The 55,491-nt window shown below is 45.4% G+C and carries 62 protein-coding genes (1 of these 62 only partly in view); 35 read left to right on the plus strand and 27 right to left on the minus strand.

Features of this window, described 5'->3' with window-relative positions; translation table 11 throughout:
• Positions 1-439: 439 nt before the first annotated feature.
• From AC1DXC_RS22635 to AC1DXC_RS22645, 3 genes are read right to left on the minus strand one after another with little or no spacing between them, the layout of a single operon-like run.
• Positions 440-811, minus strand: a complete 372-nt coding sequence (locus AC1DXC_RS22635) for a DUF4476 domain-containing protein (protein ID WP_477461448.1) — start codon at positions 809-811, stop codon at positions 440-442.
• Between the two features lie 35 nt (positions 812-846).
• The gene (locus AC1DXC_RS22640) at positions 847-1,167 is read right to left on the minus strand and encodes a hypothetical protein (RefSeq protein ID WP_477461449.1); all 321 of its coding nucleotides are present in this window, start codon (positions 1,165-1,167) and stop codon (positions 847-849) included.
• Positions 1,168-1,220: 53 nt separating this feature from the next.
• Entirely contained in the window at positions 1,221-1,994 is a 774-nt protein-coding gene (locus AC1DXC_RS22645; RefSeq protein ID WP_477461450.1) for an HNH endonuclease, read from the minus strand.
• A 128-nt stretch (positions 1,995-2,122) separates the two neighbouring features.
• On the opposite strand from AC1DXC_RS22645, the gene AC1DXC_RS22650 reads away from it, so the two are divergent.
• Positions 2,123-3,373, plus strand: a complete 1,251-nt coding sequence (locus tag AC1DXC_RS22650; protein WP_477461451.1) for a hypothetical protein — start codon at positions 2,123-2,125, stop codon at positions 3,371-3,373.
• Position 3,374: 1 nt separating this feature from the next.
• A complete protein-coding gene (locus tag AC1DXC_RS22655) occupies positions 3,375-4,733 on the plus strand; it encodes a hypothetical protein (RefSeq protein ID WP_477461453.1) in 1,359 nt (452 codons plus the stop codon).
• Between the two features lie 179 nt (positions 4,734-4,912).
• Here the strand turns inward: AC1DXC_RS22655 and AC1DXC_RS22660 are convergent, their stop codons facing one another.
• Both AC1DXC_RS22660 and AC1DXC_RS22665 read right to left on the minus strand, forming a co-directional pair.
• Positions 4,913-5,044: a hypothetical protein gene (locus AC1DXC_RS22660; RefSeq protein WP_477461454.1), complete on the minus strand. Its 132-nt coding sequence runs from the start codon at positions 5,042-5,044 to the stop codon at positions 4,913-4,915.
• 428 nt (positions 5,045-5,472) lie between these two features.
• Entirely contained in the window at positions 5,473-5,838 is a 366-nt protein-coding gene (locus AC1DXC_RS22665) for a CoA-binding protein (RefSeq protein WP_477461455.1), read from the minus strand.
• 275 nt (positions 5,839-6,113) lie between these two features.
• Between AC1DXC_RS22665 and AC1DXC_RS22670 the strand changes: the two genes are divergently transcribed.
• The 22 genes from AC1DXC_RS22670 (at position 6,114) to AC1DXC_RS22775 (ending at position 24,086) form a co-directional block, all read left to right on the plus strand.
• Positions 6,114-6,689 carry an RNA polymerase sigma factor gene (locus tag AC1DXC_RS22670; protein ID WP_477461456.1) on the plus strand — a complete coding sequence of 192 codons (576 nt, stop codon included), beginning with the start codon at positions 6,114-6,116 and terminating at the stop codon, positions 6,687-6,689.
• An 18-nt stretch (positions 6,690-6,707) separates the two neighbouring features.
• Positions 6,708-7,106, plus strand: a complete 399-nt coding sequence (locus AC1DXC_RS22675) for a hypothetical protein (protein WP_477461457.1) — start codon at positions 6,708-6,710, stop codon at positions 7,104-7,106.
• Positions 7,107-7,238: 132 nt separating this feature from the next.
• On the plus strand, positions 7,239-7,451 hold the full coding sequence (locus tag AC1DXC_RS22680) for a hypothetical protein (RefSeq protein WP_477461458.1): 213 nt from the start codon (positions 7,239-7,241) through the stop codon (positions 7,449-7,451).
• Positions 7,452-7,739: 288 nt separating this feature from the next.
• On the plus strand, positions 7,740-8,177 hold the full coding sequence (gene rplM / locus AC1DXC_RS22685) for a 50S ribosomal protein L13 (RefSeq protein ID WP_133236292.1): 438 nt from the start codon (positions 7,740-7,742) through the stop codon (positions 8,175-8,177).
• A gap of 19 nt (positions 8,178-8,196) precedes the next feature.
• Entirely contained in the window at positions 8,197-8,583 is a 387-nt protein-coding gene (rpsI, locus tag AC1DXC_RS22690) for a 30S ribosomal protein S9 (protein ID WP_133236290.1), read from the plus strand.
• Between the two features lie 21 nt (positions 8,584-8,604).
• Positions 8,605-9,468: a 30S ribosomal protein S2 gene (rpsB, locus tag AC1DXC_RS22695; protein WP_477461459.1), complete on the plus strand. Its 864-nt coding sequence runs from the start codon at positions 8,605-8,607 to the stop codon at positions 9,466-9,468.
• Positions 9,469-9,555: 87 nt separating this feature from the next.
• Positions 9,556-10,407: a translation elongation factor Ts gene (tsf, locus tag AC1DXC_RS22700; RefSeq protein WP_477461460.1), complete on the plus strand. Its 852-nt coding sequence runs from the start codon at positions 9,556-9,558 to the stop codon at positions 10,405-10,407.
• Between the two features lie 169 nt (positions 10,408-10,576).
• On the plus strand, positions 10,577-11,698 hold the full coding sequence (gene nagA / locus AC1DXC_RS22705) for an N-acetylglucosamine-6-phosphate deacetylase (protein WP_477461461.1): 1,122 nt from the start codon (positions 10,577-10,579) through the stop codon (positions 11,696-11,698).
• A 50-nt stretch (positions 11,699-11,748) separates the two neighbouring features.
• Entirely contained in the window at positions 11,749-12,453 is a 705-nt protein-coding gene (pyrH, locus tag AC1DXC_RS22710; RefSeq protein WP_477461462.1) for a UMP kinase, read from the plus strand.
• Between the two features lie 271 nt (positions 12,454-12,724).
• Entirely contained in the window at positions 12,725-12,964 is a 240-nt protein-coding gene (locus tag AC1DXC_RS22715; RefSeq protein WP_477461463.1) for a helix-turn-helix domain-containing protein, read from the plus strand.
• Positions 12,965-13,023: 59 nt separating this feature from the next.
• Positions 13,024-13,668: an HD domain-containing protein gene (locus AC1DXC_RS22720; protein WP_477461464.1), complete on the plus strand. Its 645-nt coding sequence runs from the start codon at positions 13,024-13,026 to the stop codon at positions 13,666-13,668.
• 29 nt (positions 13,669-13,697) lie between these two features.
• Entirely contained in the window at positions 13,698-15,005 is a 1,308-nt protein-coding gene (locus tag AC1DXC_RS22725; protein WP_477461465.1) for a carbohydrate porin, read from the plus strand.
• Between the two features lie 106 nt (positions 15,006-15,111).
• Positions 15,112-15,645: a YceI family protein gene (locus AC1DXC_RS22730; protein WP_477461466.1), complete on the plus strand. Its 534-nt coding sequence runs from the start codon at positions 15,112-15,114 to the stop codon at positions 15,643-15,645.
• Positions 15,646-15,729: 84 nt separating this feature from the next.
• A complete protein-coding gene (locus AC1DXC_RS22735; protein WP_477461467.1) occupies positions 15,730-16,794 on the plus strand; it encodes a sensor histidine kinase in 1,065 nt (354 codons plus the stop codon).
• Positions 16,795-16,842: 48 nt separating this feature from the next.
• Positions 16,843-17,493: a DUF47 domain-containing protein gene (locus tag AC1DXC_RS22740; RefSeq protein WP_477461468.1), complete on the plus strand. Its 651-nt coding sequence runs from the start codon at positions 16,843-16,845 to the stop codon at positions 17,491-17,493.
• A gap of 14 nt (positions 17,494-17,507) precedes the next feature.
• Positions 17,508-18,539, plus strand: coding sequence for an inorganic phosphate transporter (locus AC1DXC_RS22745; RefSeq protein WP_477461469.1), 1,032 nt, complete (start codon positions 17,508-17,510; stop codon positions 18,537-18,539).
• 41 nt (positions 18,540-18,580) lie between these two features.
• Positions 18,581-19,303 (plus strand): DUF4197 domain-containing protein, encoded by a 723-nt coding sequence (locus tag AC1DXC_RS22750; protein ID WP_477461470.1) that lies wholly within the window; start codon positions 18,581-18,583, stop codon positions 19,301-19,303.
• Between the two features lie 502 nt (positions 19,304-19,805).
• Complete coding sequence (locus AC1DXC_RS22755; protein WP_477461471.1) at positions 19,806-20,258, plus strand: 3-oxoacyl-ACP synthase; 453 nt, start codon at positions 19,806-19,808, stop codon at positions 20,256-20,258.
• Between the two features lie 145 nt (positions 20,259-20,403).
• Positions 20,404-20,811 carry an RNA recognition motif domain-containing protein gene (locus AC1DXC_RS22760; RefSeq protein WP_477461472.1) on the plus strand — a complete coding sequence of 136 codons (408 nt, stop codon included), beginning with the start codon at positions 20,404-20,406 and terminating at the stop codon, positions 20,809-20,811.
• 358 nt (positions 20,812-21,169) lie between these two features.
• A complete protein-coding gene (locus AC1DXC_RS22765; RefSeq protein ID WP_477461561.1) occupies positions 21,170-21,313 on the plus strand; it encodes a lipocalin family protein in 144 nt (47 codons plus the stop codon).
• Positions 21,314-21,460: 147 nt separating this feature from the next.
• On the plus strand, positions 21,461-22,024 hold the full coding sequence (gene frr, locus AC1DXC_RS22770; RefSeq protein ID WP_477461473.1) for a ribosome recycling factor: 564 nt from the start codon (positions 21,461-21,463) through the stop codon (positions 22,022-22,024).
• Between the two features lie 301 nt (positions 22,025-22,325).
• Positions 22,326-24,086, plus strand: a complete 1,761-nt coding sequence (locus tag AC1DXC_RS22775; RefSeq protein ID WP_477461474.1) for an ABC transporter ATP-binding protein — start codon at positions 22,326-22,328, stop codon at positions 24,084-24,086.
• Between the two features lie 83 nt (positions 24,087-24,169).
• Here the strand turns inward: AC1DXC_RS22775 and AC1DXC_RS22780 are convergent, their stop codons facing one another.
• Together AC1DXC_RS22780 and AC1DXC_RS22785 are read right to left on the minus strand one after the other, a co-directional pair.
• On the minus strand, positions 24,170-24,661 hold the full coding sequence (locus AC1DXC_RS22780) for a hypothetical protein (RefSeq protein WP_477461475.1): 492 nt from the start codon (positions 24,659-24,661) through the stop codon (positions 24,170-24,172).
• Entirely contained in the window at positions 24,662-25,834 is a 1,173-nt protein-coding gene (locus AC1DXC_RS22785) for a THUMP domain-containing class I SAM-dependent RNA methyltransferase (RefSeq protein ID WP_477461476.1), read from the minus strand. It abuts the gene before it with no gap.
• A gap of 83 nt (positions 25,835-25,917) precedes the next feature.
• Here AC1DXC_RS22785 and AC1DXC_RS22790 point away from each other — a divergent pair, with 83 nt between their 5' ends.
• Positions 25,918-26,283, plus strand: coding sequence for a DUF3127 domain-containing protein (locus tag AC1DXC_RS22790; protein WP_133236248.1), 366 nt, complete (start codon positions 25,918-25,920; stop codon positions 26,281-26,283).
• A 159-nt stretch (positions 26,284-26,442) separates the two neighbouring features.
• Here the strand turns inward: AC1DXC_RS22790 and AC1DXC_RS22795 are convergent, their stop codons facing one another.
• Positions 26,443-27,393 carry a T9SS type A sorting domain-containing protein gene (locus tag AC1DXC_RS22795; protein WP_477461477.1) on the minus strand — a complete coding sequence of 317 codons (951 nt, stop codon included), beginning with the start codon at positions 27,391-27,393 and terminating at the stop codon, positions 26,443-26,445.
• Between the two features lie 136 nt (positions 27,394-27,529).
• On the opposite strand from AC1DXC_RS22795, the gene AC1DXC_RS22800 reads away from it, so the two are divergent.
• Together AC1DXC_RS22800 and AC1DXC_RS22805 are read left to right on the plus strand one after the other, a co-directional pair.
• Positions 27,530-29,350, plus strand: coding sequence for a sensor histidine kinase (locus AC1DXC_RS22800; protein ID WP_477461478.1), 1,821 nt, complete (start codon positions 27,530-27,532; stop codon positions 29,348-29,350).
• A gap of 113 nt (positions 29,351-29,463) precedes the next feature.
• Positions 29,464-30,159, plus strand: coding sequence for a response regulator transcription factor (locus AC1DXC_RS22805; RefSeq protein ID WP_477461479.1), 696 nt, complete (start codon positions 29,464-29,466; stop codon positions 30,157-30,159).
• On the opposite strand, the gene AC1DXC_RS22810 is transcribed toward AC1DXC_RS22805, so the two are convergent.
• The gene (locus AC1DXC_RS22810) at positions 30,156-30,518 is read right to left on the minus strand and encodes a bleomycin resistance protein (RefSeq protein WP_477461480.1); all 363 of its coding nucleotides are present in this window, start codon (positions 30,516-30,518) and stop codon (positions 30,156-30,158) included. The two genes, AC1DXC_RS22805 and AC1DXC_RS22810, sit on opposite strands and share 4 nt — an antisense overlap.
• 129 nt (positions 30,519-30,647) lie before the next feature.
• Here AC1DXC_RS22810 and AC1DXC_RS22815 point away from each other — a divergent pair, with 129 nt between their 5' ends.
• Positions 30,648-32,234: a M28 family metallopeptidase gene (locus tag AC1DXC_RS22815; protein ID WP_477461481.1), complete on the plus strand. Its 1,587-nt coding sequence runs from the start codon at positions 30,648-30,650 to the stop codon at positions 32,232-32,234.
• Between the two features lie 135 nt (positions 32,235-32,369).
• Here AC1DXC_RS22815 and AC1DXC_RS22820 read toward each other — a convergent pair whose 3' ends face one another.
• Both AC1DXC_RS22820 and AC1DXC_RS22825 read right to left on the minus strand, forming a co-directional pair.
• Positions 32,370-33,710: an energy transducer TonB gene (locus AC1DXC_RS22820; protein WP_477461482.1), complete on the minus strand. Its 1,341-nt coding sequence runs from the start codon at positions 33,708-33,710 to the stop codon at positions 32,370-32,372.
• Positions 33,703-34,278 (minus strand): RNA polymerase sigma factor, encoded by a 576-nt coding sequence (locus AC1DXC_RS22825; RefSeq protein WP_477461483.1) that lies wholly within the window; start codon positions 34,276-34,278, stop codon positions 33,703-33,705. The genes AC1DXC_RS22820 and AC1DXC_RS22825 overlap by 8 nt, the downstream gene beginning before the upstream one ends.
• A 77-nt stretch (positions 34,279-34,355) precedes the next feature.
• Here AC1DXC_RS22825 and AC1DXC_RS22830 point away from each other — a divergent pair, with 77 nt between their 5' ends.
• A complete protein-coding gene (locus tag AC1DXC_RS22830) occupies positions 34,356-36,332 on the plus strand; it encodes a YfbK domain-containing protein (protein ID WP_477461484.1) in 1,977 nt (658 codons plus the stop codon).
• Between the two features lie 262 nt (positions 36,333-36,594).
• On the opposite strand, the gene AC1DXC_RS22835 is transcribed toward AC1DXC_RS22830, so the two are convergent.
• From AC1DXC_RS22835 to pdhA, 4 genes are all read right to left on the minus strand, one after another.
• Positions 36,595-37,293, minus strand: coding sequence for an SMUG2 DNA glycosylase family protein (locus AC1DXC_RS22835; protein ID WP_477461485.1), 699 nt, complete (start codon positions 37,291-37,293; stop codon positions 36,595-36,597).
• Complete coding sequence (locus AC1DXC_RS22840) at positions 37,290-38,081, minus strand: M90 family metallopeptidase (protein WP_477461486.1); 792 nt, start codon at positions 38,079-38,081, stop codon at positions 37,290-37,292. The genes AC1DXC_RS22835 and AC1DXC_RS22840 overlap by 4 nt, the downstream gene beginning before the upstream one ends.
• Positions 38,082-38,417: 336 nt before the next feature.
• Positions 38,418-40,088, minus strand: coding sequence for a dihydrolipoamide acetyltransferase family protein (locus AC1DXC_RS22845; protein ID WP_477461487.1), 1,671 nt, complete (start codon positions 40,086-40,088; stop codon positions 38,418-38,420).
• 33 nt (positions 40,089-40,121) lie between these two features.
• Positions 40,122-41,117, minus strand: a complete 996-nt coding sequence (pdhA, locus tag AC1DXC_RS22850) for a pyruvate dehydrogenase (acetyl-transferring) E1 component subunit alpha (RefSeq protein ID WP_477461488.1) — start codon at positions 41,115-41,117, stop codon at positions 40,122-40,124.
• A 684-nt stretch (positions 41,118-41,801) separates the two neighbouring features.
• Between pdhA and AC1DXC_RS22855 the strand changes: the two genes are divergently transcribed.
• Positions 41,802-42,383: a C40 family peptidase gene (locus AC1DXC_RS22855; RefSeq protein ID WP_477461489.1), complete on the plus strand. Its 582-nt coding sequence runs from the start codon at positions 41,802-41,804 to the stop codon at positions 42,381-42,383.
• Between the two features lie 63 nt (positions 42,384-42,446).
• Positions 42,447-43,574 carry a CapA family protein gene (locus tag AC1DXC_RS22860; protein WP_477461490.1) on the plus strand — a complete coding sequence of 376 codons (1,128 nt, stop codon included), beginning with the start codon at positions 42,447-42,449 and terminating at the stop codon, positions 43,572-43,574.
• Here AC1DXC_RS22860 and AC1DXC_RS22865 read toward each other — a convergent pair.
• Together AC1DXC_RS22865 and AC1DXC_RS22870 are read right to left on the minus strand one after the other, a co-directional pair.
• Positions 43,571-43,756 (minus strand): hypothetical protein, encoded by a 186-nt coding sequence (locus tag AC1DXC_RS22865; RefSeq protein WP_477461491.1) that lies wholly within the window; start codon positions 43,754-43,756, stop codon positions 43,571-43,573. The genes AC1DXC_RS22860 and AC1DXC_RS22865 overlap by 4 nt on opposite strands.
• Before the next feature lie 145 nt (positions 43,757-43,901).
• Positions 43,902-44,450, minus strand: a complete 549-nt coding sequence (locus AC1DXC_RS22870; RefSeq protein WP_477461492.1) for a 3'-5' exonuclease — start codon at positions 44,448-44,450, stop codon at positions 43,902-43,904.
• A gap of 131 nt (positions 44,451-44,581) precedes the next feature.
• Here AC1DXC_RS22870 and AC1DXC_RS22875 point away from each other — a divergent pair, with 131 nt between their 5' ends.
• Positions 44,582-45,232, plus strand: coding sequence for a hypothetical protein (locus AC1DXC_RS22875; protein WP_477461493.1), 651 nt, complete (start codon positions 44,582-44,584; stop codon positions 45,230-45,232).
• A gap of 77 nt (positions 45,233-45,309) precedes the next feature.
• Here the strand turns inward: AC1DXC_RS22875 and dxs are convergent, their stop codons facing one another.
• Positions 45,310-47,241, minus strand: a complete 1,932-nt coding sequence (dxs, locus tag AC1DXC_RS22880; RefSeq protein WP_477461562.1) for a 1-deoxy-D-xylulose-5-phosphate synthase — start codon at positions 47,239-47,241, stop codon at positions 45,310-45,312.
• 135 nt (positions 47,242-47,376) lie between these two features.
• Here dxs and AC1DXC_RS22885 point away from each other — a divergent pair, with 135 nt between their 5' ends.
• Positions 47,377-48,144, plus strand: coding sequence for a segregation and condensation protein A (locus tag AC1DXC_RS22885; RefSeq protein ID WP_477461494.1), 768 nt, complete (start codon positions 47,377-47,379; stop codon positions 48,142-48,144).
• Here the strand turns inward: AC1DXC_RS22885 and AC1DXC_RS22890 are convergent.
• Positions 48,141-48,374 carry a hypothetical protein gene (locus AC1DXC_RS22890; RefSeq protein ID WP_477461495.1) on the minus strand — a complete coding sequence of 78 codons (234 nt, stop codon included), beginning with the start codon at positions 48,372-48,374 and terminating at the stop codon, positions 48,141-48,143. The two genes, AC1DXC_RS22885 and AC1DXC_RS22890, sit on opposite strands and share 4 nt — an antisense overlap.
• 109 nt (positions 48,375-48,483) lie before the next feature.
• Positions 48,484-48,657, minus strand: a complete 174-nt coding sequence (locus AC1DXC_RS22895) for a hypothetical protein (protein ID WP_477461496.1) — start codon at positions 48,655-48,657, stop codon at positions 48,484-48,486.
• Positions 48,658-48,804: 147 nt separating this feature from the next.
• On the opposite strand from AC1DXC_RS22895, the gene AC1DXC_RS22900 reads away from it, so the two are divergent.
• Both AC1DXC_RS22900 and AC1DXC_RS22905 read left to right on the plus strand, forming a co-directional pair.
• Positions 48,805-49,917 (plus strand): SPFH domain-containing protein, encoded by a 1,113-nt coding sequence (locus AC1DXC_RS22900; protein ID WP_477461497.1) that lies wholly within the window; start codon positions 48,805-48,807, stop codon positions 49,915-49,917.
• A 31-nt stretch (positions 49,918-49,948) separates the two neighbouring features.
• Entirely contained in the window at positions 49,949-51,079 is a 1,131-nt protein-coding gene (locus AC1DXC_RS22905; protein WP_477461498.1) for a hypothetical protein, read from the plus strand.
• A 98-nt stretch (positions 51,080-51,177) separates the two neighbouring features.
• On the opposite strand, the gene AC1DXC_RS22910 is transcribed toward AC1DXC_RS22905, so the two are convergent.
• The 7 genes from AC1DXC_RS22910 to AC1DXC_RS22940 form a co-directional block, all read right to left on the minus strand.
• Entirely contained in the window at positions 51,178-51,735 is a 558-nt protein-coding gene (locus tag AC1DXC_RS22910) for a TIR domain-containing protein (protein WP_477461499.1), read from the minus strand.
• A gap of 28 nt (positions 51,736-51,763) precedes the next feature.
• Positions 51,764-52,639, minus strand: coding sequence for a macro domain-containing protein (locus AC1DXC_RS22915; protein WP_477461500.1), 876 nt, complete (start codon positions 52,637-52,639; stop codon positions 51,764-51,766).
• Positions 52,640-52,911: 272 nt separating this feature from the next.
• Positions 52,912-53,376, minus strand: a complete 465-nt coding sequence (locus tag AC1DXC_RS22920) for an SRPBCC domain-containing protein (RefSeq protein WP_477461501.1) — start codon at positions 53,374-53,376, stop codon at positions 52,912-52,914.
• A 15-nt stretch (positions 53,377-53,391) separates the two neighbouring features.
• Positions 53,392-54,045 carry a class I SAM-dependent methyltransferase gene (locus tag AC1DXC_RS22925; protein ID WP_477461502.1) on the minus strand — a complete coding sequence of 218 codons (654 nt, stop codon included), beginning with the start codon at positions 54,043-54,045 and terminating at the stop codon, positions 53,392-53,394.
• Positions 54,046-54,117: 72 nt separating this feature from the next.
• Positions 54,118-54,696 carry a YdeI/OmpD-associated family protein gene (locus tag AC1DXC_RS22930; protein ID WP_477461503.1) on the minus strand — a complete coding sequence of 193 codons (579 nt, stop codon included), beginning with the start codon at positions 54,694-54,696 and terminating at the stop codon, positions 54,118-54,120.
• Positions 54,697-54,733: 37 nt separating this feature from the next.
• Positions 54,734-55,291: a DUF4256 domain-containing protein gene (locus AC1DXC_RS22935; protein ID WP_477461504.1), complete on the minus strand. Its 558-nt coding sequence runs from the start codon at positions 55,289-55,291 to the stop codon at positions 54,734-54,736.
• Between the two features lie 12 nt (positions 55,292-55,303).
• Positions 55,304-55,491 carry the final stretch of a DoxX family protein gene (locus AC1DXC_RS22940; protein ID WP_477461505.1) on the minus strand. 193 nt of this gene lie beyond the right edge of the window, so only the last 188 of its 381 coding nucleotides appear in the window; its start codon lies off the right edge, out of view; its stop codon occupies positions 55,304-55,306.

The raw sequence follows: 55,491 nt of genomic DNA on the forward strand, positions 1-55,491 counted from the left end.
GTCCCTTTAAAAGTGGACCTCAACCAAGGCATAGTCAGTGTGTGCACCAGGCCTGGGCAACTCTTTTACAGTTACTATCAAGGAATGATCAATAATAATATTGAACACCTTTCTATATTGAACCGGATAAAAAACGTTTTGCTAAAGATTGTATTCAAACTTATTCATTCGGACACCCTGTTTAACCAGGAAATCTTCATGAAAAACAAAGTCTCATGGCAAAAACATTTGCATATGTCATAGTAATCAACATGACGTGTTTTCTTTTTTGATTTTCCCTCGCCGTCATGCCGAATTTATTTCGGCACCCCACACGGCAGGTATCCGGCATGCAAAGCGGATAAGCATTGTGGCAACTTTTATGATGGGGTGTTGAAACAAGTCCAACATGACGCTTATATAGTTTGATCATTTTCGTGGCATCACGAAAATGATCAAACTACCTATGGCTTTTTACGAAATCCTCCAACTCGTTTTTGCTGGCCTCGTCGCCAAAAAGGTCTTGTATTTTGTCGTACTTTTTATAGTTTACCGTGTAGGCGAAGGCAAACTTAGCGCAGATGAGTTTGCTTTCATCTGTCCCGAACTGGTTAAGCAGCGTAGTTAGTTGCTCCACCGTGATGCCCTTATCCTTTACCCCCGCCTTTAGCGCTTCCACCTTTTCGGCGTCGCTGCCTTTTTGCTGCATGCTGGCGAGGATGGCTTTTGCCTGCGCATCCGTCATGGCTTGTTTGGGGTGCTGTATTTTTTGCGAAAAGGCAATGGTGCTTATGGTTATTAGTAAGGTGATGATGCAAAGTATCTTTTTCATGATGAGCCGGGATTGATTGATGCTAAAATAAGGAATTACCAGGTAAATGGTTTCACCTTTTCAATAGCTGCTATAAATTCCGCCAAAGTTAATGCTGTATTCGGCGCTTCGGAGGTGTGTTCGATGGATTCGAACTCGTGCCAGGTGTGGTCTAGCTGGTTATTCCATGTGGGGAAGTGGAGGTCGGGTAGCAGCCATTCGTCAACGTAGAAATAAGTCTCGTCGATGAGTTTGGATTGGATGAGGGTTTCCAAATCCCGTGATTCCACGTTGTCCGGATTGCTGAAGATAACCCAGCCGTGGTTTTTATAGTTGCCGGCATCGCGGTAGCGGTAGTTGAATTTGATATTGGGCATGCGGCTAATTTAGCCGGATGAGGTGGGGTAGGCAATCGGATATGAGTGAACTTCTAAACTTTAAAAGTGCTGTTATGTACTTTCAAGAACTCCACATCAATCGAGAACTTTTTAGGAGACAGCAAAGGCATGCCATCGTAAGCGATGAAGTTTTCCTGTATGCTTGGGATGTTGCTGCTTTTATGAAAGACGGATGATACTTTGATTTTGAAATCTTCGGTGATGGTTAGCAGGCCCCTGTCGAAAGCCTTATCGTGCAAGCAATTTAAAGCCAAACCATTCTTGGGGTTGAGGCGGTTACCTTCGTCTTTGCTCCACGGCAAAATATGGCTGGCTACCAAAAGCGATGTTTGGTCGATGCCGGTAATGCAGCACTGGTTATCGAAATTGCTCAATACCATCTTGCGGAAAGCCGTTTGATTGAGCCTTACCAACACCGAACGGACAACCTCCCTGCCTTCCCTTTGCTCGAATTCTTCCTCCTCGATAGGATTTAAGGCCTCGATGGTGGTGTTCTTCTTCTGGGCAAGCAGGGCTTCGCTTTCTATAAATTGCTGGTCCCAATTATGCATGTATTCTTGCCAAACCTGTCTGTCCAGTTTGCTGGCATTCTCCAAACCTCTGATACCCCGCGCCTGTAGCTTAGGATCGAAACTGGCGAAATTGCCCAGCTTGCGGGCAATCGCCGATGGACTCCTATCGATAATCGCGGCCAAATCCTTAACCTCGGCGTTATTAGCATGCATCTGCCCGAACCGTATTTTACTGTACAGGTTAATGGCGAGGATAAGCTGCTCTTTTGTCCAGAGGGTTTGGCCGGGTTTCATGGGTGAAAAATTTCTGAAATATAGGAAGTTAGTTCATTAATTACTTAGGCAACATAAGATTCTTAAATCATAATTTGCGATACCATTTGTATAATAAAAACTTATACATTTAAACATTTCAGTTACATATGAATGCAGAAGTTTTAGGTACTCGCCAAGATGGGAATTCTACATGCTATTTGGCTAGAATGTCGTTGTTCGAATACGTAGAAAATATCCCTGATGACTACAAGGATTACGATGTTCAGAGGGAAATAGTTTCAAACGTTTATCTTGATAATTTAGTTGAGACTGTCTTGTTAAAAAAACATATTCCTCCAATTGTACTAATAGCAAATGGCACTAATATAATAGATAACATTCTTGAAATACCTAATTTCAAAATACTTGACGGGCTGCAAAGAACCTACAGGTTAAATGTAATTTGGAAAACAATTTCATTTTTCATCCAAGAGTTTCATGATACGCCCGGACTTTTAGGCTTTACAAAATTCGCGCTTTCCAGAAAGTATTCAAAAGCCCTTTCATTTATTGAGTCATCTACAAGAGTTCTGTCGGTTATCATTGAATTGTATCAAGAGCGATTTAGTCATTTGGATGATCCTAACCAAGCATTGATCGATTGCTACAAAAAGAACTATCAGTGGTTTGAAATATGGATTAATTTAACCCCCAAAGAAGAGGTGGACAAGATGCTCATTTTAAACGCCGGCCACAAACCTGTGAAAATAAAGCATCAGCTTGAAATTATCTTTAGTAACATATTGCCTCTGCTGAAGGAAGTTGACAGAGGCTCTTTCCGAATAATACGTGAAAAACAAATAGCATCAACTCAGTTTAGTAAAAATAGAAAGAAAGGAGAATTTCATTTTTCACACTTGATTTCTGCTTTAATTTCTTTTAAAGAAGGAATTCCCGTAACTACAAATTCAGCTCTAATTCAAAAACTCCAGGATTCAGATTTCAAATCGGAAGAGGATAGCCAATACTTCAGTTTCGAATTTCTTGAAAATTATGTTGGTTCTTTAATCGAAATTGAAACGGCAATAATTGACAGCAATACAAATAGTAACGATGCCGCCGTAAAATGGATTGGCCGAGAAATCGCTTTAACTGGCATTTATGGCGCATTCGGCGCAAAATTAAAATCAGACCTGGAGAAGGATCTTTTAATAGGTTTTTTGAGAGTAAAGGCGACTTTTATACGAAATATTGGATTGTTAAACTTGTCTGGTTTCGAAACGGCTCGAAACAACTTGGATCTTGGTAAAATAAACATTGGGACAGTAAATAAAAACGCAGTTTTTAATGCGACAAAGCATTTACTATCCTCTCCCAACCCTACATTAATTAATTGGAATTTTTATTTTAACAATTGATATGCTCCAATTAAACATAGCTTATGATGCGCTTTTGGAGTTTCTATCGGAAATTTCCACTGATACCCAGGCAGAAACGTTCTCAGTGTCTATAGGTGATTCAATTAAAGAAACCGAATTTGCAGGTCTGTTTGACCTATTGGACTCTTTAATCGAGGAGATAACAACTGCAAAGGATACTCAGGAACTATACGCCAATTACGATGCCTTAGCAAATTTGTTAGATGATTTTGAGGAAAATTTCAGCACATATATTGTAAAGTTTAAAGATGAAATACGGTTGTATATAGCGGTGTCTAAAGCAATATCTAACCAAATCGTTGATCTGACTAGCCCTACCCCCATAATCACAACAGAGTTCGAATTAATCCCTGTTAATGACTTATTAGATTACGACATCGATTTTTATCATTATACTAACTTAACTGATTATAGTCAATCGCTTTTTGTATTGAACGTACGAGTAATTAAAGACTTAGACGCATACCTCTCTCATCATGTCTCAATAGATGTAAAATTACTATTCATCCTTTTATCGAAAATAAATAGGGCGACAGCACTTACAATGACAAAGTATGCTTTAATTAAAGCCGGCAATAGCGTTTATCCGAAAAGAATTACAGCAGCAATTTTACTCCATTATGTTTCCGATGGGCATCCTTTTCATAAAGCGCTACATTTTTTAGACAAACCTATTAATAACTGGCGAAGTGAAATTAAAGTTGAAAATAAGTATCAACAATTTTCCGAAACAATCTATATCATAAGTGAATATAATTCGACTAAAGATATTTTAGATAAGTACCTGCGGTTATACCATGTAATAGAAGACTTTATGTATAAATCTTCTTTAGTAAAATTAGAGTTGGAAAAATCTGGCGCTATATTTTCTATAAGAGACTTTAAACGAATGAATAAGGAAATTTCAAATTTTGAAATTGAAGCATTGGAGAAATTCATATTAAAATTTCTGGCCCTTGAACATGCTACTGGTGTTACTTTCAAAACTCGTTTTTTTTCACAATGGCAATCTCTCTTAAGTTTTTATCCGGGGGGAGAATTGGAAATTGAAAATGTTTTAAAAAAATTCATCATAACTATTAAATTCGTTGACATTAAAGAAGGTGGTTTGAAAGCTTTTTTATCACAGCTTATATACAATGTTAGAAATTCAATAGTTCACAACAAGAGCACTGAATTCCACCTAACCTATAATAATATGGATAATGACACTTTTAAACTAATGTCTATCTATTTATTAAAAGTTATGGAGGAAATTGTATTTTATCTTGTATCCAAGCACAATAATGATTTAGTTTGGTTTAGGAACACAAGTATGATGCTTTGGGAAGACAATTAATTTTTGTCTTAAGCTTTATAATGTCCATTCCCAAAATTGATCTTCCACCTCAAAAAAGATGTGCTTACAATTGTAATTTAAACACTCATTAATTGTTAGTTGTAGAAGAGTATGCAAGAAGCTGGATAGCTCTTCAACCCTCGCTCCGCAAATTGGGCAGGTAGTGGGTTGGTCAGTTGTTAGGTAGTAGGTTGCCATAAAACAAATATATCAATCAAAAACCTCCTCACCACCATCTCCGGCTTGGTATCCTTCCCGCGTATGCGCGACATATTGTAGCTTCGGGTTTCTTTGGAGTGTACATCGGCCATGGTAGATAAACTTACAGTTTCCGGCTTTGTTTAGCAAGGGCGCCAATTACCGACGCATGCGGGCTTGCACATCGTATTCAGCAGCCTTTCCCTCCCAAAAAACAGGCTGGAAATTCCTGGAAATCCATAGCTAAAATTGGCGCAAAACCTGGAAAAACCTGGAAATTTTTTTGGAGCAGCGTATGGCCCGTTTTGCTTAAAAACGCCCTTTCCGTGCAAATTAGGCACTTTTTGCAAAATAGCCTCAAAAGGTCCATAAGTCCCCAAAAGCAAAGAAAAACACCGAAAAACACCCATTTTTATCGGTGTTTTGATAAATTTTAGCAAAAAAACGAAGGGAAAATGAGGATGCAAGGGCAGCCTGGTCGGGCATGATTTTTCGGTGTTTCCCCAAATTTCTATAAAACAAAACCTGGAAAAACTACAGCTCAATATTGCCCAATACTCAGCAGCACCAGCGTGCAGGCGTAGTCGGTTTCTATGCCTTGTTCTTCGGCCATGCGGCGGAGGTCGGCGTTCTCGGTGCCGGGGTTAAAGATGATGCGCTTGGGTTTGGTGCGGAGGATATAATCGTACAGTGGCGGCTGGTTCTGCGGGCCAACGTATAGGGTAATGGTATCTATATCGGTATGGATGGTCTCGGGCTTTTCGATAGGTACGCCGGCAACCTCGCCGGTTTTGATGCCCACGTTCACAATGCTATGCCCGCGGCTCACCAGTCGGTTAGCCGCAAGGTAAGCGTAGCGGCTGGCATCGGGCGTTGCGCCAAGTATCAATGTTTTTTTATCGGCCATAGTTTTAGAACGCGCAAGGTAGTTCAAAAGTTTGCTTTGGCGTTGGGCAGTTTGCTTTTTACGGGCGGATGACGGGCTGTAATAAGGGTGATTGAACCACAGAGTGCACAGAGAAGTCGCAGAGTTTCACAGAGCCTTGCAAGTTTAAAAGCGAAGGTATCAATCTCTCCGTGCCTCTCTGTGCCTCCTCCGCGTCCTCTGTGGTTAAAAAATCTTTTATTTTATTTAAAATGTTTTAAAAGGCTGGTCGTCTTTATCTTTAAACACTCATACAATTGCAAAGCGTAGTAATGCCCCAGGATAAAGAAAGCCATATCATACACACCATCAAGGCGTATGGTAAAAGCCTGTTGGGGTTTATCCGCAAGCGGGTGAAGAGCGATGCCGATGCCGAAGACATCCTGCAGGATGTTTGGTACCAGTTCAGCAACGTACTGAATTCGGAACCCATTGAGCAAACCAGTGCCTGGCTGTACCGTGTTGCGCGCAACAAGATACTCGACAAGCATAAAAAACACACCGAAACCCTGCTTGATGACATGACAGGCAACGATGCCGGTGAAGATGACGATGCGCCCAACTTCAGCGAAATACTCCTCGCCGAGGCCCGCACGCCCGAAACCGAATACATACGCAACCTGTTTTGGGAGCAGCTCTTCATAGCGCTTGACGAACTGCCCGAACAGCAGCGACGGGTGTTCACCTGGCACGAATTGGAGGACATCCCCTTCGAGGAGATTGCCAAACGCACCGGCGAAAACACCAACACCCTGGTATCGCGTAAGCGCTACGCGGTACTGCACCTGCGCAAACGCCTGAAGCAGTTGTATGATGAAATGAATGATTATTGATTTAAAAAAAATAAAGAAATGTACACAAAACATAAAGCAAAGCTATTCCTGATACCTTTTGGGATAGCAGCCATATTAGCCCTGATAAGTTACGTAGTAATGCAGCTTTGGAACCACCTGCTGCCCGATATATTGCATGTTGGCACCATTACTTATTGGCAAGCCATGGGGATATTCGTGCTGAGCAAGATACTCTTCGGCTTTGGCGGCAAAGGTGGAGGCGGTGCGCCATGGATGCGCCGCAAACAAATGATGGAAGAACGCTTCCGTAACATGAGCCCCGAAGACCGCGAGAAATTCAAGTCGCAATGGAAAGACCGTTGCGGCTGGGGCCGTAGGGGCGAACACCGCCGCGGCGGCTGGGACGCCTTCAGGGAAGAAAAACCCGAAGCGGACTTTAAGGAAGAAGAGAAATAATTAATTGCCCTGCCGAACTTGTTTCGGCACCCCATAGCGTGCCGGCGACAGGCACGCACATTGCTTACCACGTGGGGTGCAGGAACAGGTTCGGTAGGGCTTTTGCAACATCACCCACAAAAACACCAACCTATGGATGTGCTGATATTTAAAACAAGCGTAGCAACGCCAAGGCAGGCAAACCGATTACAACCATTGCTAAGCGCGCTCTCAGATATCAAACGCTACACCTTTGATCTGGAAGATTGCGACCGTGTGCTCCGCATCGTAAGCACCCGTATCGAACCACAAACCATCAAGCATATCCTTAGGGTAGCGGGTTTTAGTTGCGAGGAGTTGGTGTAAGAAATGGCGGTATAAAGTAGCAGTTGCAGACTCCTGCTACCGTCACTGCCACTGCCACTTTCCCCCTGCCGCCACTTCCTGCTGCCACTGCTACTTTCCTTCCGGCTACTGCTACTTTCTGCCGCTCCGAAACCCCTAAACCAGCCTCTTCGCCACGCCATCTACCTCATTTAAAATCAAGGCGCTGCAAAAAGTAAATACCATTTGTAAATTTAACAAATACGCGTATCTTTGCAGTCCCGTAATTACGGGGTATAGAATACGTTTAATAAATTTAATTTAAAGCAAGTGAATACGTTAAGTTACAAAACTGTCTCAGCCAACAAGAAAACCGTTAGCAAAGAATGGGTTGTTGTTGATGCAAACAATGAGATTTTGGGGCGCTTGTGTACTAAGATCGCTATGATGATCAGAGGTAAGCACAAGCCAGGTTTCACCCCACACGTAGACTGCGGAGATAACGTTATCGTTATTAATGCAGACAAGATTAAACTGACCGGAAACAAGTTTAGCGATAAAACTTATGTTTCTTACACTGGTTATCCAGGTGGTCAGCGTTTCATTTCTCCAAAAGAGTTAATGGCAAAACATCCTGAGCGTGTGATTGAAAAAGCCGTACGCGGTATGTTGCCTAAAAATCGTTTAGGCCGTGCTATTTACGGTAACCTGCACGTTTATGCAGGCGCAGAGCATCCTCATGCAGCTCAAAATCCAAAAACCATTTAATTAACAGGAGAAAAGAAAAATGCCAACAACTAACACTTCAGGCAGAAGAAAAACAGCAGTTGCCCGCATCTATTTAACTGATGGTGCAGGCGCAATTACCGTAAACGGTAAAGATTACAAAGAGTACTTCCCTACCTTACCTTTACAATACATCGTTATGCAAAGCACAGAAGTTTCTGGCTCGGCTGGTAAATTCGATGTAAAAGTAAACGTAGCAGGTGGTGGTGTAAAAGGACAGGCAGAAGCCGTTCGTTTAGCTATTGCGAAAGCTATTGTTGAACTGGATCCGGAGAAAAAACCGGCACTGCGCGCTAAAGGTTTAATGACACGTGATGACCGTATGGTTGAGCGTAAGAAACCAGGTCGCAGGAAAGCACGTAAGAGATTCCAATTCAGTAAACGCTAAAATTTTAGGAGGACAACAACAATGGCAAGAACAACATATCAGGATTTACTGGATGCAGGTGTACACTTTGGCCACCTTACCCGCAAATGGGACCCGAAAATGTCACAGTACATTTTTATGGAGCGCAACGGTATCCACATTATCGATCTAAACAAAACCTTATCTAAGGTTGAAGAAGCTGCTGCAGCTATAAAACAAATCGTAAAATCGGGCCGCAAGGTATTATTCGTAGCTACCAAGAAACAAGCTAAGGATATCGTAGCCGAGCAAGCGAAACTGGTAAACATGCCCTACATCACCGAGCGTTGGTTGGGTGGTATGTTAACCAACTTTGCTACCGTACGCAAGTCGATCAAAAAGATGTCTAACATCGATAAATTGACTAAAGACGGTACTTACAGCAACCTTTCTAAAAAAGAAAGATTGATGATACAGCGCGAGCGTATCAAGTTAGAAACTTTGCTTGGTGGTATATCGGATCTTAACCGTTTACCTGCTGCTTTGTTCCTTATCGACGTGAAGAAAGAGCACATCGCTGTTTCGGAAGCTTTGAAATTAAACATCCCGACTTTCGCGATGGTTGATACAAACTCAGATCCTTCTAACATCGATTTCCCTATCCCGGCTAACGACGATGCTACTAAATCAATCTCTTTGATTACCGGTATCATCATCAAAGCTATCGAAGAAGGTTTGGAAGAACGCAAACGCGATAAAGAAGACGAGACTGAAAAAGAAGCTGCTGCTGCTAAAGCAAAGGCTGACGCACCGGAAGTTACAGATCGTTCTGCAGCTACCGAAGGCGGTAAAAGGAGAAGGACCGCAGAAGTTACAGCAGAAGCTGCTGAAACCGAAGCACCTGCTGCTGAGTCAACAGAAGAATAATATAAAATTGTTGAAAGGTTGTAATGTTGGAACGTTTTAATGTTCAACTTTGCAACCTTTCAACATTACAACATTAAAACAACTACAATGTCTACAGTACAAATCTCTGCATCTGATGTAAACAAACTGCGCCAGCAAACCGGTGCAGGCATGATGGATTGCAAAAAAGCTTTAACTGAAACCAACGGCGATTTTGAAGCTGCTATTGATTTTTTAAGAAAAAAAGGAGCTAAAGTGGCTGCAAGTCGTCAGGACCGCGAAAGCAACGAAGGCGTTGTTATATCACGCACTTCAGCAGATGCTAAACGTGGTGTTATCATCGAACTTAACTGCGAAACAGATTTCGTAGCTAAGAATGCCGAATTCGTAGCATTTGCCAACGAAATTGCTAACATTGCTGTTGAGGCTAACCCAAAAAACATCGAAGAGCTTTACGCTTTAAGCATCGACGTTGAAAATGCTTCTGTTAAAATTGGTGATGCTATCATCGATAAAACAGGCAAAATCGGCGAGAAAATCGGCGTATCTAAATACGAAGTAATCGAAGGCGAAAAAGTTATCGCTTACATCCACGGTAACTTCCGTTTAGGCGTATTGGTTGGTTTAAGCAAAAACGTTGAAGGCGCTGATGAAGCAGGTAAAGATGTTGCCATGCAAATTGCTGCCATGAACCCGGTTGCTATAGATAAAGATGGTGTTGATGCATCAGTTATCGAGCGTGAGCTTGAGATTGCAAAAGACGTTATCCGCGCAGAAGGCAAGCCAGAAGCAATGGTTGAAAAAATCGCTGCAGGCAAGCTGAACAAATTCTACAAAGATTCTACTTTGCTTAACCAGGAGTTCGTGAAGGATTCTTCGAAGAACGTAAGCCAGTTCCTGGATAGCGTTGATAAGGGCCTCACCGTTACCGCATTTAAGCGGGTAGCTTTAGGAGCTTAAATATATTATCCCCCTCGTTTTTAACGAGGGGGATTTTTTTTGCCCAGGGATTTCTGATACCCGCGTCATTGCGAGGTACGAAGCAATCTCTATGTAGGACAAGCAAATCTGCATAGCTTAGAGAGTGCTTCGTGCCTCGCAATGACGTAAACTGTTAAATTATTCGAATATGATAACAGCGCTTCATAATCTTAAACTCATCTCTAACGGCGCCATCAGCCATGGTAAGGCAATCATCATTTCAGGCGATAGCATTATCGACGTGGTTGGCCTCTCGGCCATTCCGCAGGAAGCTGCAAGAAAGGATTTGCAAGGCGCGTACCTCGCGCCCGGCTTAATAGATCTGCAGATTTACGGCAGCGGCGGGAAACTGTTCGCCGGCACGCCGGAAGTGGCTGCTTTAAAGCGAATGGAAGATGACCTGCTTAACCAGGGCACCATCGGCTTTTTTGCCACCATTGGTACCAATACCAATGAAATTGTAGAGCAAGGCATAGCGGCCGCAAAAGTCTACCGTGCGGAGGCACGCGGATGCTTTTGGGGCTTACACCTCGAAGGCCCATACCTCAACCCCGCCAAAAAAGGCGCACACCCCGAAAAGTATATCAAAAAAGCTACCCTTGCCGAAGTAAAAGGCTGGGTAGAAAGTGCGAAAGGCACCATTAAGATGATTACCATTGCGCCCGAACTGCAAGACCAGGAAGTGATAGATTACCTGCATGCGCAAGGTATCATCATATCATCGGGCCATAGCAATGCCACTTATGAGCAGGGCAAGGCGTTCTTAAACAAACCCATCCCGGCGGTTACGCACCTGTTTAACGCTATGCCGCAGATGCATCACCGCGAGCCTGGCTACATCCCCGCTATTTTTGAAGAGAAACCTTATACCAGCATAGTAGCTGATGGCAACCACGTAGATTGGCCCATGATACGCCTGGCCAAACGCGAATTGGGCGATAAGCTTTTCCTGATAACCGATGCCGTTACTGCAGCCACCGAAGGCGCTTACCAGCATCGTTTAGAAGGCGATAAATACGTAATGCCCGATGGTACACTTTCCGGCTCGAGCTTAACCATGCTGAAAGCCGTGCAAAATTGCGTGGAGAAGGTAGGCATTGATTTAGCTGAGGCCGTAAATATGGCATCGAAATATCCTGCGGAATTGGCCAAAATGGACAGGAACGGACAAGTTGCCCCCGGCTTTTTTGCCGATTTGATCGTCTTTAGCGATGACTTTAAAGTACAGGCAACCGTGCTGAAAGGGAATTTTTTAACAGTGACTACATAAACTTTTAACAATACCATTAATTAACTATTTTTGACAAATCATCCGTCTACATGAAATACAAAAGAGTTCTCCTAAAGCTTAGCGGCGAATCCCTGATGGGGCAAAGACAATACGGTATTGATAACAACCAGGTTTTGCAATACGCGCAAGACATCAAAGCTGTAAAAGAACAAGGTATAGAAATTGCAGTAGTAGTAGGAGGTGGCAACATCTTCCGCGGGCTGAGTGCCGAAAAAAGCGGCATGGAACGCGCCCAGGCCGATTATATGGGCATGCTGGCCACCGTAATAAACTGCATGGCGCTACAGAATGCATTGGAAAGCGTGGGAGTTGATACCCGCCTGCAATCTGCCATTAAAATGGAGCAGATTTGCGAGCCTTACATCCGCCGCCGTGCCATGCACCATTTGGAGTGCGGCAAAATCGTCATCTTTGGCGCAGGCACAGGTAACCCGTATTTTACTACAGATACCGCCGCATCGCTTCGTGCCATCGAGATAAAAGCCGATGTGGTTTTAAAAGGTACCCGCGTAGATGGTATATACACCGCCGACCCGGAAAAAGACCCTAGTGCAACCCGTTATGATGAAATATCTTTCCAGGAGGTGTACGACAAAGGCCTTAGCGTAATGGATATGACCGCCATTACCCTTTGCCAGGAAAATAAATTGCCTATCATCGTATTCGATATGAACAAACCGGGCAACTTTATGAAGATTGCTCAGGGCGAACCCATTGGTACGCTGGTAAAATAGAGAATCGTTTACAAAGAATAAAAAACGCCATGCCGGTTTTACCGTGCATGGCGTTTTTTATTCTTGCGGTTAATTATCTTACTTTCTTTTTATCGTACAGAGCCTTTTTGAGCTTTAAAATCATAGGTTTTGCCGTTTTTTTTGTATTTTCTGCCTACCCAATCATTTTTCAAAAAAAAAAATTAACCAAAAACTAATCCAAACAAAATCCGCGTGTAATTTATTCTCGTTTGTATATGAATTATAGCATCCCCCTCTATTGAAACAGACAATGAAGAATTTGTTAAATTTTAAAGTAAAAGCAGTAGCGGCCAACATCCGCAACAAACGAGAAGAATTGAATTATACCCAGGAATATTTAGCTGCAAAGCTCAGTATTTCGCAAAACGCTTATAGCAAAATAGAGCTTGGCTACACAAAAATCACCCTCGAACGTTTGTTCCAGATTTCTGATGTATTAGAGACGGATTTGCTCGAGCTTATCAAAACGGCGGATGCCGAGGCTGCATAATTTCATAAATTAAACGGAAACCAAATCTGATAAATATATTTGCGGCAAATTGTGATGATATGAGCCATGCAGATATAATATCCCAAACCATCCGTTTTGTGCAGGAGACCCTTAAGGGTGCCGAGGGTGGCCATGATTGGTGGCACATCAATCGCGTGCACACCAATGCCAAACGCATTGCCCAAACCGAAACATGCGATGCCCTGGTTGTTGAGCTTGCAGCACTGCTGCATGATATTGCCGACAGCAAATTCCACAACGGCGATGAAGAGATAGGGCCCAAAACCGCTGGTGATTTCCTCCATAACATCGCAGTCGATGCCGCCATTGTGGAACACGTACAGCAAATCATCAGGCACATGTCCTTCAAATCCAGTTTCGATAAGGTAACCTTTTACTCTCTGGAGCTTGGTGTAGTGCAGGATGCCGACCGGTTGGATGCCATTGGTGCCATTGGCATTGCCCGCGCATTTACCTACGGCGGTTTTAAGGGCCGCGAAATTTACAACCCCGAGATTGCGCCCAGCCTTAACATGAGCAAGGAAGAATACAAAAATACAACGGCGCCTACCATCAACCACTTTTACGAAAAACTACTATTACTTAAAGATAAAATGAACACCGATACCGGCAAGCAAATGGCCGCCCAAAGGCATCAGTTTATGCTGGATTATCTGCAGCAGTTTTACAGCGAAGTGCAGTAACTAATACCCTCATCCCCTTGTTATATATTATGAATAAGCCCCTACTTTTTATCGCCCTGTTATTTATTTCAACAACCGGGCTGGCGCAGGATACCCTAAAGCAGCAACGGTTTAACCTGCATTTTCAGCAAACTATCATTACGCAGTTTAAGCCTGCATTCAGTGCGCCTTACACTGGCGACAACAGCTTGTTGACAAGCAAAGAAACCCAAACATCCTTAACCACCACATTATTCGGCGGTGCCCGTTTATGGAAAGGCGCGTCGGCTTATTTCAACCCCGAGATGTCGGGTGGGGCGGGCTTAAGCAAAACGCTCGGCATAGCCGGTTTCCCTAATGGCGAAACCTTTAGGGTGGGCGGAGCCGAACCCAAGATATATATCGCCAGGTTGTACTTCTCGCAAAATTTCGAATGGGGCAACGATAAAGATACCCTTGCCGACGACGTGAACCAATTGGCCGGCCTACGCAGCAAGCGTTACCTTAATTTTACTGTGGGTAAATTCGGCATGGCCGATTTTTTCGATGGCAATGAGTTTAGCCACGATGCGCGCTCCCAGTTCATGAACTGGTCGCTGATGGATAACGCCGCATGGGATTATCCCGCCAATACCCGCGGTTATGTAATGGGCGCCATGGCCGAGTTAGGCCAACCCACCTGGGCTTTGCGCTTTGCTTTTACCATGACTACCACATCCGCCAACGGCGCCATTTGGGACGAGCGCATCTCCCGTGCAAATACGCAAACTTTAGAATACGAGAAACGCTATCAGCTAAACGGACAAAAGGGTACTATTAGGGTGTTAGGTTTCCGCAACAACGGCAAAATGGGCAATTACCGGCTAGCACTTGCGCAGCAGCCCCTTGCCCCAGTGGTAGATACCAACCTAATTTATGGCAAGCATAAGATGGGTTTTGGCATAAGTGCCGACCAGTACCTGAGCAAGAATTTTGGCGTATTTGCCAAACTGAGCTACAACGATGGTAAAACCGAAACATGGGCATTTACAGAAATCGACCGCTCGATAAGCCTTGGCGCTGTACTAAAGGGTGGCAGTTGGAACCGCAAGGACGACGAGCTAGGCCTGGCCTTGGTGGGCAACGGCATCTCCAAACCCCACCGCGATTATCTGGCCGCAGGCGGTTACGGCTTTATCATCGGTGATGGTAAACTCAATTACGCTTCTGAGTTGGTAGCCGAGGTTTATTACAAACTGAACGCTTACCAGGGCAAACTATGGCTTACGCCCGATTACCAGTTTATTGCCAACCCGGCATACAATAGTGATAGAGGACCGGTACACGTATTCTCGTTAAGGGCGCACGTAGAGTTTTAGCAGATAAAATCAACAGCATCAAATATTATGCTTGTTGCAACGTTTATTTTGCGGCATTAAACTAAAGGCCCTAAAACAAGTCTGTACTGATAGAAAGAACCCAGAGATGAGAAAAGCATTTTTAGCAATTATACTTTTAATAACCAGCATTACCGCGTTTGCGCAAGTAAAAAACAACGTTACCAAGTCCTCCATCACGTTCAAAATAAAAAATTTGGGTATTTACACCGGCGGCAAACTAGGCACTCTGCAGGCCAGCGTAGCCTTCGACCCGGCAAAATTGGCCGATAGCAAGATAGAGGCCATTGCCGATGCAACTACCCTCAATACCGAAAACGAGATGCGCGATGACCACATTAAAAACGAGGACTTTTTCGATGTGGCCAAATACCCTAAGATAACCATGTCTTCGTTATCCTTCAGCCGCAAAAACGCAAGCAATTATGTAGGCAGGTTCAATCTCACCATAAAAGATAAAACCAAGCAAGTAGATGTGCCCTTTAGCTACCTGCCAACCGCAGCCGGTGCCAATTTAAAAGGCAGCTTCAAGATAAACCGCAGCGAATTTGGCATCGGTGGCAGCACCCTTACCCTGGCCGATGAGGCCATAATTACCATTGAGGTAGAAACCGCCAAATAGCCGGGCTTAATACTTAACAATAATTTAATTGCAGCCGGTGCCGGCGCGGGCAAATCATTCATATACAAAGCGTAACTTTGTTGTATGAATTTGCGCGTACTGGTCCTAATTAACTCGGCGGCGGTGGCCATTAGCCTTTCGGCGGTAAACTATTACTTCCAGCATAAATGGTACGATATGATGATAACCTTTTTGGTTACGCTGATAAGCAGCTACATCGTATTCTACTACCTTATAGAGAAATACATCTACTCTAAAATAAAACTCATCTATAAACTTATCCATAACCTTAAGCTTGGCCGCGACTTGCGCGATGCCCTGGGCGAGCACGTAAGCGCTAACCCGATAAAAGATGTGGAGGAAGAGGTAAAAGAATGGGCCCGCCTTAAAAAAATAGAGGTGGACGACCTGAAGAAACAGGAGCGTTTCCGCCGCGATTTCCTCTCGAATATATCGCACGAATTCAAAACTCCGTTGTTTGCCATACAAGGCTATATTGAAGCTCTGCAGGATGATGACTTTGAGGACAAGGAAATGGCCACCAAGTTTTTGGAGAAAGCCTCTAAAAATGTAGACCGGTTGAGCTACCTGATAAAAGATCTGGACGAGATATCGAAGCTGGAATCGGGCGAGATACCTATAAATTACACTAAATTCAAGATAAACGACTTGGTTAAAGAGGTGTTCGAATCGCTGGAACTGAAAGCGAGGCAGCATCTTATCAAACTTACTTTTAAACAAAAATACGACGACGGCATCTACGTAAACGCCGACCGCGAGAAGATAAGACAGGTATTGGTAAATCTGATAGACAACTCCTTTAAGTACGGCAAAGAGGGCGGCGAAACCGCAGTAAGCATCTTTACCCTGCACGAGCAGGTGTTGGTAGAAGTTACCGATGACGGCATGGGGATAGAAGAAAAGTTCCTGCCGCGCCTATTCGAGCGTTTTTTTCGTACAGATACCAGCCGGTCGCGGCAGATAGGCGGCTCGGGGCTTGGCCTGGCTATCGTGAAGCACATTATGGAGGCACACCAGCAAACTATCAACGTGCGCAGCACCGAGGGCCTGGGGTCTACATTTGGTTTTACGCTGCAAAAAACCAAGCAAATACTGCCTTTTCCCAATATACCAGTGTTAAAAAGTTAACATTAACTTAACATTGCAACCGTACCTTTACACCAAATACATAAAATAATGTCACTCAACAGTATCTTCCAGTACTTCGTCCCAAAAGATAAAAAAGTTTTCTTCCCGTTATTTGAGCAGGCCGCAAGCAATGTAGTAGCAATGGCAACTATTTTGGTAGAAGCGGTGAACAGCACCAACACCGGCACGCAGGAAGAACTGTTCAGGCAGATAGACAAACTGGAGAACAAAGGCGACGAACTTACCCACCAGATATACCTGGAGCTTGGCAAAAACTTTATCACCCCGTTTGATAGGGAAGATATACACGCGCTTGCTACCGCAATAGACGATGTTGCCGATTATATACATGGCGCTGCCAACCGCATGGCCCTTTACAAGATTGATGACTTTAACGAACATATACGCAAGTTATCTGATTTGATACTACAGGCTGCCGGCGACCTGGAGAAAGCAGTACGCGAGCTGAAAGACCTGCGCAACGTACGTGCCATAGCCGACTCTTGCATACGCATAAACAGCGTAGAGAACCAGGCTGATTACGTTTTCGACCGTGCTGTTGCCGATTTGTTCCTGTACGAAACAGATGCTATACGCCTGATAAAATATAAAGAGATACTGGCCGCTTTAGAAACCGCTACTGATATGTGCGAGGATGCGGCAAACGTAATGGAATCCATTTTAGTTAAAAACGCCTAACAAAAACCCATTAAATGGTTACCACCTTATTAGTTGTCGTAGTTTGCCTTGCGATTATCTTCGATTTCATCAACGGCTTTCACGATGCAGCCAACTCCATAGCCACCATCGTTTCTACAAAGGTGCTTACGCCTTTCCAGGCGGTGCTTTGGGCTGCTTTCTTTAATTTCCTGGCGTATATAGCGGTAAGGTATTGGGGTTTCCACGGCGGCAACTTCGAAGTAGCCAACACCGTTGCCAAAACAGTGCTTACCAAATACATAACCATGCAGGTGGTTTTTTCGGGCCTTTGCGCAGCCATCACCTGGAACCTCATCACCTGGTGGTTTGGTATCCCGTCCAGTTCATCGCATACACTTATCGGGGGCTTTGCCGGCGCCGGCATGACCAACGCCATGTTTATGGGGGCTAACGCATTTTTGGCGGTAAACACCAAAGTAGTTTTAACCACTGTAGCTTATATATTCCTGGCACCGTTCATCGGTCTAATTATTGCCTACATCATTACTATTTTCATACTCAATATTTGCCGCAACGCAAAACCCTCAAAAGCCGAGAACTGGTTTAAAACCGGTCAGTTGATTTCATCCGCTGCCCTAAGTTTTGCCCACGGTGGTAACGATGCGCAAAAGGTAATGGGTATTATTTATGTGGCGCTGCTATCGTCGCAGGTAATTAGCCATGGCGCGCCCATGCCAAACTGGATACCTATTTGCTGCTATAGCGCCATAGCGCTGGGCACTATGAGTGGCGGTTGGAAGATTGTTAAAACCATGGGTACCAAAATTACTAAAGTTACCCCGCTGGAGGGCGTTGCTGCAGAAAGTGCCGGCGCGGTTACCCTGTTCATTACCGAAAGCTTCGGCATACCGGTTTCTACCACGCACACCATCACAGGCTCTATCATTGGCGTGGGCCTTACCAAAAGGGTATCGGCAGTACGCTGGGGCGTTACCATAAACCTGGTATGGGCCTGGATCATTACTATCCCAATCTCCGCTTTATTGGCCGGGCTGGTATTTGCTTTGGTGAGGGCAATATCGTAATATTGTTTTATTGGCAGCACTTTTGCATGCAAGTAAGTACTATGAAAAAAATCCTGTTGTTTACCCCGTTCCTTTTTATACTATTCTCTGGCTGCGATACGCTTAACCAGGTAGCACAAAGCACCGTGCAGCAATTAGGCAACCCAAGCACCCTGGAGATTGCCAGCGGGCTTAAGCAAGCTTTGGAGATAGGTACGGGCAAAAGCTCGGATCAGTTATCGGTTACCGATGGTTTTTTTGCCAATGCTGCTATCAAAATACTCTTCCCGCCCGAGGCTTTAAAGGCCGAGAAAACCCTGCGCAGCATAGGCCTTGGTAAGCTGGCGGATAACGTAATACTATCGCTTAACCGCGCAGCCGAGGATGCAGCTAAAGAGGCTAAGCCCATTTTTGTGAACGCCATAAAGCAAATGACCATTCAGGATGTTACCAATATATTGTTGGGCAACCAGGATGCAGCCACCCAATACTTTAAACGCACCACCACGCAGCAGCTGGCAGCAAGCTTTAGGCCGGTAATACAAAATAGTCTGAACAAGGTTGGCGCTACCAAATACTATGGCGATGCCGCTACGGCCTATAATAAAGTGCCCTTTGTAAGTAAAATAAACCCCGATATTACCGATTACGTTACCCAGCGGGCTATAGATGGTTTATTTATGGAGATTGCTAAGGAAGAAATCAACATCCGCCAAAACCTATCGGCACGTACCACTCCATTGCTTCAGAAAGTGTTTGGTTTTTACGACAAGAATAAAAAGTAAGTAGCTTAGGCCGCTTGCGCAGTCCTCCTCTTTCCATAATTTTAGCTTGCTCGCCGCTTTAAATGAGGCTTGCTCGCTGCTGCCTACCTAAATGGCACAACGGCTAAAAGCCCAATAAGCAATAATAATATCGAGAGCAGTAACAGGGTAAAAGTGTAGCCTTTAAAGATATGTTGTTTTGCGTGCGGCATCATTAAATTGGTTTTGAAAACTATTACGCAGCCGTAAAGGCAAACGCGACAAAATCAATAATATATTTTTAAGCAGATTGTTTTACTTGCCGACAAAATTGCCCGTTTTATCATTTCCAGGTAAAATGGGGCGTGGTTTGCACAACATTTTGGGCAAGTATTCCGTTTAACAACTCGTAGGTGCCCCGCACCTACATTGTGATAAGGTTTAGGTTGAAAGTCCCGGGCAGCGAGTGCTCCGGGGCTTTTATTTTTTAGGGGCTCTGTATATGCGATACATTTACCATCTTCGTTTTTTTGAGGATAATTAAATGAGCGATATTAAAGAGCAGCTGTATGCACTGTGCATAGCCTACGTACGCACACGAATGCACGCCGCAGAGCAGGCCATAGCCGAAGCGCAGCAAAGCGCTAATAACGACACCAAGAGCAGCGCAGGCGACAAATACGAAACCGGGCGTGAGATGGCCCAGCAAGAAACAAACCGTAACCTTAGCCAGCTAAACGAGGCAAACAAGCTAATGGTGGCCCTGCAACAAATAAGTGCGGCCGGCAAAGCGGCAACAGCAGAAGCGGGGAGTTTGGTAACTACCAATAATGGAGCGTTTTACATTGCCATAAGTGCAGGTAGTTTGCAGTTGGACGGTATGAATTATTTTGCCGTGTCGCCCGCATCGCCTATCGGGCTGCAGTTGAAAGGTAAAAGTGTCGGCGATGAATTCGCCCTGAACGGGAAAAATTACGTGATTGAGGCCGTTTCCTGAAAAAAATGCATCAAAATGTGTCTATTTTTAAAATAAAGGGGGCAGATTGATAAATTATTGTACAAGTGATTAATATCTATTCTATATTTGGTGTAAACAAATACAATGACAGGACAAAAACTGCTCATACTAAACTAATTTTTTGATGAACATATTCGTAGGAAGCCTTCCGTACTCATTAGAGGAAGCAGATTTAAAAGAGCTTTTTGAAGCTTATGGTGAAGTAACCACCGTTAAAATTATTATTGACAGAGAATCCGGCCGTAGCAAAGGATTCGGGTTTGTTGAAATGTCTGACGATGAGGCTGCTCAAAAAGCAATATCTGGCCTTAATGGGTCTCAGGTTGCCGGCCGCAATATTGCGGTTAGCCAGGCTGAGGACAAAAAACCGGGCGATCGCAGAAGCGGTGGCGGCGGTGGTGGTTACGGCGGCGGCGGTGGTAACCGTGGCGGCGGTGGCGGCGGCTACTCAAGAGACAGCAGAGGTGGCAGCGGCGGTGGCGGCGGCTACTCAAAAGATAGCAGAGGCGGCGGCGGCGGTAGCCGTTGGTAACTCTTTAAGGCTTTGGCAAAGCACCGTTTCAACCGGTGCTTTGCTATTGTTTTTCAATTGCACGCTTTCATATACTTTGGTGGCGTGATTTCTTGTGTGCTTGCTTTTAGGATTTGCGATCCTGCACCGGCCATGAATGGTATTCTCCTCTATTCCTGTTGCGGTAAGCTTTTGCCTTTAAAAAACCGTAAATACGCGCGCTTCGTTCATCGTGGTATGAGAACGATTTTAACCATCGAGCTTTTATACTCACTGCGTTCAAGGCGTACCCCACAAGCCTGTTGAACTTGTAGACCTTAAGCGGTTTGCCTGTAGGAAAGGTCAATTTTTGTGGCCCTTTAAGGTTGATTACTGAATAATTGCCCTAGGCGATGATTACGCTTACATGGTTGTGGGCCATCCCGACCATAATTTCCTCTTCATTATGAGCCGCAAGCCCGGCATCGACAAAGAACCTATGATGCGCTGCTTGCTAAGTGTAAAGACATGGGCTACCCGGTAGAAAAACTGGTGTCGCAAAAACAGAACGGCAGTTAAATTGCCGCGCGCAGGAACGCTTGCGCAATTTACCGCTACAAAATGCGTTGTTGGGTGAAAGCTGATTAGGGGCTTTGATAGTTTTTATTATTTTTGTCGAAAATATAAACCGATGAGCGAACTCATTAAAAAACAAGTAGCTGATGCAAAAGCTTTGATGGAAAAAGCAATTGCGCACACAGATAGCGAATTATTGAAAATCCGCGCAGGCAAAGCCAACCCAAGCATGTTGGATGATATCCACGTTGATTACTACGGAACGCCCACACCTCTTAGCCAGGTAGGCAGCGTAAACACGCCGGATGCCCGTACCATAATTGTGCAGCCATGGGAGAAAAACCTGTTGCCGCTGATAGAGAAAGCCATTAAAGAAGCCAACCTGGGCGTTAACCCGCAGAATGATGGCATCATCATCCGCATAAACGTACCACCGCTTACCGAAGAACGCCGTCGCGATTTGGTTAAAAAAGCAAAGGGCGAAGCCGAAACCGGTAAAGTAGCCGTGCGCAACATACGCAAGGATGCTAACGAGAAGATAAAGAAACTGAAAACTGAAGGTGTATCTGAAGACGAGATAAAAGTTGGAGAAGCCGAAGTGCAGAAACTTACCGATACCTACATCATAAAAGTAGATCAGCTTTCAGAAGCTAAAGAAAAAGATATCATGACGGTTTAAAAATCACTTAAACTGTTTTAAGGGAAAGGGAATGGCCGGAGAGGTTATTCCCTTTTTTATTGACACGAATTTGTCGGATTGAACCGAATTTTACGAATTCTTAGGATTAACAGGCCGATGGTTAAAATGTAAATGCGGGCGGACTTGGTCTCTAACTTAATTCGTTTGCATAGCTCTGTGTCTCTCTGTGTTGTTCTCCGTGCTCTCCGTGATTGCAAAAAATCGCTAACCTTAACCATAGTGTCAAATTAAAGGAGATGAGCTTCTTAGCCATTCGCTTTTTTTAGTTTTGTAGCACAACATGAAAATATTAATCTCTTACTTATCAAAACACCGCTGGACGGTTGTGCTCGCACTAGTCCTTGCAGGTTTAAATATTGGCTTTTCGCTACTTGATCCCATGATTACCGGTACTATTATGGACAAGTACATCATACCTAAAGATAATATAGCCCGTAGCTTTGAGTACCGGCTTTATGGCTCGCTGAGCCTTGTTGGGCTGGCTATTGGCGCTGCTATGGTATCGCGGATCGCGAAAAACTTTCAGGACTACTTTACCAACATCATCGTTCAAAAAACCGGGGCGGAGATGTACGCCGATGGGTTAAGACACTCTCTGGAACTACCCTACCAGGTATTTGAGGACCAGCGCAGCGGCGAAACGTTAGGCATTTTGCAAAAGGTACGTACCGATAGTGAAAAGTTCATTACCTCGTTTATTAGCGTACTGTTTGTGAGTTTAGTGGGGATGATCTTCGTTATCGTTTATTCGCTAAAAGTAAATTACCAGGTAACCCTGGTTTATTTTTGTGCCATCCCTATCATCACTTTTGTGAGCATGACGCTGAGTAAGCGTATCAAATCTATCCAGAGGAAGATAGTTGCGGAAACTACTGCACTGGCCGGTTCAACTACCGAGTCGCTCAGGAATATCGAACTGGTGAAAAGTTTAGGCTTAGCCAAACAGGAGATAGAAAGGCTTAATAAAACCACCTATAAAATCCTGGATCTGGAACTACGTAAGGTGAAATTTGTGCGGAGCATGAGTTTTATACAGGGCACCGTAGTAAATTTGGTGCGTAGCGCTATGGTATTAGTGTTATTGGTGTTGATATTTAAAAACGAACTTACGCCCGGCGAATATCTAAAATTCCTTTTTTACTCGTTCTTCCTGTTTAATCCTTTACAGGAGTTAGGCAACGTTATTCAATCGTGGCGCGAATCGCAGATATCGCTGGGGAATTTCGAAAACATCCTGAACACGCCAATTGATAAGAAACCAGAAAAACCGGTGCTGTTAGAAAAAGTTGACACCCTCACTTTTAGCAAAGTTACCTTTAAGCATTTAACCGCCAACCGCAATGCTTTAAATAATATTAGCTTTGAAACCAGCAGTGGGCAAACCATTGCCTTCGTGGGGCCATCAGGATCGGGCAAAACTACTTTAGTGAAACTCCTGGTGGGCCTATACCAGCCATTGGAAGGCGATATCCTTTACAACAGTATCCTGAGTAAGGATATTGACCTGGACCAACTGCGCGAGAAGATAGGCTTCGTAACGCAGGATACGCAGCTGTTTTCGGGCACCATCCGCGAGAACCTTCTGTTTGTGCGCCCCGGTGCTACCGATGAGGAATGTATGAACGTATTGCAGCGTGCGGCTTGCCAAACCCTGCTGGCCCGTGCTGATAAAGGACTGGATACGGTGATTGGCGAGGGTGGCGTAAAGGTATCGGGCGGCGAAAAGCAGCGGCTTTCGATAGCGCGTGCCTTATTACGCAGGCCGGATATTTTAGTGTTCGACGAAGCTACCTCCTCACTCGATTCTATTACCGAAGAAGAGATAACCGATACCATCCGCGATGTATCGGTGCTTAACGATCATATCACCATCCTGATAGCGCATCGCCTATCTACCATTATGCATGCCGACAGGATATTCGTGCTGGAGAAAGGTTACATCATCGAATCGGGCAAGCACCACGATTTGATAGACCAAAAAGGCCTGTACTACGCCATGTGGAGGCAGCAGATTGGCGAAAAGTTTACGGTAGAGGCGTAAGCTTCCTGCAAATTAGCTATAAACAATAAACGCCACGCTTGTATAACAGGCATGGCGTTTATTGTTTATTCGGGTTCGGTCCCTTACAAATCGTATTTCACCACCACGGTTGGCAATAGCGTAGCGGCGTTAAGCGGTATCTGGTCATGTGCTACGATAGGCTTGCGCTGCTTATAAAATTCATAAGCTGCACGTTGCACCTCGGCCTGGCCCGAGGATGGGTTGTTGTAGCCGATAGAGAATGGGATAATAAAATCATGGAATTTCTCTTTGTTAGGAATAATCCACTTCCTGTTAGATTTTTTAAGCGCATCTATCATAGGCAGTGTAAGCAGGTAATCATCGGCGTAGTAGATAACTATTTTCTGGATATTGCCGTTGATATCCGCCGTGAACTTGAACACCGCCATGCCGGTTGCTTTTTTATCAACGATGTCTTTACTCACGTGCAGGCTATCTTTAAAAAAACGGTTCATGATTTGGCCACCCCCCTGAAAAGGAAACGCCAGGTCTTCCTGCGCCTTGCAATAAAAGGCCGACGATACTAACAGGGCAATAATTAATAACTTCTTCATTTAATCTGTTTTAGGTTCGCGTTTGCTGCCTTCGTACAGCTCGTATTCAAATAAGCGGCAATCAAGTTTGCCGTTGTAAAACTCAATTTTGCGGGCTGCGCGCAGGCCAATTTTTTTGGCCAGATCGGGGTTGCCGGTAAAAACGTAGCCACGGTAGCCTCCGCATTGTTTTTTAAGGTAATCGCCAATGCGGGCGTAAGTTATTTCCAGCTTGGTATGCACACCAAGGCGCTCGCCATACTCTGGGTTAAACATCACTATACCCGGCTCGGCAGGTACTTCCGTATCCGCAAAGTCACAAACGTTAAACTCGATCAAATGTTCTACGCCCGCTGTGTTTGCGTTTTTGCGCGCAATATCTACTGCATCGTCAGATATATCGGTAGCTATAATTTTAAAGCCTAAGGCTTTTTTCGCTTTATCCTTTAGCTTGCGGCGCTCCACAAAAAACACCTGCTCGTCGTAACCCATAATATGCATAAAGCCATAATTCATGCGGAAGAGGCCAGGGTGTTTATCAGTAGCCAGCAAAGCGGCCTCTATGGCCAACGTGCCGGATCCGCACATGGGGTTGATAAAAGTGCTTTTCATATCCCATTTGGTAGCCATGATGGTTGATGTGGCCAGAGCTTCCAGCATTGGCGCTTTGCCCGGGATTTTACGGTAACTGTGCTTGGCCAGTGTTTCGCCCGATGTATCCAGATAGATATCGGCTTTATCCTCCTGCCAATACAGGCTTACAACGGTTTTATTGGCATCGGCACCACTATTGGGGCGGATGCCTTTCTGCGCCTTTATGCGGTCTACAATGGCATCCTTCACTTTTACGTTGGCGAAGAGCGGGGTAAGGATATGCTCGTTATTTACGTTGGATGTAACCGAAAAGTAACCGGAAAAATCAATCAGCTTTTCCCACTCTATCTGCACCAGCTCTTCGTAAAGCTGGGTAGGGTTTTCGGCGGTGAAGCTTTTTAAAAGATATAGCACCTGGCTTGCGCAGCGCAGGTTAAGGTTGAGGGCAATGGTATCGGTTACGGTACCAAGCAACTCAACGCCTGTTTGGAAAACACGGGTGGGCGTAAAGCCCAGTGCTTCAACCTCCTGTTGCAGGTAAGGCGAAAGCCTTTTGTTGCAGGTGATTATGATTTTACTCTCGGTGTGGAAAACTTGCATGATATATTTGGCGAATTTATGAATAAATAACCCCGCTTTTAATTTCTTACTGCTAACTTTACATTTTAAATATTTTCGGAACTATGGAAATTAAAGGCAAAGTATATGAAGTATCTCCAACCACGCAGGTTACGGAGTCGTTAAAAAAGAGGGAATTGATACTTGAATACATCGAGAACCCACAATACCCCGAGTATTTGAAGTTTGAGGCTATACAAGATCGTACTGCTTTAATGGATAACGTTAAAGTTGGCGACGATGTGGAGGTTTTCTTTAACCTTAAAGGCCGTAAATGGACCGACAAAATGGGCAAGGTGGTTTATTTCAACACCCTGCAATTATGGAAGATAAACGCATTAGGCGCAGCCGGTACTGCCGCCGCCGCACCGCAATATGCCGCCCCAGCAGATATCAGCTCAAGCGCTGATGACGACGATTTGCCGTTTTAAGGGAGTAGTGAATGAAGAACTGTAAATAGTTGTAGAATAGCTATTTTTATAAAATACAAAAGGCTTTTCGGGTAATCCGGAAGGCCTTTTGTATTTCAACCTGACCTAAACGGCAGGGTGAAGCAACCACTCACTATTCTCCACTCACCGTTCACCAAACTACTCCTTCACTATCCTCTTCACCGCCGCCTTTGCGCCTTGCTTTACAATAAGGAAGTAGATGCCATTACGGGGCAGGTTTATTTTTTTGCTGAAAGTGCCGCCAGTGGCCTTATCGCTCCAAAGGGCTTTGCCTTCGCTGTCTGTCAGTTTCACGTCCGCACTGGTTTTGGCCTCTAAATTAAAACTCAGGCTGGTTTTGCCTGTGGAGAACTCGGGCGAGAGGTTCAGATCGTTGATAGCTAACGCTGCTTTATCAACCCCGGCAATCCGTTTAAGAGCCTCTTTAGAAGCATCGTTCACACGGAAGCTTACATCGGTACTGATGCCATCATTATCGGTGCTGGAGTAATTGAAAATTTGGCTGTTCTTCCGGTCGAACGCCCTCATGCGGCCACGCCCCGGTCCATCAAATGCGAAAGGCCTGCGCGGCATCGGGGGCATATCATTAAAGCTGAACGCATCCCCATCATCTAACCGGAAATCGGGGCCTTCATCGTCGAACTTAAAGGCAAACGTACTATCGCCGGGCACCTTCTTGAGGCGGAAGGCGAATTTCTTGCGGATGGTGTCGCCGTTGCCATTAACAAATGGCCTGTCCATACCGGCCATATTGCCGTCTATGCGCCGCTCTATAATTACATCCTCATTGTTGTTACGGCCGCGCATGGCCGGCCCTCTGCGTATAACGATATCGCTATTGCCATCTTTGTCGGTATGCCTAAAGGTGAGGTTGCCCATCTTATCCAGCTCGCCCAGGGCATCTTTGCGCTCATCGGGTGATAGTTTCTTGATGTCTTTGCCGTTTACGGTGGTATCGCCGTTGGTTATTTTTATTTCGATGCTTTTTGGTGCGTTTTGGGCCAGCACCAATGGAGGCAGCCCAAAAATGGCTACCAGGCTAAGCGCCAGGATTGCTTCCAGCCGGGGGTGTATGATAAGCTTTTTCATTTTTTGCGGATTTAAGTTTATTAGGCCAAAGGTATAAAACGGTTATTAATCAATATGTTAAATGCCTCAGCCGCATTTGTTAAAAATTGTTAAATGAGGTTGTTATCAACGTAATTAAGATAATTTTGCTGTAGCGATGAAGAAAAGGAGTATCAGTTTGATTATCGGTTTAATGGGTTTTGCGCTGTTGGGCGTGGTGGGCATGCAATATTATTTCTTGCGCCAATCGTACCAAATGCAGTCGGACCTGTTTAACCGCACGGTAGACGATGCCTTGAACAGCGTGGTAAGCAAGGTTGCCAAGCAGGATGCCATTACTTTTTTAACGGCAAAAACCAAAATACGCTCTTTCAACCTGAAGGGGAGCGTTAACGATAAGCTTACCGAGATAAGCATCAACGGCAATACATCGGGAATGGACGACTCGGTCAGCCTAAAAAAAAGCCGTAGCAAACGCATGCGCAAACTGGCCATGCTTCGCGATAGTTTGAAGCGCATGATCATGCACAAAAAGACGGACGACGAGATCGCCAACCTTACCCAGCAAGGAACCGTTAACCTTCGCATCCGTATAGAAGAGTTTACAGATGAGTTTGGCAACGTGCAAGGCCGCTTTATCCCCGAGATAGAAAAAACACCGCCCCGCCCCCTTAAAGCAAAGGTATATAAATACGATACGCTACGCGGTACATATAACGACCCGCAGTTTGGCCGCCAGGTGGTAACCGCCGTTAGTCTTAACCCGCTTTGGGTGGCACAGCAAAAACGCCAACAAAAGGACAAAGAATTCAAACAGGTAAAAAAGATGCTGGAGGCCGACTCACTGGCCAACCTGCCGCGCTACCAAACTAAATCGAACATCATAACCAACCTGGCCGAAGAGTATCAAAAATCTAACGAACCATTGGCCAAGCGCCTCAACGGTTTCTGGATAGATTCGCTGCTAAGGTTCGAGCTGCAAAACCGCGGTATCATGTTGGATTATAGCTACGAGGTGGCTACCGCCAACAGCGATTCGCTCATCTTCTCCAGCGCAATGGATACAGAGGGCAAAAAGCCCGAGTTCATAGAAGCCAACACTTACCAGAAGGCCATCTTTAGCAACCAGGTGCTTGGCGACCCCGGGAAGATAAAGATATCTTTCCCCAAGAGGAACTCCTTTATATTGGGGAACATGACGGCTACCATGGGTACCACAGGCGGCTTGCTCTTTGTGCTGATATTTTGCTTCGGCTACACTATCTTTTCTATCCTCAGGCAAAAGAAGATATCAGAGATGAAGATAGATTTCATCAACAACATGACCCACGAATTCAAAACCCCGGTATCAACCATTATGATAGCCAGCGAGGCTTTGAAAGATGAAGAGATTGCCGAAGATAAAACCCGCGTGGCCCGCCTGGCCAACGTTATTTACGAAGAGAACGTGCGCCTGGGCAGCCATATAGAGCGCGTACTGAACATTGCCCGCATAGAAAAGGACGACTTTAAGCTGGATAAGAAACCGGTAGACGTAAACGAGACGATAAGCCTGGTGTTGGATAGTATGGCCCTTAAGCTGCAAAAATATAACGCCACAACCAGCCTTAACTTAACCGATGAAGCGCCCGTAATTATTGGCGATGAGCTGCATTTTAGCAACGTGATATACAACCTGATAGATAATGCCATAAAATACAGCAACGATGCACCTGATATCACCATCACCACAATAAAAAAGAATGGCTACGTTTCTATAAAGGTGGCGGATAAAGGCATAGGCATGAACCGCGACCAGCAGAGCAAAATTTTCGAACAGTTTTACCGCATACCCACCGGCAATCTGCACGATGTAAAAGGCTTTGGGCTGGGCCTTAGCTATGTAAACACCATCATAAAAAGGTTGGATGGTACCATTGGCGTAAAAAGCGAAAAAGATAGGGGCTCGGAGTTTGAATTGAAGTTCCCCATCGCGTAGCGGCTGGGAGTCGGAAAGTCCGCAGTTCGGCAGTCCGAAAGAAGAAGCGACGCATAAGTAAAACCTAAAATCTTGCCGACTTCCGGACTTATCGGACTTTCGGACCAAAAATTATGAAAAAAATACTACTGGTTGAGGATGACCCAAACCTGGGCCTGCTATTGCAGGATTACCTGCAGCTGAAAGGCAAGTTTGATGTGGTTTTATGTAAAGACGGCGAAGAGGGCCTGCGTGCTTTTACCAAACAAGCATACGATTTGCTGATACTTGACGTGATGATGCCTAAAAAGGACGGCTTTACCCTGGGCAAGGAAATAAGGAAAATAAACGCTAATGTGCCTATCATCTTCGCTACAGCTAAAGCCATGATAGAGGATAAAACACAGGCTTTTAATCTGGGCGGCGACGATTATATCACGAAACCGTTCCGTATAGAGGAACTGTTGCTGCGCATAAATGCCCTGCTTAGACGCACAGACAAGGCCGAAAAGAAAGTGGCCGACGAAAACCCTTCTCAATTTAAACTGGGCAGCTATAGCTTCGATTATTCAATGCAAATGATTGCCCGGGGCGATGCGCAGCAAAAGCTATCTACTAAAGAAGCTGAACTATTGCGCCTGCTCTGCCTACGCAAAAACGAGGTGCTTACCCGCGAGGAGGCCCTGCTGAACATCTGGCACGACGATAATTACTTCAATGGCCGTAGCATGGATGTGTTTTTAAGCAAGATACGCAAGTACCTGCGCGAGGACCCCTCGGTAGAAATTATCAACGTACATGGCAGGGGTTATAAGCTGTTGATTAATTAATCTTCGTCATCTCCCTGTATATCCTCCCCAAAATGGATTATGTTACCGGCATTATCCAATATGCTGAACTGCCGCATGCCCCATGGCATATCTGTAAGCGCACCGTTGGGGTGTACCACGCCTTTCGGTTCTAATTCTTCGTATAGCTTATCCACCTCGGTTACGTTGATGTAGCAGCCGGTAGCTTTGGGTATCTCCGGGTCGGTACAAGGCCACAGATGGATAAATATACCATCACGGCTGAATATCAAATAACCATCCCAGGCAGAGTGGAAAGTGAAACCCAGTTTTTCGGTGTAGAACTTTACGGTTTCTTCCTGGTTGAGGGAAGCTAATATGGGGACGGCGTTGGTGAGCATGGTAAAAAATCGGCGTTACTCAAATATACCTCAATTAATTATTTCAGTGTAACAACTTTGTTAAATCGGCAATAAACTTATACCGCTTTATTTAAATAAGTTTGCCTATTGCTTAATTAACTGATTACGATGAAATTAAAACTACTTTATGCCTGTATCGCATTTACAGGCTTAACGGCTAGTGCTTTAGCACAGGATGCCGTTGATGCGGCAGCCACTGCCAAAATCCGCGAAGAGGGGCTTAACCACTCTAAGGTGATGGATATTGCCTTCAACCTAACCGACGTTTCTGGGCCGCGTTTGGCCGGTTCACCGGGCTTAAAGCGTGCGCAGGACTGGGCCGTTGCCCAACTGAAAGAATGGGGTATGGCCAACGCCAAATTAGAACCATGGGGCAAATTTGGTAAAGGCTGGGAAGTGCAGAAGAACTACGCTGCCATCACCGTGCCTTATTACCACGCCATTATTGCCGTTCCCAAAGCGTGGACACCCGGCACCAACGGCCCTATAAAAGGCGAAGTGGTACTGGTAAAGGCTGATAGCGTGGCCGAGCTTGATAAATACAAAGGCACCCTCGCCGGCAAAATAGTAATATTTGATACCAAGCCACTTATCGAGCGCACCTTTAAATCAGATGCCGCCCGCTATACCGACGACGAATTGGATAAGATGGCACAGGCAACTATGGCGCCACGCGGTCAGCGCAACAATGCGTTCGACCCTAATTCGCCTGCCATGGTGGCCAGGCGTAAAGCTATTGCTATGCGCGCGGCCATTACCAGCTTTTTACTGAATGAAAAAGCCGGACTGATATTGAGCCAGGCCCGCGGTACCGACGGTACATTATTTACCACCAACGGTGCCTCTTACGCTGATACCGCTAAAGCGGTGGCTCCTGAACTGGAAACCAGCAGCGAAGATTTCCAACGCATATTGCGCCTGGTAAAAGCCGGCAAAAAAGTAGTACTTGAAGCGGAAATCAAAACGGAATTCTTTACCAACGATATGCAAGGCTATAACGTAGTAGCCGAAATACCGGGTACCGATAAAAAGCTGAAAGAGCAGGTGATTATGATAGGCGGTCACTTAGATTCGTGGCATGCTGCTACCGGCGCTACCGATAACGCTGCAGGCAGTGCCGTAATGCTGGAGGCTATGCGCATCCTCAAAACCATCGGCTTTAAACCAAAACGCACCATTCGTATTGCTTTATGGAGCAGCGAGGAGCAGGGTCTGTTCGGCTCGCGCGGTTACGTGCTTAACCACTTTGGCGACGCTAAGACTATGGAGTTGAAACCCGAAGCCGCTAAGCTTGATGCTTATTACAACCTGGATAACGGTACCGGCAAAATCCGTGGTATTTATTTACAGGGCGATTCGGCCGCCGGCCCTTTGTTTAAAACCTGGCTGGAGCCTTTTAAAGACCTTGGCGCAACAACGGTTACCATCAGCAATACCGGCGGTACCGATCACCAGAGTTTCGATGCGGTAGGCATCCCCGGCTTCCAGTTTATACAGGATGCTATAGACTATGGCTCGCGCACGCACCACAGTAACCAGGATACCTACGACCGACTGATAGAAGACGACCTGAAACAGGCAGCAACCATCATTGCATCGTTTGTGTACAACACCAGCGAGCGTAAAGATATGGTACCACGCAAGCCATTGCCAACGCCGCCCGCACCACCGGCAGGGGCTCCGGCAAGGAATTAACCATTGCATCAGATTTGACAACTCTCTAAGAGTTGTCAAATCTTGAGTATATGAAAAAGCGATTGGTGTATGCCAATCGCTTTTTTTATATCGTAAAAAAACATAACACCGGGCTAAAGGGAATGCAAATACCCGCTATTTCTTGTTGACGAAGCCAATAGGCTGAGTTACCTCCTGGGGCTTGCCATTGGCGTTTCCTTTCCATTTCGGCCCATGGGTGATGAGGTCGATAGCCTTTTTATCGGCGATAGCGCTTAGGCTTTTGGTAATTTTTATATTGCTTAGTTTGCCATCAGCAGCAACCGTAAACTTAACTTCTACTATGCCTGGTTTCTCGCCTGCGGACAGGTAACTGTTTTTGGCGATATACACCCGGAATACCATCCAACCTGTTGCGGGATGGGCGGCCGTTGGGTCTGTGTCTTCATCGTCTATGGTGTTGCGCGTAATTGCTGCATTATTAGCAGCCGCATTATTTATAGCAGGCAATTTAGTATTTAGTCCGGCTATGTTAACGCTGTCGGCATTTGCATTAGTCTTTAGGTTAGCAAAACCCGAGTACCCCACATCTGCAGTTTGGTTTTGAGAGGAGGCAGGCGACGCATATATTCCGTTTGCATTGTTAGTTAAAGCAGTTGTGGCTTTATTATCGGCCTTTACAGTAATGCCTTGTATAGGCAAAGGGCTGTTATTAGTAGCAACGGTGTTTGGTGAATAGCCGGGCGGCAGGTTTAGTTTATTAAGATCGTAAGCGCTTGTGGGCTTCTTGGGTTCGCTGGTAACACCATCTACTTTGCCGGGCAACGATTGAGATATGGGCCTTTTTTTGATAGCCACGGTAAGCGGCATATCTACCGTATCTGTTTTGGGGGCAGAAATGGCCCCTATTACCATCTCATCCAAAGGCATCCTGTTGCTATCCGCTTTTACCCCCGGCGCGGGCGACATCACTACTTCCTTTAGCGAAGTACCTCCACTGCTGGCGGCGGATCTATCGGCTATAAACTCTTTATTAGCGGGCCGGCTGCGCAATGCAGATGAAAGCGTTTTCTTATCGGCTTGCAGCTCGGCCAAATCGTTTGCTTTTAGTCGGCCTATGGCAGTAGTAGTATCAGTGGTGTCTGCTTGTGATTTCGGTGCTACAGTTACCTGTGCAAGTTTTGGTTGTGTTGGGTCATCATTGCCTTTATAAAGCAGACCCACCACAATCATAAAACCTACTATACCGGCGGCGATGGAGATGCTTGTCCAGGGGATAATGCGGCGTGGTTGTTTTTCTGTGCGCTGAGCAAGCCGTTTGGAGAGGATATCCATATTTCCCTGCTGATTGCCGCCGGCCATTTGGTAGCCCTCCAGCGCATCCATCAAAAATGGGTCGTGCTGGGCTTCGCGTTCCAGTTGGTGCATAGCTTTGGCATCAAGCTCCCCCTTAAGGTACTTCTGTATCTGCAATATGTTGGGCCGCTGCTTATCCACCGTTTTTCTCCAGGCAAAGCTTTAAGTTGCGTTTGCCGTTTTGTATATAGCTTTTTACTTCGTTTAAGGTAAAGCCGGTTTGCGTGGCAATATCCTTATAGCACATCTCTTCTAAATAAAATAAGCGTACGCTTTGTTTTTGTGCGGGCATCAATTTATCCATGCATCGCTCCAAAGCCTGTAGCGCGGCCTCTTTATCGGTACTATTATCTTCAGGATGCAAAACCGGATTAAATTCCATAAACTCATCCAGCCCAACGGTAGGTAATTTTTTATCGTTGCGTAATTGCATCAAACAATGGTTACGGCTAAGCACATACAGCCAGCTGCGAAACTGTTTTACCTCGTGCTGCTTTACCTTTACCACCAGTTCTTCAAATATCGCCATCACGGCATCGCGGGCAAGTTCTTCGTCCTTAAGGTATTTAAGGCAAAGGCCAAAAACCAGTGGCATGTGCCTTTCATATAACTTCCCCAGTACGCTTATATCGGCGTTTACGCGATAGCTGGCAACCAGCTCTTCATCTGCGGTATCATCGGGCCTAACTGGTTTTTTGAAGAAGCTCATTAAAAGCCACAAAATAAATTTTTTTTATGGCTTATGGAAATTTGCTTTCGGCGGCATCCTACCTGCAAAACCAACAGATGATGAAAAAGATTGTAATACTCATTTTAGTAATGGCCGTTGGGCTCATAGGCTTCAGGCGGATAGAAACGCGCACGATTACCGGTACCATAGTGGCCACAGAGGATGGGCTGCCCATCCCCGGAGCAACAGTGAAAGTAAAAGGTACAAGTATAGGCACGCAAACTACTATTACGGGCAAATACACGCTGAAAATTCCAGAATCGGCCAAGACACTGGTAGTAAGCTTTTTGGGTTATAATACAAAGGAAGTGAGTATAGGGCAAAGCGATACCATCAATGTGGCACTGGAGACCAATTATACCAGCATAAGCGAAGTAGTTGTTTCCGGCTCCTTAGGCGTAAAGAGGGCTTCAAAGCAATTGGGGTATGCTACAACAAGGGTAACCGGAAAACAAATTAATAATTCGTCAATTGCCTATGGTTTAAGCGCAAAAGTTGCAGGGCTGGCTGTGCAGAGCACCGACAAAAGCATCGACCCAAACCTGAAAATACAGTTAAGGGGAAACCGTGCCCTTGCCGATACGCTGAATAACGAAAGTTATAAAGGTATCGTAGAAAACACCTTCCTTAAGGCTAAAACCACGCCGCTTTCTACTTTTTCGGTAGATGTGGATGCGGCATCGTACAGCAATTTCCGCAGGTTTATCAATAGCGGCCAGCTGCCACCGCCGGATGCCGTACGTATAGAAGAAATGATCAATTACTTTAAGTACGACCTTGCCGGGCCAACAGACGGCGGGCCGGTAGCCATCCATACCGAGCTTTCATCCGCACCCTGGAACCCTAAACACCGCTTGCTGCGTATCGCCCTTAAAGCGAAAACTATCCCTACGGATAACCTGCCCGCATCAAACCTGGTGTTTTTGATAGACGTATCGGGTTCTATGAGCGACGAGAACAAACTACCGCTGGTAAAATCTTCATTGAAGATGCTTGCAGATCAGCTGCGCCCGCAGGATAGGGTAGCCCTGGTGGTGTATGCAGGCGCGGCAGGCGTGGTGCTGCCATCTACCCCAGGCGATAAAAAAGCTACTATATATAATGCTATCGATAATTTAAGCGCAGGCGGCTCTACCGCAGGCGGCGAGGGTATAAGGCTGGCCTATAAAATTGCCACCGAAAACCTGATGAAGAAAGGCAATAACCGCATTATACTGGCTACAGACGGTGATTTCAACGTGGGTGCATCAAGTGATAGCGATATGGAGAAACTAATTGTGAAGGAGCGCGAAAGCGGCATCTCGCTATCTGTTCTGGGCTTCGGCATGGGTAATTATAAAGACAGCAAAATGGAAACCCTTGCCGATAAAGGCAACGGCAACTACGCCTACATAGATAATATTACCGAGGCCCGCAAAACCCTCATCAGCGAGTTTGGCGGTACTTTGTTTACTGTTGCCAAGGATGTAAAGCTGCAAGTAGAGTTTAACCCTGCTCATGTACAAGCCTATCGTTTGCTGGGCTACGAAAACCGCATCCTGGCCGACCAAGATTTTAACGATGATAAGAAGGATGCCGGAGATATGGGATCGGGTCATACCGTTACGGCCTTTTACGAAATTATACCCGTTGGCGTAAGCGATAGCCTAAGCGGATCGATAGACCCGCTGAAGTATCAGCGGCCCGCTGCGGTTAATACCCCCGCAACTGCGAGCAAGGAACTGCTGACCATCAAATTCCGCTACAAGGAACCCACCTCAAACAAAAGCAAACTTAGCCAGGCCGTGGTGAACGATGTAGCACTCGATTTCGATAAAACCACATTAGACTTTAGGTTTGCCGCAGCCGTTGCCGAAACCGGCATGCTGCTGCGCGATTCGCACTTCAAGCAAAACTCAAGCTTTGCGCAAGCTATCAGCATAGCCAAAGCTGCCCGTGGCAATGATGCCGAAGGTTATCGTGCTGAGTTTATCCGTTTGGTAGAGAGCGCAAGGTTGCTGGCGAGGACGGCGATGGTGGTGGATGATAAATAAACTATCGCGTTGATATTATAATTTAGATTTACCTTTTTTGTGGCGATTTACCCTTGTGTCGGCACGCCGGCACAAGGGTAAATTTACTTAGGATGGCATTGTGTTTTTTAAACACCAAAGCCGTTGCAAACGGTCGCAATCCCGGCGATAGTACCCAAGGCAAAAAATCATTGTCGATATAATTACCCTTTTTTTGCTTCCTAAAGATTTTCCCCGAAATCTTTCCGATTTCCTCCGATTTTTCAAGGCGATTTTCGCCACTTTACTTCTTCATCCGCGCAAAAGCTTCCAGGTATTTATCGATATAGAAAGCCTTGGATTTGCTTTTATATTGCATGATGAACCGGGGATGTTCCAGCGCGACAACCTCTTTAAAGAAGCCGTATTGCGCGTTGATTTTTTTGATAAACTTTTCGTTTTGGCCCGTGCCGAAACAAAAGCAAAGATCCGTATCGATGCCCAGGGCTATTTGTTTCCGGAAGTTATCGGTGATATAAGGCGTTACGGCCTCAGTAAGTGCCGGGCTGTCGTAATAGTTGTAATTCTTTTCCCTGCCTTTTGCATCTATGGTGGTAAAACCAAGCGGACAAACAGAATTGATGTAAATATCCTTGTAGAACGCTTCAGGCCCGCCGTAAGCATTTATTACCTCGTAAACGAATACTGATGAAGGCTCGTGCGTTACGCGGCCCTCGTAGGCAATATGGCACTCGCTTACGAGCCGCTTGGGATCCGTAAAAGGGATGCCGGTTAAGCCACTACCGAACCTGCCGGGATTGATGCCCATAATGAGGTAGCGTTTAGCGTCATCTGAATAGTACTTGCGATAAAATTCTTCTGATATGCGGAAAACCTCCCGCTCTTCGCGGAAGGGATTCATGATGCGGATGCCCGCGGGCAGGGGAGGGCCGGTGTACTCCAACCCGCGGTTAAATTCAATTACTTTATCGGCGAACGTCATACTTGTTTTGTTGATGGATCCTGCCCGAATGCCTTGCTCAACATGTCATATAAGTCCGGGTGCTTGGTTTGGAATTGCTCTGGCTTGGTAAAGAAATACTCAGATACTACCGCTAAAAACTCCGCCTCGTTGGTGGTAGCATATGGGTTGATATCTGAATGTCCCTCTTCTATCCTATGAATTTCCTGGTGCATCATTTTTACCCAGGGTTCAACGTACTCATGCTCCAGGAAGCCCTCGGGGATACCGTCGGTCGCACCATCTGCCTTATCCAACAGGTGCACAAATTCGTGGATGCCGGTGTTCTCTTTGCCCGAGTTTTTGGAGAAGCCTTTTATTAGCGCTGCGCGGGATAGTATCATTTGCCCGTTCATGTAGCCGCTGCCTACCATGCCCATAATATTGCGGCCCTCTCCCTCGTTGCCTTCAAACTCAAAATCTTTGTTGAAGGTGTCTGGATATAAAAGCACGTTGGTGACGTTGCGGTAGGTCCAATCCTTAAAACCGAAGATGGGGATAACCGCGCTGGCGGCTACCATCATACGGTCGGTATCGGTTAGTTCCAGGCCAACGCCTTCGATGTGTACATCATCCAGGAATTGCTCTATCTTATCTTCGAAGTAAAGTTTATCGGTGTCGGTTAGGTGGTTGTAGAATTGGATATGGGTTGCCAGGATTTGCTTTTGTGCCGGTGTTAGTACAGTTTGCGTTGGCTTGTATTTATGCCGCATCTTTTTTATGGCATATAAAAGGATGGCGATGAAGAATGCGGAAACAACAATGAGCATGGGAGCAAGATAACAAAAAAACACAATTACCGCCGGGCCAACCACGTTATCATCGAGGCTCCAAAAGCTTGTTTCGGCGACAGGCGAACGCCCCAAACGCCCATTTTTCCGGGCAACCAGGATCCGGTAAGATTTACTCGGAAAACCACAGAAAAACACCGAAAACACTCCGAAAAACGAAGGGTTTTAAAACCGCCTTTTTGTTTTACGAAACTGTACAAGATTGTACGAAACTGTACGAACTGGGCTAACCGGGTATAAACAAAAATAGCGATGAGCCTAAACCCGTCGCTATCCTCAATTTCTAAATCCGAAATCGAAATTCCGAATCCGAAATTATATCAAAAGCCTCACCGGCTCTTCCAGTAATTGTTTCAGTGTTTGCAGGAATGCGGCAGCTAAGGCCCCATCAACCACGCGGTGGTCTGAGCTTAGGGTAACCTTCATTACGTTGCCGGGTACTACTGCCCCATTCTTAACAACAGGTACTGCTTGTATGCCGCTTACTGCAAGGATACATGCATTCGGTGTGTTGATGATAGCGGTAAACTCGTCTACACCGAACATACCTAAGTTAGATATGGTAAAGGTAGAACCTTCCATTTCGGCTGGCTGCAATTTTTTGTTTTTTGCTTTGCCGGCAAGCTCTTTCACTTCCTGAGAGATGTGGCTAAGCGTTTTGCCATCGGCAAATTTAATAACCGGTACCAGCAGGCCTTCGTCTACCGCTACGGCTACGCCAATGTGTACATGCTCGTTGGTGCGTATCTTATCGCCCAGGAACGATGAGTTGATGGCCGGATGTTGTTTTAAAGCAACAGCCACGGCTTTCACCACAAAATCGTTGAAGGATATCTTAACAGGCGCAACATCGTTTATTTTGCCACGGGCCGCAATTGCCTGGTCCATATCTATCGACATGGTAACGTAGAAATGCGGCGCAGTGAATAAGCTTTCTGATAACCTGCGGCTGATTGCTTTCCGCATCTGCGTAACGTTACGCTCGGTAAATTTCTCTTCGCCTGTGTAGGTTGGCAATACTACCGGTGCTTTTGCAGGTGCAGTAGCCGGAGCCGATGCAGCAGGCGCAGCTGCTTCCGGAGCAGTAGCGGCAGTAGCTGGTTTAGCAGCCGATGGTGTAAAGCTTTCTATATCTTTTTTGATGATGCGGCCGCCATCTGCGCTGCCTTTTACATCATTAAGGTTAATACCTTTATCTTTTGCAATTTTGCGTGCCAGTGGCGATGCTTTTACGCGGCTATCGTCTTCGGTAGAACCTGTTGCGGTAGCGCTTGGTGAAGCGTCGGAGCTTGCGGTAGGTGCAGGTGCTTCTGCCGGAGCAGCTGCAGCGGGGGCATCGTTACCACTATCCAATAACGGGGTGATATCTGTACCGGCTTTACCTACAATGGCTATGATGCCATTTACAGCAACAGCTTCGCCTTCTTTAACGCCTATATATAATAAAGTACCGGCTTCGTAACCCACAACTTCCATGGTAGCCTTGTCGGTTGCCACGTCGGCTAAAGAGTCATCCGCCTTTACTGTATCGCCAACTTTAAAGTTCCATTTTTCAATGGTGCCTTCGGTCATGGTATCACTAAGCAAGGGCATGCGTATTACAGCGGCCGGTATGCTGGCCAAATCAACCTTTGGTTTTGCTTCGACAGGTGCGACTGGTTTTTTATCTTCGGCAGGTGCTGCTTCCGGTGCTTTTGTTTCAGCGGCTGGTGCAGCATTGCCCTCTAATAACGCTTTATAATCTTCGCCATTTTTACCTAATACTGCGATGATGGCATCAACAGGTACAGCATTACCTTCCTGCACGCCTATGTAAAGCAAGGTGCCATCCTGATACGATTCAAAATCCATCGTGGCTTTATCGGTTTCTATCTCGGCCAATACATCGCCCGATTTCACCGTGTCGCCAACTTTTTTATGCCATTTTGCCAATACCCCTTCGGTCATGGTATCGCTCATCTTAGGCATTTTAACTACTTCAGCCATATACTGTTTGTTGTTAATATTTAGGTATAATAATTAGTCGCGGATGTAAGGATAATCCTGTTGCACATAAACATCGGTATAAAGCTCCGATGCTTCGGGCCATGGCGATTCTTCGGCAAATTTCACCGCTTCGTCTACCTGTGCTTTTATCTTGGCATCAATTTCTTCAAACCAGGCATCAGTAGCATAACCTTCTTTTTGTATCGCAAGTTTTACTACTTCGATAGGGTCTTTCGCTTTGTAGCTTTCCAACTCTTCTTTTGTGCGGTATTTCTGCGGGTCACTCATAGAGTGGCCTTTGAAACGGTAGGTACGCATTTCCAGGAAGGTTGGGCCTTCGCCGCGGCGTGCGCGCGATACGGCTTCGTCCATGGCGTTGTGTACTGCAACGGGGTCCATGCCGTCAACCGGCGATGATGGGATGCCGTAAGGCAAGCCAAGCTTGTAAATATCTGTTTGTATAGTGGTACGCTCTACGGAAGTACCCATGGCGTAACCGTTGTTTTCGCAAACAAAAATTACTGGCAGTTTCCATAAAGCAGCCATGTTGAAGGTCTCGGTTAAAGCACCCTGGCGCACGGCACCATCGCCCATGTAGGCAATATTAACATTATCAGTGCCTTTGTATTTTTCGGCAAAAGCTACACCTGCACCCATTGGTATTTGGCCACCCACAATACCATGCCCGCCATAGAAATGGTTTTCTTTGTCGAACATGTGCATCGAGCCACCTTTACCCTTAGAGCAGCCGGTTGCTTTGCCATACATTTCGGCCATGATAGCGTTTGGAGAGGTGCCTTTAGCTAATGCGTGCGCATGATCGCGGTATGCGGTTATCAAGCTATCCTCGTGGCGTATAACCGACATGGCGCCGGCCAATACTGCTTCCTGCCCAATGTACAGGTGGCAAAACCCACGGATTTTTTGCTGGCCGTATAATTGGCCAGTTTTTTCTTCGAATTTCCGCATTAAAAGCATAGACTCATACCACATCAGGTAGGTGTCTTTAGTTATTTCGATTGAACTCATTTATTAAAAACAATTCTAAGAGAATGTGCAAATCTAATTATATCTCGCAAATAACCGAAACTGCAACGAATTTGTTGTAAAGATTTATTTAACATGAATATAACCTTTTTCGGCCCCGGGATGCGCTTTTGGCTAAAAGCAAAATATCATTTGGGTAGTGTGTAAAAAGTACGCTTTATAAGAGCGTAATATATTGGTTTTCCGTAATTATCTTTTCGATATCGATACTGCTTAAAAGTGTGTGTAGCTGAGTTTAACTGCAGAGAATCACAGAGAAAGGGGCAGTTTGCACAGAGATTCAACTGATCGTAACAACACCACTCCAAAAAATACCAATAAAAATCCTCTGTGTTGCTCTGTGGCTACTCTGCGCTCTCTGTGGTTGAAATGTCGGCCTTGTCTTAATTGGAAATTTTTCACATTCACGCTACCAACCGGGGTTAAACGAAAAATATTTATAAAGCTGAAAATTAGCAGTTTAGACATTTATCGCTTTTAAGAATATTCACTTTAACGATAATTTTATTAACATTGATTAATATTTTCTACCTCAACGAACATGAAATTAATTTCATTATTTATTTGGTGGTTTAGAATATTTGTATAGTTTTGTATCTAACAATAGACACACTGTCTGATTTAATATACGTTTGTTGTCCCCTAATCAACAAAAAAAGAGATTAAATGAAGAAATTTGCACTTGCTATTGCACTATTTATGAGCGTTTTAGCCGCACAGGCTCAAACAAAAACCGTTCCAGTTCAGCCGGCCGATTCGGACGATCAGGAATCTTTAGCTAAAGATTATCTTTCGCAAATTATGGGAGTAGCCCTATCAGCAACTTCTAACATGAAACTTTTCAATTTTGTGCACGATTGGATCGGTACTCCATACCGTTTCGGAGGCAGCTCAAAAAAAGGCATCGACTGCTCTGCATTCACAAAGCAATTGTATAGTGATGTATTTAATTTGACCATCCGTCGCAGCTCACGCGATATTTTCAGCATGGTTAACCCCGTTAGCAAAGACGATTTGAAAGAAGGAGATTTGGTTTTCTTCAAAATACATAGCCGCCGCATTTCGCACGTGGGCATATACCTGGGCAACAACAGGTTTGCGCACGCTTCGTCTCGTGGCGTGGCTATCAGCAGTTTAGATGATGCTTACTACAGCCGTTACTTTTTTAAGGGCGGCCGCATGCTGGAATCGTTCAAGACCGGGCTGAGCAGCGATAATGTGGATAAACCGGGGCCGGACAACAACTAATTAAACCTAAATTATTATATTCGTAATCCCCCCATCACCAAATGGAGGGATTTTTTTTTGCTTATGACACCAGGGCCTAAACTTATTTCCTTTTGCGTGCTCTGCCTGTCGATAGCCAGTTGCATCAACCCCGCTATGCAGCAGGCAGCTAAAAAGCCTGTTATTGCAACTATAGCCGACACCATAACCCCCAAACCGTCCGTAGATAGCACCATACACATAGCCGCCGTTGGCGATATGATGCTGGGCACCGCATACCCCAGCAGCAGTGGCTTGCCGCCCGATAGTGGCAGGAGCAGTTTTAAGGAGGCTCTGCAGGATCTGCGCGAAGCCGATGTATCCTTCGGTAACCTGGAAGGCGTGCTGCTGGATACCGGTGCGCCATCGGCCATGAAGCTGAAATTTCGCAGCAAGCCCTATTTGTTTAAGATGCCAGAATATTATGGCGGTATTTTTAAAGATGCTGGCTTCGATATGCTGAGCGTGGGTAACAACCACAGCAACGATTTTGGGCTAAAGGGACGTGATAATACCATGAAAGTGCTGGATAGCCTGGGCATTCACTACGCCGGGCTTAAAACATCGCCCACTAAAATTTTTACGCTTAACGGGGTTAAGTATGGCTTTTGCGCTTTCTCGCCAAACAGCCAAACGGTGTCATTGCTGGATATTGAAGGCGCCAAAGCCATCATCAAAGAGCTGAAGCAGCAAAGCGATATTGTTATCGTATCGTTTCATGGTGGGGGCGAGGGTGTTGCCTTTGAGCATGTAACCCAGGCAAGCGAATCGTATAAGGGCGAGCGGCGCGGCAACGTGCATGCCTTTGCCCATGCCGCAATAGACGCAGGTGCGGATGTGATACTGGGTAATGGCCCCCACGTAAGCCGCGCTATGGAATTGTATAAAGACAGGCTGATAGCCTACAGCCTGGGTAATTTTTGCACCTACCGTAGCGTAAGTGTAGACGGAGTTTGCGGCCTTGCGCCGCTGCTTAAATTACGCGTAGATAAAAAAGGCCGCTTTTTGGGCGGCAATATCGTATCGTACAGGCAATCTCACGATAGGGGGCTGCAACGCGATACGCTTAACCGCGCATCGCTCCGCATAAAAATGCTTACCGAAACCGATTTCGGGCAGCCGGGCCTCAGTATTTCCGACAACGGCGTAATCACGCCGCTTGCGGTTAACTAAGCCTCGTCCTTAGTGTTGCGTACCAGGCTGATGCCGGTAGAAAAGAATAATACAGAAATTATGCCCACTACTATCAATGTAGTGGCGGCCCCGGTATGGTTGATAACTTCAACCCCTGTCCAAATGAGCCCGATGATACCCAATACGGTAAGCACCGCTCCGAAAGTTCGTTTTAAGTTCATGTGTTTTTATGGTTATGTGCGTTTTGCATAGATGTATGGGTATTAACCTATTTTCGGGCGGTTTGTTTTGAGGTATAAGGCTAGAAGCAAAAAAGCGATTGGCAAATAGCCAATCGCTTTTTTATTACGCTTAAATCAGGAAAGCCTAATTATTCAATATCCACCAAAGTATTTTGGCTATGTTTTTTGCATCATCCACACCACGATGATGGGTGCCTTCCAACGGGATATCCAATAACTCAAGCGCGCCTGCCATGCCTTGCTCAAAAGATAGTTTCTTTTTTAAGGCAAAAAGGGTTTTAACGTTTACGTGCGAGGGGCTAAAAGGATAGCCAACACCAGATGCAGCGCATTGCCTCTGAAACTGTTTAGCATCGTACCCGCCAAAACTTGCCCAGGCGCGGCTTTGGGCGAGGTATTGTTTCTTCAGTATCGAGCAGCCCTCTTTAAAACTTATGCCTTCGCCGGCTACCATTTCGGGTGTAATGGTTGTCAGTTGTGTGCAAAACGGACTGATGGTAGAGCGTTCGGGTTTTATCAGGATGCCTTTATTATCGGTGATTTCGCCGGTGTTTACATCCAGCAAGCAGATGCCTATTTCAATGATGTCGCTTTCCATTCCTTCGGGAGGATTGCCTTCCCAGCAGGTTGCTTCAACGTCAACTATCGTTATTTTATCTAATAATTTTGCCATGATATTCAAATGTAGCGGAATAAACCCGGAATCTTTGTACTAACAGGCATTCGTAGGTTTGACAACTTTTTGAAAGTTGTAAAATCTAAACGTGTTTTGAGTAAACATTGGTTTATCTTGCATTGAAGTAAATGGAACAGCAATTTGATTTAGAAAAATGGGTATGGACGAATGATGACTTCCCCAAAATGGGATGGCATGATTGCCCGATATATGCAATGAGCTTTAATGATGATATCCGCTTAGATATAGACTATATATTTGAATGGATACATAACGGACCCGGAAAGCCTTTTACTTTTTGGATTGCACCGGCTACTTTAATTTTTGAAAGTGCCGGCTACTTTCAAGTAGATGTAGAATCAGACTTTGTTAACGGGTTGGAGATTGCCGCTATAATCAGAGAAGAGCGTCCTGATGAAACTATATGGACCATAGCGACGCAGGAGGGTGATATAATAATTAAAGCCGACAACTACAGGCAGGTTATCAGGCGCGCACCATCTTTTCAGTATTCTCAATTTGTACCAACCGAAGAGCGGGGTGAGGTTTCTTTTTCTGAGACGATTGAAGTAAACTATTCAGACAGTGCAGAGGTAATTGCCAAAAGAAAGGAAAGAGCTCTTTTGTATAAACTAAAGAGCGACAAAAGCGATTTGCTTGCTAAGCAAGAGGCGCTTGATGAAACTGTTTTAGGAACGAAGGCTTATTTAACAGAGAAACGACAGATAGACCAGGCGATATTTGAGATAGAGCAAGCGATCGCGCAATTGTCTGTATAAAACAAAAAAGCTATCGGGTTCACCGATAGCTTTTTTGTTTTAGCCTTATTTCTTGACTCTTGCTTCTTGACTCTTCTTTACGATGCTATCGTGTGCTTATTGCATTTGATATCCAGGCTTTGCACTTTGGCCACTATGGCAGCTGCGTCGTAACCGCATTCGGCCCAAAGCTCGGGCTGTTCGCCGTGTTCTATATACCTATCGGGGATACCCAGGCGGATAACATTGGTAGCCTGGTAATTATTATCGGCCATAAATTCTAACAGGGCAGTGCCCATGCCACCTTCTATACACCCATCTTCCACCGTAATTACGCAGCGGAATTTGCTGAAAACCTCGTGCAGCATAGCAGCATCCAATGGTTTTACGAAACGGAGATCGTAATGGGCGGGGTAGTAACCTAGTTCGTTTAGCTGAGCCGTAGCTTTTAATACCTCGTTGCCGACTGCACCGATGGATACGATTGCCACGTCCTCACCGTCAGATATCTTGCGGCCCTTGCCCACGGGGATGGCTTTGAAAGGTTTGCGCCAGTCTACCATTACCCCATTGCCGCGTGGGTAGCGTATGCTGAATGGCCCCATATTTTCCTGTTGTGCGGTGTACATGAGGTTGCGCAGTTCTTCCTCGTTCATGGGGGCAGATACTATCATGTTTGGGATGCAGCGCATGTAGGCCAGATCATAAGCACCATGGTGGGTTGGCCCATCGGCACCGGCGATACCGGCACGGTCTAAACAGAACACTACGTTTAGTTTTTGAAGGGCCACATCGTGTATCACCTGGTCGTAAGCGCGCTGCATAAAGCTGCTGTAGATGTTACAGAAAGGCACAAGGCCCTGTGTAGCCAATCCCGCGGAAAACGTAACGGCGTGCTGCTCGGCAATACCCACGTCAAACGCGCGGTTAGGCATGGCCTTCATCATCAGGTTAAGCGAACTGCCCGATGGCATGGCTGGCGTGATACCCATTATTTTAGGGTTTGCTTCGGCCAATTCTATAATGGTATGGCCAAACACATCCTGGTATTTAGGCGGTTGCGGCTTATCGTACTTTGTCTTTTTTATCTCGCCGGTTATCTTGTCGAACAAACCGGGGGCGTGCCATTTGGTTTGGTCCTTTTCGGCCAGGGCATAGCCTTTACCTTTTACGGTAATGCAATGCAAAAGCTTAGGGCCGGGTATATCGCGCAGGTCTTTAAGTACTTTTACCAAATGCTCCACATCGTGCCCGTCGATAGGGCCAAAATAACGGAACTTCAGCGCCTCGAAGAAGTTGCTGCGTTTAAGCAGGGTGCCTTTTATGCTTTTCTCAATCTTCTTAGCAATTTTAAAAGCATCCGGGCCAATGGCCGATAGCTTGGTGAGCACGGTTGCTATATCGTCCCTAAACCTGTTGTAGGGTTTAGAGGTGGTAATATCGGTAAGGTATTCTTTCAGCGCGCCCACGTTGGGGTCAATCGCCATGTTATTGTCGTTCAGTATCACCAGCAGGTTGCTGTTTTCGATACCCGCATGGTTCAGGGCCTCAAAGGCAAGCCCGGCTGTCATGGCGCCATCGCCTATTACGGCCACGTGTTGCCTGTCGTTTTCGCCTTTGTATTGCGAAGCCACCGCCATACCCAATGCTGCCGAAATAGAGGTAGAGGAGTGCCCAACGCCAAAGGTATCGTAAATGCTTTCGCTACGTTTTGGGAAACCACTGATACCCTTGTGCAGGCGGTTGGTGTGGAATTGCTCGCGGCGGCCGGTAAGTATCTTATGCCCGTATGCCTGGTGGCCCACATCCCAAACCAGTTGGTCGTAAGGGGTGTTTAGCACATATTGCAGGGCAACGGTAAGCTCAACGGTACCCAGGCTGGCAGCAAAGTGCCCGCCGTTTACCGATACCACATCAATGATATACTGGCGCAGCTCGTCACACACCTGTTTAAGTTCTTCTTCCTTAAATTGCTTTAAATCAGATGGATTGACAATCCTTTTTAACAAATCACCGGCGGGTACCTGCATGGACATTCTTTAGACGTATTTAACTTACAAAGTAAGCGATATTATGCGATAAAATCAGAATAGTATAAAGGTAAATAATGTTTTGCAAATAACATTTATAATTGTTTACCGTGTTTTAACTGTATTTTTGGGCGTATGACCGATGATAGCTTCGCGATAAGGCTGCCCCAGTTTGAGGGCCCGTTCGATTTGCTCCTGTTTTTTATAGAGCGCGACGAACTGGATATACACGATATCCCCATCGCTAAAATTACCGACGATTTCCTGCAATACATCCACCATATGACGGTGCTGAACATGGAACTGGCCAGCGAATTTATCTTTGTGGCGGCCACGCTGATGCGCATCAAAGCCAAGATGCTGCTGCCGCGTTACAACAGTGGCGAGGAAGAGAACGAACTGGATACCAAGGAAGGGTTGATACGCAAGCTTATCGAATACAAGAAATTCAAGGAGCTTTGCGAGGAAATACGCCCTTACGAGGATGAGCGTTTTAAACAGGAAAAGCGAGGCAATATTAAGCAGGACCTGGAGCAGGTGGAGAAAGTGACCGTGCCTGGCGAAGAACTATCAGAAATAAACCTGTACAAGCTAATGGTGGTTTATAACCGCCTGATGAAGCAATACCTCACCCGTACCGAAACCGTTACCCATACCGTGGTGCAGTACCCCTACACCATCGAGAAGCAGAAACAGGCTATACAAAACCTGCTGCAGATAAATAAACGGCTCGATTTTGGCAGCATTGCCGCCGGCAGCGAAAACAAAGTACATTTCGTGTACAATTTTTTGGCCGTGCTGGAGATGCTGCAGCAGGAAATGATAGATATACAGATTGGGCTCGGCTTCAATAACTTTTGGATAGCGCCGAGAGGAGAGATGCAACCCCCAATGCCTGATTAATTATTACCTATATCTGCCAACTCACTTACATCCGTTTTTAGTTTTTTAGCTTTTTTTTGCTGCCTTTTTAGGTAATCTTTGGCGTGTTCCTTCAGTTCTGCTGCTGCGGCATCTATATCGGCCTTGCGTTTTATATACAGGTAGGTAATAGCCCCGGCAAAAATGGCCCCTAAGGTTAAGCCGGCTACCAGTAATTTGCTGTTATCGTGTTTTTTGAATGGATTTTTCATAGCGTTGTTTTTTATGAGAACGCACGGACGTGGCTTTTAGTTCTCACAAATGTTAAAAAGAGGAGTAAGAGATTAATTGCAGCCATGCTCAGACCTAATTAAAAGATGTTTATTTGCTCTGCGCAATTTTTGCACGGACCGGTTGCACGCTGCCCTGCGACTGTTGGTTGCATTTGCCTAATAGCACCCAAATAATAATGAATATGATAATGGTTGAGAAGCACCCGCCTCCCAGTTTTTTTGCGCCCCATGCCGCGATAAGTCCCCTGAAAAAGTTATTCATTTGTTTGTGTTTTTGGTAGCATAACATTGCCTGGGTTATAAGGTTTGCCAGGGAGCCATAATTTGATAGCAGGAAAATTAATTATCCAAGCTTGCGTACATCGCGGTTTTTTTTCCATCTTTAAACTTAATTAAACCTAAAAAGCATATGGGCCTTTTCAGTAAACTGCTCAACGAGTTAATAGATGTAATAGAGTGGGTAGACACCACCCAGGATACCTTGGTGTGGAAGTTCCCGCGTAATGATAACGCCATAAAAATGGGGGCAAAGCTTACCGTGCGCGAATCGCAGGCGGCTATATTCATGAACGAGGGTCGCATTGCCGACGTTTTCCTGCCCGGCATGTACGAACTGCATACCGAAAATATGCCCATACTCACCACCCTGCAAAGCTGGAAGTACGGTTTCAATAGCCCCTTTAAGGCCGACGTGTTTTTCGTGAGTACGCGCCAGTTCGTAAACCAGAAGTGGGGTACCAAAAACCCGGTTATGCTGCGCGATGCAGAGTTTGGCCCGGTAAGGCTGCGCGCTTTCGGCTCGTTCAGCTTCAAAGTGCAGGACCCTAAAATGTTCCTTACCGAGGTATCGGCAACCAACCCTGATTTTGTTGTAGAATATATAGACGAGCAATTGCGCAACACCATCGTAGCGCGTGGTATGGATGCCGTTGCGCAATCAAAAATACCGGTGCTTGATCTTGCTGCCAGCTACAACGAGATGGGCCAGCTGATAGCCCAAACCATACAGCCCGATTTTGCCGAGCTTGGCCTTAACCTTACCAAATTGCTGGTAGAGAATATCTCGCTGCCGCCCGAGGTAGAAGAGGTGCTTGATAAACGCAGCTCGATGGGCATATTGGGCAATTTGGGTGCTTATGCGCAGTTCCAGGCGGCGAACGCCATGGAGAAAGCCGCAGAGAACACCATAGGCGGCAACCTTGGCGCTGCAGGCATGGGCCTTGGCGTAGGCGCTGCCATGATGGGCCAGGTGGGTAACGTTTTTAAGCCGGGCAATTTCGATGGCAACAATCCATCAGGGGCAGATGCGCCGCCTCCATTGCCATCTACGGCTTACCATATTGCCATTGACGGGAAATCTGACGGGCCGCACAGCGTCACCGATATCGGCACGATGGTGGCATCGAAGGCCGTTACTAAAGAGACCGTGGTTTGGAAAAAAGGCATGGCCGGATGGGCCGCCGCAGGCACCGTGGCCGAACTTGCCGGTTTCTTTGATAACGAACCGCCACCATTACCCTAACCATCATCCTTTAAAACCTAATACCTCATAAATGAACGGACCTGTAAAGCCGGCCGATAGCATCAGCAAATCGTTGAAGTGCGCGGGATGCGGTGCCCTGCTACACTTTGTACCCGGCACGCGTACCCTGCAATGTATTTATTGCGGCGAAAGCAATACCATAGCCGATACCGGAGACAATGATGCAATAGTACCTGTTGATTATGATGAATTTGTAGCCGGGATAGACGTTGATAAACAAACCGACGACATCAAGGTAGTCGATTGTAAGAACTGTGGCTCGCAAACGGTGCTTGATGCAGCTGTAACGGCCGATAAATGCCCTTTTTGCACTGCCCCTTTGGTATTGAACCTGCAGGCCGGCAAGGAATACGTACCACCGCATTACATTTTACCCTTCGAGGTTACCCAAAAGCAAGGCGCGGAATTTTTCCAGAAATGGCTTAAGGGGCTTTGGTGGTCGCCAAGCGACCTGGCGCAAAAAGCCGGGGGCAGCACATCTACCTTAAACGGCGTGTACCTGCCTTATTGGGCCTACGATACCGATACCGTAACCGATTATACCGGCGAGCGCGGCGACTACTACTACACCACTGAGACCTACACCGAAACGGTTGATGGTAAAAGCCAAACCCGTACCCGGCAGGTGCGGCACACCAGCTGGTCGTATGCGTCGGGCACCGTTGAATGCAGCTTCCGCGACCTGCTCGTAGCTGCCAGTAAATCGCTCCCCGAAAAAACCTTGAACAAGCTTACACCCTGGAAACTGCACATGCTGGCCCGGTTCGATGAGCGTTACACCAGCGGTTTCCGTTCAGAAACCTACCAGCTGAGCCCCGAACTGGCATTGGAGAAAGCGAAGGCGCAAACGGTTTCAGAGATTGATTCGGCTATCCGCAATGATATTGGCGGCGATGAGCAAAGGGTTGATAACACTGATACCGATTACCAAAACAAGGCTATCAAATATATAATGCTGCCGGTATGGGTGAGCGCCTACAATTACAATAATAAAGTGTACCAGTTTACGGTAAACGCCAGCACCGGCGAGGTAATTGGCGAGCGGCCGCTAAGCGCTATCAAGATTGTGCTTGCCGTGCTGTTGGCACTTGCGTTGATTGCGGTGGCTGTGTTCCTGTATATGCAGAACGCGAACAGGTAAGGCAATGTGGTAGGGTCGCATTAAAAAAAGCAGAACCTTCTGGTGGTTAGGTTTACTATTACGTTTGAGAAGCAGTTCTTTTTTATAATATAATAGCTTCAATTGATAGGTATTCCCCAATTTGTATAAGACTCGTCATCGTAAACTCCCAGTGCTCCACCTTTTGGAGGGTTGTTGTGCGTGAATTGTCCAGTTGCATCATGAATTGGCGCTTTCTTAAATGGGATATGTATTAACATGGCTGTTCCATTGTCAATTCTCTTCCTCAGGGCAGGTGGCCACTGACTCGACATTGATTGAGCATTTCTGATGCCATTGGTTCCTAGATAGGCGACTATAATTGGGATTTTGCAAACATCTACGGCGTACTCAATTTCAAAAGGCACCCAATCACGGTCTTCTTTAGTTGTATCTCCAATGATTAAAATCATGTTTTTACTGTTGTTTAATCGTACTTTTAGGCTTGCTCTCAAAGTCTCTTTTAAACTTCCATCTCTAACAGAGGAAGTCTTATCATGACTGTTAATTATATTGAAGCAGTCATCGTCTTTACCACACCAAGCCTTGATTAAGTTATAGTATTTAATATCCGATTCAATCGGTACATTGGTTCCGTTAGCGTGGAACGCAATGTAGGTGCCGTTTCTATATGCCATTTTTGGTTAAATTCAGATTATTATAGCCTTATGGTAGATAATTATTCAGAAGGTCTTTAACTTCGAACAAGTTAATATCAAACTTTTTTACATCGTTTGGGTGAATAACGATTACAAGTTTACTACAAAATATAATTTGTTCTGAAGCCTTAATAAATGATTGAGCTATTTGAGCTATCAGTCGTTTTCGGTTTGTCACAATCCTGCCTCTACCCGTACCAATTAATGGTAAAATAATTGGTTCATTTTCGCCTTTGGATATGATGAATTGCCAAAGGTTATCTGTTGAATTTAATACATTGTCTAATGTAGTTTGAGCGGTATTATTATAGTTTAGATCAGACATAGCAAGCAAGTAAAAGACTTCGGCTCCAATGTTTACCCTTACAGTTGTTCCCATCGGATACTTTTTGTCTTTTCCGCTAATTTTGGGATAATCAGTGGTAGGAACATTGGCTAAAGCATTATCTATAAGTTGATCTAAAGTTTGAATCTGTTGAGGGAAATATTTATTAGTAAATTGCCCCTGCAGGCTGTTAATTGCAATAATGCCGTTAGCAATGTCGGTGTCGAATGTTGTATTGGTACTAATTATTTTCTGCCCTTTAAGATTAAACAGGTTACCTATTCTGATTTCGATTTCTAAATCTTTGCCCGATAATTTATAACGAATTCTTGAAATTGGTCTTCTAGTGCAAATTACAACAAAAAGCGAAAGAGAAATTAAAACAAAAAAAGTATATGGGGGCAGCTCATTTGACTTAAATATTTTAAAAAAGTCCATCATTTCAAATACCAGCCAAACGGCGCCCAATACAGCAAAAAAAGTCTTTACACCATCTATTGAAAGTAATGCATATTTCCAATATGAACGTGTTCTAATTGACTGCCAAAAGTAAATCATGATGATTATGAGTGGAATTTAAGGTAAGGTTTGCTGGCAATTCCAATATCTTTTAAATAGACGTTGAAATTAAAATACCAATGTCTCAAATATACTAAGTATTTATCTAATGACTAGGTATTTACATCAATGGGAAAATTAATGCCGAAGTGAGCCTGTTGTGGTTGATAGCGATGCGAATTACCATTATTACAATCCGAGAAATACGCAACGAAGTCGCACGCACATTGCGCGAGTTCCCAAACTGTTCGATAACACCGGTTGATAAAGCGTTACTGTGCCTCGGTTAGCCCTGAAAGATACACCTGCAATCTTTCCGCTGTTTGGGCAAAGCCCTCGCTGGCTTTGTATTGCATCTCCACCAAATCAAATAGCTCTTTCGTTTCGTACAATTTGTACCACTTGAGGAGTGTCTTATCTCCCTGGCTTTCAAATTGGATGGTGGCTATAAAGTTGGGGCCGAAATGCTCGTGCACCAGCTTTTTATGTTCTACAACTTCCCTGAACAGGGTTTTATTGGGGTAATTGGTGCCATCCGGCCCGTGCATAGTAAAGAGCCATTCGCCTCCGGGTTGCACATCCATTGTATTGATGGTGCTGGTAAAACCGTTCGGCCCCCACCAATGCCTGATATGTTCGGCCTGCGTCCATATCTCCCAAACTACAGCTATCGGAGCATCCAACAACAGAGTGTTCATTTGCTCACGGCCTGTTGGGTCGGTGTTTTCGTTTTGCATGCTACACAAATCAGTTTATGCGGATTTGATTATCTGTTTAAGTTTCGTTTTGTCAATGCCGCCACCGCTCTGGGAAATTTGTCCGATATCGCTTATATGCTTTATAAAGTTGTTGTCAATAAGCACTTTTGAAATAAGGTCTTGAAATGTATTCTGTACTCTAGCGTAACGAAAAAAAATCTTCACGTTTGCACTTTTTTTTGGCCCAATAGCTTTGATTTTTTCTTCAAAATAAGTGGGAATTGTCAAACTCACTAATTCTCTATATTGATTAGTTTTTAGTGTACGATAATTTATTGAGGTGTCTTTTGGATTGAAGGGGAATGGTGAAATGTCCACCACCAGTAAGCCGATTTCATTGCAAACTTTAATGAAATCCACTTTATCAGCGATGAACTTATTTAAAATGTCACCCAAGTCACTGCGATAGAAGAACTGCGAGTTGTTGGTATTTGGATTATAAATATATTTTTTTAACTGGCCCCAAAGAGGAGCTTCTGCAATTAATAAATAATTTACTGTTTCAATATTATCAAGATTGTTCTGCCAAAAGTTATTGATAGCGGTAAATGCGTTTTCCAAATAAACGTTATCATTTTCAAATTTGTTTATAAGTCCGTTTTGCTCGTAAAAGGTTTTGAGGGCTTTTTTATTGTTAGCATAATTCATATTTAAATCGTTCAAATATTTTGTCGTCAAGGAATAATGTTAACAAACACGGGTGTTATTTTTATGTAATTGTTAATCGTCCAGCCCCTTCCCCTCCAATATACGGGGGATGCATTTCTCCACCCTTGCCTCGCGGGTTTTGGCCTGTTTGGGCTGCGAAAAATGCAGTAAGTAACCTCGCTGGCGGCCTGGCGTTAAGGCCTCGAAAGCGGTTTTAAGGGCCGGAAGCTCATCCAATTTAAGCCGGAATGCTTCGGCCATTTCAAACTCCTTTGTCTTTTTCAACTCAACCTTCAGGCCGGCTTTTTCTACTTCTATGGCCTCAAAGATGTAGGTTTTTAATACAGGTTCCAGTTCGACAACTTCGGCTATTTCCGTAAACCTTATTTGCCGCGCGGCCTGTACGTTCTCGGTTTGTTGGATGAGGATGCCCTGCCCATCATTTAATAACGCGCCTTTGAAGAACAGGTACGCACAGTATTCCTTAAACACATGTATCAATACGATGTTGCTTTGCTTGTAGGTGTAGCAGGGGCATCGCCACTTCAGTTCTTCCTCCAAGCCGCAATCCAGGGCAATCGTCCTGAGCAGGGTAATCTCTTGCTGCCATTTCTGAGGCTTGGCAAAATAAAAATCGACTTTAGGGTTCATGATATTGGTTGCTTTATGCTAAGCTATGAAATTCTCTCTACACCATTAAACATCCCCGGAAGCCTCGCGCCGCATAATAAGATTCGGCCCCATTGTGGTAATAGAACACGGTATCGTACCGCCTGTCGCAAAAAACAGCGCCACCTAGCTTACGGATGTTGGCAGGTGTTTTTACCCAACTGGAGGTTTTCAGGTCGAACTGCCCGAGCGTTTGCAGGTGCCGGTATTGCACTTCATCCAATAGTTCGATGCCCATTTCGGCAGCTATATCTATCACGCTGTTTGCGGGTTTATGCTCCTTTCGCGAGTCCAGCGCCTCACGGTCGTAACAGAGGCTGCGGCGGCCTTTAGGGCTTTCGGCGGCGCAATCATAAAAGGCATACTGGCCGCTGGCTTCATCGTAGCTTACCACATCGGGTTCGCCACCGGTTATTTCCATTTCATCAAGCACCCATAGTTTTTCGGGACTGGCTTCCAGTTTTGCCTGTACGTCGACCCAAACCAGTCCGGGGTGGCGGCCCATATTTTTAGCGAAGCGGTTCTTCAGGATGTCGAGCAGTCCTGCTGTTTCTTCCGCAGATAAATTCTTTTTCATGGCTGTAGATTATTAGTTTATTGTTGACGTTTTCCTATCCGCAGGCCTCAGATACCACGAAGCTATCGTAAGTACGATGAGCAACACCGGCCCAAAAAGCTCCTTTGCGCTATCGCCGCTGGCCAAATGTGAATACACCGCGCCCGACATGGCGAAGAAGAAGCCCGCGTAGGCCCACTCTTTCAGCAGCGGGAATTTAG

The organism is Mucilaginibacter sp. P2_D11, from assembly GCF_056404435.1.

What these genes read in the sequence shown, in the direction of transcription:
- AC1DXC_RS22635 (WP_477461448.1), bottom strand. Translation starts at nt 811, where the DNA reads ATGAAAAAGATACTTTGCATCATCACCTTACTAATAACCATAAGCACC.
- AC1DXC_RS22640 (WP_477461449.1), bottom strand. Translation starts at nt 1,167, where the DNA reads ATGCCCAATATCAAATTCAACTACCGCTACCGCGATGCCGGCAACTAT.
- AC1DXC_RS22645 (WP_477461450.1), bottom strand. Translation starts at nt 1,994, where the DNA reads ATGAAACCCGGCCAAACCCTCTGGACAAAAGAGCAGCTTATCCTCGCC.
- AC1DXC_RS22650 (WP_477461451.1), top strand. Translation starts at nt 2,123, where the DNA reads ATGAATGCAGAAGTTTTAGGTACTCGCCAAGATGGGAATTCTACATGC.
- AC1DXC_RS22655 (WP_477461453.1), top strand. Translation starts at nt 3,375, where the DNA reads ATGCTCCAATTAAACATAGCTTATGATGCGCTTTTGGAGTTTCTATCG.
- AC1DXC_RS22660 (WP_477461454.1), bottom strand. Translation starts at nt 5,044, where the DNA reads ATGGCCGATGTACACTCCAAAGAAACCCGAAGCTACAATATGTCGCGC.
- AC1DXC_RS22665 (WP_477461455.1), bottom strand. Translation starts at nt 5,838, where the DNA reads ATGGCCGATAAAAAAACATTGATACTTGGCGCAACGCCCGATGCCAGC.
- AC1DXC_RS22675 (WP_477461457.1), top strand. Translation starts at nt 6,708, where the DNA reads ATGTACACAAAACATAAAGCAAAGCTATTCCTGATACCTTTTGGGATA.
- AC1DXC_RS22680 (WP_477461458.1), top strand. Translation starts at nt 7,239, where the DNA reads ATGGATGTGCTGATATTTAAAACAAGCGTAGCAACGCCAAGGCAGGCA.
- rpsI (WP_133236290.1), top strand. Translation starts at nt 8,197, where the DNA reads ATGCCAACAACTAACACTTCAGGCAGAAGAAAAACAGCAGTTGCCCGC.
- rpsB (WP_477461459.1), top strand. Translation starts at nt 8,605, where the DNA reads ATGGCAAGAACAACATATCAGGATTTACTGGATGCAGGTGTACACTTT.
- tsf (WP_477461460.1), top strand. Translation starts at nt 9,556, where the DNA reads ATGTCTACAGTACAAATCTCTGCATCTGATGTAAACAAACTGCGCCAG.
- nagA (WP_477461461.1), top strand. Translation starts at nt 10,577, where the DNA reads ATGATAACAGCGCTTCATAATCTTAAACTCATCTCTAACGGCGCCATC.
- pyrH (WP_477461462.1), top strand. Translation starts at nt 11,749, where the DNA reads ATGAAATACAAAAGAGTTCTCCTAAAGCTTAGCGGCGAATCCCTGATG.
- AC1DXC_RS22715 (WP_477461463.1), top strand. Translation starts at nt 12,725, where the DNA reads ATGAAGAATTTGTTAAATTTTAAAGTAAAAGCAGTAGCGGCCAACATC.
- AC1DXC_RS22720 (WP_477461464.1), top strand. Translation starts at nt 13,024, where the DNA reads ATGAGCCATGCAGATATAATATCCCAAACCATCCGTTTTGTGCAGGAG.
- AC1DXC_RS22725 (WP_477461465.1), top strand. Translation starts at nt 13,698, where the DNA reads ATGAATAAGCCCCTACTTTTTATCGCCCTGTTATTTATTTCAACAACC.
- AC1DXC_RS22730 (WP_477461466.1), top strand. Translation starts at nt 15,112, where the DNA reads ATGAGAAAAGCATTTTTAGCAATTATACTTTTAATAACCAGCATTACC.
- AC1DXC_RS22735 (WP_477461467.1), top strand. Translation starts at nt 15,730, where the DNA reads ATGAATTTGCGCGTACTGGTCCTAATTAACTCGGCGGCGGTGGCCATT.
- AC1DXC_RS22740 (WP_477461468.1), top strand. Translation starts at nt 16,843, where the DNA reads ATGTCACTCAACAGTATCTTCCAGTACTTCGTCCCAAAAGATAAAAAA.
- AC1DXC_RS22745 (WP_477461469.1), top strand. Translation starts at nt 17,508, where the DNA reads ATGGTTACCACCTTATTAGTTGTCGTAGTTTGCCTTGCGATTATCTTC.
- AC1DXC_RS22750 (WP_477461470.1), top strand. Translation starts at nt 18,581, where the DNA reads ATGAAAAAAATCCTGTTGTTTACCCCGTTCCTTTTTATACTATTCTCT.
- AC1DXC_RS22755 (WP_477461471.1), top strand. Translation starts at nt 19,806, where the DNA reads ATGAGCGATATTAAAGAGCAGCTGTATGCACTGTGCATAGCCTACGTA.
- AC1DXC_RS22760 (WP_477461472.1), top strand. Translation starts at nt 20,404, where the DNA reads ATGAACATATTCGTAGGAAGCCTTCCGTACTCATTAGAGGAAGCAGAT.
- frr (WP_477461473.1), top strand. Translation starts at nt 21,461, where the DNA reads ATGAGCGAACTCATTAAAAAACAAGTAGCTGATGCAAAAGCTTTGATG.
- AC1DXC_RS22775 (WP_477461474.1), top strand. Translation starts at nt 22,326, where the DNA reads ATGAAAATATTAATCTCTTACTTATCAAAACACCGCTGGACGGTTGTG.
- AC1DXC_RS22780 (WP_477461475.1), bottom strand. Translation starts at nt 24,661, where the DNA reads ATGAAGAAGTTATTAATTATTGCCCTGTTAGTATCGTCGGCCTTTTAT.
- AC1DXC_RS22785 (WP_477461476.1), bottom strand. Translation starts at nt 25,834, where the DNA reads ATGCAAGTTTTCCACACCGAGAGTAAAATCATAATCACCTGCAACAAA.
- AC1DXC_RS22790 (WP_133236248.1), top strand. Translation starts at nt 25,918, where the DNA reads ATGGAAATTAAAGGCAAAGTATATGAAGTATCTCCAACCACGCAGGTT.
- AC1DXC_RS22795 (WP_477461477.1), bottom strand. Translation starts at nt 27,393, where the DNA reads ATGAAAAAGCTTATCATACACCCCCGGCTGGAAGCAATCCTGGCGCTT.
- AC1DXC_RS22800 (WP_477461478.1), top strand. Translation starts at nt 27,530, where the DNA reads ATGAAGAAAAGGAGTATCAGTTTGATTATCGGTTTAATGGGTTTTGCG.
- AC1DXC_RS22805 (WP_477461479.1), top strand. Translation starts at nt 29,464, where the DNA reads ATGAAAAAAATACTACTGGTTGAGGATGACCCAAACCTGGGCCTGCTA.
- AC1DXC_RS22810 (WP_477461480.1), bottom strand. Translation starts at nt 30,518, where the DNA reads ATGCTCACCAACGCCGTCCCCATATTAGCTTCCCTCAACCAGGAAGAA.
- AC1DXC_RS22815 (WP_477461481.1), top strand. Translation starts at nt 30,648, where the DNA reads ATGAAATTAAAACTACTTTATGCCTGTATCGCATTTACAGGCTTAACG.
- AC1DXC_RS22825 (WP_477461483.1), bottom strand. Translation starts at nt 34,278, where the DNA reads ATGAGCTTCTTCAAAAAACCAGTTAGGCCCGATGATACCGCAGATGAA.
- AC1DXC_RS22830 (WP_477461484.1), top strand. Translation starts at nt 34,356, where the DNA reads ATGATGAAAAAGATTGTAATACTCATTTTAGTAATGGCCGTTGGGCTC.
- AC1DXC_RS22835 (WP_477461485.1), bottom strand. Translation starts at nt 37,293, where the DNA reads ATGACGTTCGCCGATAAAGTAATTGAATTTAACCGCGGGTTGGAGTAC.
- AC1DXC_RS22840 (WP_477461486.1), bottom strand. Translation starts at nt 38,081, where the DNA reads ATGCTCATTGTTGTTTCCGCATTCTTCATCGCCATCCTTTTATATGCC.
- AC1DXC_RS22845 (WP_477461487.1), bottom strand. Translation starts at nt 40,088, where the DNA reads ATGGCTGAAGTAGTTAAAATGCCTAAGATGAGCGATACCATGACCGAA.
- pdhA (WP_477461488.1), bottom strand. Translation starts at nt 41,117, where the DNA reads ATGAGTTCAATCGAAATAACTAAAGACACCTACCTGATGTGGTATGAG.
- AC1DXC_RS22855 (WP_477461489.1), top strand. Translation starts at nt 41,802, where the DNA reads ATGAAGAAATTTGCACTTGCTATTGCACTATTTATGAGCGTTTTAGCC.
- AC1DXC_RS22860 (WP_477461490.1), top strand. Translation starts at nt 42,447, where the DNA reads ATGACACCAGGGCCTAAACTTATTTCCTTTTGCGTGCTCTGCCTGTCG.
- AC1DXC_RS22865 (WP_477461491.1), bottom strand. Translation starts at nt 43,756, where the DNA reads ATGAACTTAAAACGAACTTTCGGAGCGGTGCTTACCGTATTGGGTATC.
- AC1DXC_RS22870 (WP_477461492.1), bottom strand. Translation starts at nt 44,450, where the DNA reads ATGGCAAAATTATTAGATAAAATAACGATAGTTGACGTTGAAGCAACC.
- AC1DXC_RS22875 (WP_477461493.1), top strand. Translation starts at nt 44,582, where the DNA reads ATGGAACAGCAATTTGATTTAGAAAAATGGGTATGGACGAATGATGAC.
- dxs (WP_477461562.1), bottom strand. Translation starts at nt 47,241, where the DNA reads ATGCAGGTACCCGCCGGTGATTTGTTAAAAAGGATTGTCAATCCATCT.
- AC1DXC_RS22885 (WP_477461494.1), top strand. Translation starts at nt 47,377, where the DNA reads ATGACCGATGATAGCTTCGCGATAAGGCTGCCCCAGTTTGAGGGCCCG.
- AC1DXC_RS22890 (WP_477461495.1), bottom strand. Translation starts at nt 48,374, where the DNA reads ATGAAAAATCCATTCAAAAAACACGATAACAGCAAATTACTGGTAGCC.
- AC1DXC_RS22895 (WP_477461496.1), bottom strand. Translation starts at nt 48,657, where the DNA reads ATGAATAACTTTTTCAGGGGACTTATCGCGGCATGGGGCGCAAAAAAA.
- AC1DXC_RS22900 (WP_477461497.1), top strand. Translation starts at nt 48,805, where the DNA reads ATGGGCCTTTTCAGTAAACTGCTCAACGAGTTAATAGATGTAATAGAG.
- AC1DXC_RS22905 (WP_477461498.1), top strand. Translation starts at nt 49,949, where the DNA reads ATGAACGGACCTGTAAAGCCGGCCGATAGCATCAGCAAATCGTTGAAG.
- AC1DXC_RS22910 (WP_477461499.1), bottom strand. Translation starts at nt 51,735, where the DNA reads ATGGCATATAGAAACGGCACCTACATTGCGTTCCACGCTAACGGAACC.
- AC1DXC_RS22915 (WP_477461500.1), bottom strand. Translation starts at nt 52,639, where the DNA reads ATGATTTACTTTTGGCAGTCAATTAGAACACGTTCATATTGGAAATAT.
- AC1DXC_RS22920 (WP_477461501.1), bottom strand. Translation starts at nt 53,376, where the DNA reads ATGCAAAACGAAAACACCGACCCAACAGGCCGTGAGCAAATGAACACT.
- AC1DXC_RS22925 (WP_477461502.1), bottom strand. Translation starts at nt 54,045, where the DNA reads ATGAATTATGCTAACAATAAAAAAGCCCTCAAAACCTTTTACGAGCAA.
- AC1DXC_RS22930 (WP_477461503.1), bottom strand. Translation starts at nt 54,696, where the DNA reads ATGAACCCTAAAGTCGATTTTTATTTTGCCAAGCCTCAGAAATGGCAG.
- AC1DXC_RS22935 (WP_477461504.1), bottom strand. Translation starts at nt 55,291, where the DNA reads ATGAAAAAGAATTTATCTGCGGAAGAAACAGCAGGACTGCTCGACATC.